The following is a 52,681-nucleotide window of genomic DNA, read 5'->3' on the forward strand; positions in this document are numbered from 1 at the left end:
AATTATATAAGACCTAGCAGGTTTTTCAAACCTTGCAGGTCTCACAAAATAACGAATGGAAAAACTAGAAAAAGGATATTATTACCACATATATAATAGAGGAATCAATAGCTCAACTATTTTCCAAGATGAAAATAATATGTCCTATTTTCTAAAATTAGTTGAAAGATATTTAAACTCTAAAGTAAATATTATCTCTTATTGCTTATTGAATAATCACTTTCATTTTGCAATTGAGGTTCTATCTGAAACAAAGGAAGTCAATCAAGCTTTGTCAAATCTTTTCAATGCATATACAAAAGCCTATAACAAACAAAACTCAAGGACAGGAGCGTTGTTTCAGAGGCCCTTTAAAAGAAAGGTAATCAAAGATGAAGATTACCTTAAACAACTTGTTTTATATATTCATAAAAACCCTGAAAATCATAAAATTGTAGAGGACTTTAAAACTTACAGGTTCTCCTCTTTCAAATCATACTTTTCAAATTCTGATTTAATTTCTTCAGATACTAAAACATACATTGTAAATCTCTTTGAAGATTTAGATAATTTTAAATATGCTCACAACTCAAACCTGCCAGATTTTGAAACACAGATTAATGATATGGAATGGTCGTTTAGACCTGCTAGGTTTGAAAAACCTGCAAGGTCTATGAAAGATAAATTTTTCAATTATATACACCAATTACAAGATACCATCACTTCAAAACTAGAAGCTATAGATGGTAAAGCCAAGTTTCAAGAGGACATATGGAAACGCCCAGAAGGTGGAGGAGGAAGAACACGCGTTATTGAAAACGGCAATGTTTTTGAAAAAGGCGGGGTTAACATATCGGGTGTTCATGGTAAACTACCTGAGAGTATGCAAAAATACTTTGGTGTAGAAGATGCTGATTTCTTTGCCTGTGGACTTAGTTTAGTGCTGCACCCAAAAAATCCAATGGTACCGACCGTACATGCCAATTGGCGCTATTTTGAAATGTATCCTTCGACTTCGCTCAGGCCAGGCGAGCCAAGACCAATCGTAGACCAATGGTTTGGTGGTGGGCAAGATCTAACACCTTATTATTTGATTGATGAGGATGCTAAACACTTTCATAATATTTGTAAAACCGCCTGTGATAAATATAACTCAGAGTTTTATCCCAAATACAAAGCCCGATGTGATGAATATTTTTATAATTCACACAGAAAAGAAGCACGTGGATTAGGAGGCTTATTCTTTGATTATTGCAAAAAGACAGACGACATGAGCATGCAAAACTGGTACGACTTTGTAACCGAAGTTGGTGATAGTTTTCTTGAGGCTTATGTTCCTATTGTTGAAAAACGAAAGGACCTGCCATATACTCAAGAGCAGCGCAATTGGCAAGAAATAAGACGTGGTCGTTATGTAGAGTTCAACCTTGTACACGATAAAGGCACCTTGTTTGGATTGAAAACCAACGGTAGAATAGAAAGTATTTTAATGAGCTTACCGCCACATGTGCAGTGGGTTTATAACCATCATCCTAAAAAAGGAAGCGAAGAAGAACGCTTAATAGAAATATTACAAAACCCTATAGATTGGGTTTAAAGTTTGGGTGAGCAACTTATAACTTTGTACTTTTAACTTATAATTTTAAGACATGTTTCCAATTAGAAGAAATAGACGATTAAGAACCAACGAAGCCATAAGAAGCTTAGTTAGAGAAACAATCATTGCTCCTAACGATTTCTTAGTGCCACTTTTTGTAGTCGAAGGTAAAGGTAAAAAGGAAGAAATTGCTTCTATGCCAAATTACTATCGTTACAGTTTAGACTTATTAAAAGATGAAGTTAAATTAATTTGGAATTTGGGCTTAAAATCTGTTTTACTGTTTATAAAAGTAGATGATGTCTTAAAAGATAATAAAGGTACTGAAGCCCTTAATCCTAATGGCTTAATGCAGCGCGCTATAAAGACGGTTAAGGATGTTTGCCCAGGCATGCTGGTGATGACTGATGTCGCCTTAGACCCATTTTCTTCCTATGGCCATGACGGTATTGTTGAAGGAGGAAAAATAATTAACGATGCCACAGTAGAAGTATTAGCAGAAATGAGTATTTCTCATGCACAAGCTGGAGCTGATTTTGTAGCACCAAGTGATATGATGGATGGTCGTATTATAGGTATTAGAGAAGGTCTAGACCAATCTAACTTTTTAGATGTTGGTATAATGAGCTACTCAGCTAAATATGCCTCTGCATTTTACGGCCCTTTTAGAGATGCTTTGGACTCTGCACCAGTTGACATGATTGATGTCCCTAAGGACAAAAAAACCTATCAAATGGACTTTGCCAATAGAGATGAAGCCATTAGAGAAACAGAAATGGATATTAATGAAGGTGCAGATATTGTTATGGTAAAGCCAGGGCTTTGCTATCTTGATATTGTACGCGATATTAAAAACAGTTTTGAAATTCCTATCGCAGTATATCAAGTCTCAGGTGAATATGCGATGCTAAAGGCTGCAGCAGAAAAAGGTTGGTTAAACCATGATGCGGTTATGCTAGAACAAGTCACATCTATTAAACGTGCCGGTGCCGACATTATAGCCTCTTACTTTGCGAAAGATGTTGTAAAACTCTTAAATAGATAAAACAGAACCATTAATTAATTTATGGATTTAAACTTTTTAACGGATGAAGATCTCAGGCTTTTTCGCTTTAGTGATTTAGATTTTAAATGATTAAGTATAGTAATTATAAATTGAGATTCATCATAAGGCTTTGAGAGCACATCATTTAAATCTGAATTTTTTATACTTGGTTTAATATCTTCAAAATCTAATGCTGTTAGCGCTATAATCGGTACAGTTTTATTAAAAGTTCGTATAATCCTAGAGGCTTCAATACCATCCATTTCGGGCATATTAATATCCATAAGTATAATATCGTAATTATTAGCTTTAGCTAAAGAAATCGCCTCTTTACCATTAATAGACAAATTGGATGTCATACTATTCTTAGAGGCATACGCTCCGTAATTTTTAGGTTTATTTTATTATCATCTACTAAAATATGTGCTTTTTCAGTTGCTTTTTTATCCTTTAAACAAATAGCTAAGGCACAGGTTTCTTCAACATTTTTATTTTCAAATAAATTAAGCTCAAAACTAAAGCTAGAGCCTTTTCCTAGCTCACTTTCTAGGCTAATCTCACTATTATGTAACTTTAGTAGTTTTTTAACTATGGACAGACCTAAACCAGAACCTTTATGGCTGTAATTATCATTTCCAATCTGGGCAAACTCTTTAAAAATTACAGCTTGTTTATCCTTTGGAATACCAATACCATTATCCTTTACTTCAAAAAACAAACGACAGTGTCCATCGCTAGTTTTTTTATTTAATTTAATAGTTAACCAAATCGTACCATTTTCATTAAATTTTGCGGCGTTACCGACTAAATTCATAAGAATTTGAGAAATTCTAACCGAACTACCTATTAAATCATTCGATATTTCAGGGTCTATTTGTAAGATTAGTTCATTGTTATTTTGTTAGCACATATTCAAAAGATTTTTTAATATTTTTAATTATTCGACTTTGCTTAAATGATGCCTTATCTAAAACAAGGTTTTGATAATCCATTTTATTAATCAAAAGAACATCATTAATTAACGCTAATAGATAATCTGCAGAGAATTTAGGAGAGATTAACTCCTGCTTGTGCTTTTCTGATGTTATATCTTCGTAACATCGATGTAATACCAATGTTTACTTTAAATTTTAATTTGTAAAGCTGTAATCAAAAAAAAGTGATTAAGCCATTATTTTCCTCTAAAAACAAAGCATACTAGAGCGCATATAATAGCGTCTTACTCTGCAAAAGATGTTATAAACTATTAAATGCTAAATGACTTTTTAAGATTTTTCAATCTTCACCAAAAGGGTTGCCTGCTAACCTTTTCAATCCCTACATTGTTATGAGCTCTCCTTCAACAGGTTAAATAATATTATCGGCTTCTTTACTATCAAAATCAATCTTAGAAACAGTCCAACGATAAAGTATATCATCAATTTCCATAACTAAACCTGGCAAACCGTTATATCCTGCTGGTCCGTGTTTCACAGAAATATCAACGGCTTCTTCTACCATATAAACTGCTATATTAGGGTTAAAAACTAAATAACATGAAATAGGTAAAGTACTATGTAGCATCCCTAAAACACCCTTTTCAATAGTGGTTTTTTCAGGGTTATTATTAAGCTGTTATACTATCTTTTTTGGTTGACAATATGTAAGTTACTTTACCTTTTTAGGTATTTAGAAAAAAGGACATGAATAAAATGGGTAATGTCGTTAAATATTTCATATCTTAAAATTATGAATTTTATTTGACTGTTTTTTAACTCTACTATTTTGTAACTTCGCAATAACTTAAACTTCAATATATTAATGGGCTTACTCATTTTTTTCGCTATAATTTCTATCTTCTTTTCGTTTTTATGCTCCATTTTAGAGGCTGTTTTACTTAGTATTACGCCAACGTTTATCAATGTAAAAAAGAAAGAAGGAAAGGCTTACGCAACAGAATTAGAAGAATTAAAAAAGGACGTAGACCGTCCATTAATTGCTATTTTAACCCTAAATACCATTGCACATACTGTTGGTGCAATTTTGGTTGGTGTACAAGCCAAAGTAGCCTATGTCGAACTTTATGGCACTACTAAACGCCGTGTTTTAGGTTTCGAATTCACAGAAGATGTAATGGTAGCCGTAGTTTCTACAGTTATGACTATCTTAATCTTAGTAGCGTCAGAAATCATCCCGAAAACAATTGGTGCCACATTTTGGAAGCAACTTGCCAATTTTACGGCCAAAGCCCTTAACGTCTTAATTTTTCCTTTAAAATGGACAGGAATCCTTTGGGTATTACAACTCACCACCAAATTAATAGGTGGCAAAGGGCATGGTAGTGTTTTGAGTCGTGAAGGCTTTGTGGCCATGGCAGATATTGCGCACGAAGAAGGGGTCTTTGAAGAGAACGAAAGTAAGGTTATAAAGAATCTTTTAAACTTTAAGGAAGTACAGGCCAAGGATATTATGACACCTCGTACGGTTATGAAATCTGAAAATGAAGCCATATCCGTGCGCGATTTTTTTGACGCTAATTCTAACATTAGGTTTTCGCGTATTCCTGTTTACACAAAAAACTCGGATAATATTACAGGATTGGTACTAAAAGACGAGGTCTTTAGGGAAATGGGACTAGGTAATGGCGACAAATTGCTAGTGGATATTAAGCGAAGTATTATTGTCGTTAATCGTAGTTTACCAATTCCTACTTTGTTTAATCAGCTTGTTGAAAGCCGTAATCACATGGCCTTAGTTGTTGACGAATACGGCTCGGTTAGCGGTATTGTTACTATGGAAGATGTTATTGAAACGCTATTAGGTATGGAAATTATGGACGAAAGCGATAATGTGTCGGATCTACAAAAACTCGCCAGAAAAAGCTGGGAGTATCGTGCTAAGCGCTTAGGACTTATTGAAAATGACAATCCTGAAAATTAATGGATGCCTGTTGTATTGAAACGCCTTTAGGAATTGCTAAAATTACTGGTAATAGCCAAGGTATTTATTCTGTTTCAGTGTTAGATACTTCAGAAGAAGTCTCCAGCACAATTCCTGAAGCATTACTAAACTGCGTAACACAACTCAAAGCCTATTTTAATAATGAGCTTAAATCGTTCGACTTAAAATTAAATCCGGAGGGTACAACATTTCAGAAAAAAGTATGGAAACAGCTCGAGACAATTCCTTACGGTAAGACCATATCCTATTTAGATTTGGCTAAACAATTAGGAGATGTTAAAGCAATTAGAGCTGCCGCAAGTGCTAACGGTAAAAATCCGCTTTGGATTATCGTGCCGTGTCACCGAGTTATAGGCAGCGACGGGAGTTTAACAGGTTATGCTGGTGGAATACATAGAAAGCAATGGTTGTTAAATCATGAAAGTGAATACAAACAGCAAACCCTCTTTTAATGTACAAAACTGCCACAGAATTCCTAAAACGCTTCTTTAAAGTTTCGACCATATACAAGTATGGCTTTAACTGGTCTCCTATGTATCGTCGGACTACCGCTAAATTAATTGAAGTCAGTGACGATTTGCACTATGTAAAGATTAGACTTAAGTTAAATTGGAAAAACAGAAATTATGCAGGTACTATTTTTGGAGGAAGCATGTTAGCTGCTACAGATCCAATTTATATGATACAACTGATTCAAATTTTAGGAAATGAATACGTCGTTTGGGATAAAGCCGTTGAAGCACGTTACAAGAAACCAGCAAAATCTACTATTTACGGTGAGTTTGTATTTACTCAAAAAGAAATTGAAACCCTAAAGCAACAAGTCGCCAAACATAAAGAAACCGATATCGTTAAAACAATGAGTTTGGTTGATGAAAAGCAAAATATAATTGCTACTTTTAATAAAACACTTTATATCGCTGATAAGCGTTTTTATAAAAACAAACTCAAAAAAAGAAAGAATCAGTAAAGCTTTGGTTTAATGAGAATAGTAAAAAAAATTATTAAGTGGCTTATAGGAATCATAAGTGTTTTAGTTATAACTGCTTATATTTTTGACTATGATTATATCTTAAAAGGTATTAGAGTCGTTTATTTTACAGGACATGTTACTGCATATATAGATGATTATCCTCATTTTGAAAATGATACGATAAAAAAAGGAGATCATATAGCTACATGGCCTTTGCACGAATCATATAAATCAATACAAGCTACCACTAGGTTAAATATTACGAACAAAGAATTTGGGACCGTAGCGTATATGATTATTAAAAATGATAGCATTTTTTATGAGTGGTACGCAGATGGTTATAGTGCAGATTCAAAAACCAATTCTTTTTCAATGGCCAAAAGTATAACCTCATCGCTTCTGGGCAAAGCCATTATGGATGGCTATATTAAAGATTTAAACCAACCTGTTGGTGATTTCTTTTCTGAGTTTAAAAATGCTGAAACTACAGTAGGAGATTTATCTTCAATGGCATCTGGTCTAGATTGGGTAGAACACTACACAAGTCCTTTTTCTATAACTGCAAGAGCTAACTATGATGACGATTTAGCCGAAACAATCTTAAATCAAAAGGTAATAAAAACACCTGGCAAAGAATTTGAATATTTAAGCGGAAGTACTCAGTTATTGGGAATGATAATCGAAAAAACAACGGGTAAAAAACTAGCAGATTACCTATCAGAAAGTTTTTGGAAACCCTTAGGAGCCAAAAATGATGCCTTATGGCAGCTAGACGACGATGAAAATCAACTAGCAAAAGCATTTTGCTGTATTTCTAGTAATGCTAGAGATTTTGCAAGGTTTGGGAAACTTTATAAGGACAATGGTAAGTGGAATGGACAACAGATACTAGACTCTTCTTTCGTAGCGAAGGCAACAACATCGAGATTCGAAGGGCAACCTTACGGCTATGGATTTTGGATCAGTGATTATATGGATAAGCATATTTTTCTTATGCGAGGCATTTTAGGGCAATACGTTATTACCATTGCAGAGGATAATCTTATCATTGTTAGGTTAGGACATCATAGAAGTCCAGATATGCTAGATTCCTTTCCTCTTGATTATTATATTTATATTGATGAAGCATATGAAATGCTGGATAAAAAATAACCCTTTAAAAAATTCCCATTGAGGTGGTAAATAAATATGATCTCTAAACTTAACTTAGAAAACATATTATTCCTAGATATAGAAACGGTTCCAGAGCAGGAAACTTATTCTGATTTAGACACAACCAAACAAGAGCTTTGGAGTGCTAAGTCTCGTTATCAACGAAAAGAAGAGTTTACAGCTGAAGAATTTTATGACAGAGCAGGTATTTGGGCTGAGTTTGGTAAAATCATCTGTATTTCTGTTGGTTATTTTAAAATGGAAGGAGAGATTAGAAACTTTAGAGTAACCTCATTCTATGGAGATGAAATTAAAATTCTAAAGGACTTTAAGAATTTAGTTATAACGCATTTTAGCCAAAACAAGCATTTGCTTTGCGCGCACAATGGTAAGGAGTTTGATTTTCCATACATCGCTAGACGAATGATTATCCATAATATAGAATTACCATACAAACTCAACCTCTTTGGGAAAAAACCTTGGGAGGTACCTCATCTTGATACTTTAGAGTTATGGAAATTCGGAGATTATAAAACCTACACCTCACTAAAGTTATTAACTAATGTTTTAGGAATACCATCACCTAAGGATGATATTGATGGCAGTGAAGTGTACCGTGTGTATTATGAAGATAGTGATATAGATCGTATTATTACCTATTGTGAAAAAGACACCATTGCCGTTGCGCAAATACTTCTTAGACTTAGAGGAGATGAGTTACTTCACGATAATGAAATAAAACATATATAAAAAAACCCAGAAATTTATTTTCTGGGTTTTTAACTCTCTAATCGCTTTTGTAATTATCTCACTATTAACTTTTTAGATATTTTACTTAATCCATTATCTAATTGAATTAAATAAACCCCTTGCATAAATTGGTTTGTATCTACGGTATTAATTGTAGTGTTAGAATTTAATTGTTGTTTTAAGATTTGCCTGCCTTGCATGTCGTATAACGTTAGTTTTGTTTTTTCAGATAACAGACCTTTAATAACTATTTGATGCGCTGAATCATCCGCATAGATTTGAATTTTATCCAATTCAGATTCATTAGTAGTTAATGCATTTTGTTCAAATCTTAAGTAAAATCTTCCTATATCAGATAAATTCGTGTCGGCAGTAAACGTATAATCTGCATCATTTAAAAGGGTAAATGTATTTGTAAGTACGTCTTCTAAATAAACATCTGAATTTATATTAGAATTTGTTAAACTAATGGTGACTTGTTCTCCTTGACTGATATTTACTCCTAAAGGAATTACAGTAGTATTTGATAGATCATTTGTGTTTATAGCTTGGATAGCCATGTCTTTACCATTATTGTCCTCTACAAGTTCGGAATAAATGGCAAAATTATCTGTAGCACCTTCAAAATGACTAGCATCATACCCTAAATCTAGGCCTAAGCTTGCATTATCCATTATAAATATATCGGTACTAAAACTCTGCGTTGCAGAAGCCATTAAAATAGTTCCATTCTGTATTGTATGAGATGCTCTATGAGATATAAAATCGTCTGATGTGCCGTTAGACCTCATAGCAGGATTAAAAGAAATACTACCACCTCCATCTTTTGATGACACAAAGAAGCCTTGCCCTGGCGCTATAAGCGTATTAGGATTTGTAGCCGCATAAGCTAAATTATATACGGTCCAATAACTACCATCTGTGTTATCTGCATCGTAACCATACACCGCAGCACTTTCAGAATCAAATTCTGAAATATTGGCTGTTAAAAAGTCCTCTAAATCTATGTATGATGGGTAAGGATTACCTATAAGATTCCAAATCTCAAACGCAGATCCAGTTTTTTGAATAGGAACATCTAAGCTTCCTGTAGTAGCAGAACCAGTAAAAGTAAACGTACTATTATCTGTAGATGCTGTTCTATACCCTTTACCAGACTCTAATGACACAACCTCAGTGTTGGAATATGTTATATAATCACTCGATGTTTTATCAAAAGGCCCAAACAAATATAAGGTTGATGCTGGATTTGAAACTATGTTAGAATTAGCGTTTTTAAAACTAATAAAACTTTCACCATAAAATGGTGGAGCTATGAGATCGTTTCTATTGGTTACAGGATTAACATGCCTTTTATATTTTAAATCCCCAAACGACACTCCGTTAAATATTAAGCTAGAAAATTCGTTAGAGTCTGAATCCATTATAAATTCACCATTATTAAAGATATTCCCATTTATAGTTACTGAGTTGGCTTTAGCTACATTAAATTCTGTACCAGTATTAATAGTTACATCTTTAACATTAATATCTGTACTAGTCGTAAAACTGCCATCTAAGATTAGAATATCTTCATTATCAGTTAAATCACTTGGAGCATTTGGTGTCCATGTTGAATTACTGTATAACAAACCATTAAATAAATTAATGTTGTAATCTTCTACTTCGCCATACTGAAAAGTTTCACAAGATGTTGGCACTGCATTAAATTTCATAGAAATTCTCATTCTGGCCATTCCATTAACAATGTTGTTTGGTATTGTCACTGTAGTATTTACAGGATTACCACCTGCGATAGGTGCTTGCGTAAATACGTTTTCATTAGCATCATCAAAATCACCATCCATATTAAAATCAATCCATGCCGCATAACCTACTTCATTGGTTGTAGCTACATTATATTGTGGTGTAATTGTTAAATTGTAATCTGTACTCTTAGATACTGTAGTAGATACACCTGTGAAATCTGAATACAACTGGTTATCATTATTGGAATTATTGTCTATAGTATTGAATTCCACATTTTCAATAAGTAAGAAGTAATTAGTATCAGTAGCTGTAGAGTCACAATAGTCTGGAAGAATTGCACTACCAATTCCTACCTCATCTATAGCAATATCACTACTAAAACTATCACCTGTAGTTCCTATAAATCGAAATTTAACAACTTCACCAATGTAATCAGCAAGATCAATGTTTTCATACTTCCAAACATTCTCACTTACTAACGTTGGTGAAAAAATAGTAGTCCAGTTAGTGCCGTCATCCGTTGATATTTCTAACTCTAAAGATCCTGTTGCTACATCACCTCCAAAAGCATGATAATAAAATGTAAAATAGCCACCTGGTAAATTATTTAAATCATAACAAGGGCTTGTTAAAATTGCAGAAGCATTGGCACCAATTTCACCTGTTGTTCCGTTAGAGGAAGCTTCTATATAAAGGTAATCACTACCTCCTGATATATCATCAGTAGGTCCTGTATTACCGGTTGGTGTTCCTCCAGTGTTAATTAGCCAGTCACCATCATCATCAACTGAGCCGTTTTGTATCCAATCACCAATACTACCATTAAAGGATTCGGTATATGAAAACGATGAAATTACTGTACCTGTACAATTAACAATCTCAGTTGTAGAAAATAATTCTGAATTACTATAAGCCGATGTAGAATTAGTACAACGTGTTCTTATTTGCACCTCGTATTCTGTCGTTTCATCTAATCCTGTTATTACGTAGCTTTCAATGGCTATATCTGTTACTTCTGTCCAAGTCGTAGTGCCTATTGCTCTGTATCTTAAGTCATAAGTGGCTGATGGCACATCCTCCCAAGTAACAGTAGCTTCAGAAGATGTAATACCATCTACTACAATACCTGTAGGTACAATTGTAGAGCATGGTATAGTAACACTTATAACTTTAAAATCATCGAAATAAAATCCTTCGGCATTAGCAGAATAATTCTCAAATTCGTTTTCCGAGTCTGATCGCATCCTGAATCTAAAAAAGACATTTGTAGCTCCAAAAAGTGCGGTATTATTAAGGTTATCTATTACGATCTCTTCCATTACCCACTTATCCATTCGGTCACCATCATATATATGACCCGATGCGTTATTACCCTGAAATGCTTCGTCTGCGTTGCTCTTAGCATTATGGTCATTTGTACTCGCCGAAGATTCTGGTTTTGTGTATCTACCGTTTAAATTAATCCAATTAGTACCGTTAGTTGAAGCTTGTAATTCTACAAAATCAAAATTACGTTCAATATCCCACTTGCTGTAAAACTGAACCAGTACTTTTGTAGAGTTAGATAAGTTATACCCACTAGTGGTTGTTAATGTTTTGTTTGTATTATTTCCGTAAGCTCCCGTAGTTAAAGAATTACTTCCAGAATAAGCATCAGCACCCGTATTATTCCAACCACTATTGTTCCACCCTGTTAAACCATCCGTATCTGCATCATGAAAAAATAACACAGAAGGCTGGTAGTATTTTTCTACGTTAATATTGTAGAAGACTCCGTCGTCATTTGATAAAGTAACGTTATACTCTATTTTGTCATTAGGCTGTATACTAGGATCTAAAGTTACTACAGCTGAAATATTACGCTGTTCTAAAACAGACATTCCTGTTTGCGTAGCAGGTGATGTTATGTTTGTAATATTTGCTGAAATCGGCGTCACTGCCAATGTAAAATCACTCGCTGTTTGACCTACACGTTCAATAGCGAAATCTAAATTTGAGGATAAACTAGATATATCGCTTTGCGTTAAATCATGAAATTTAGCATACTTTCCTCCATAATAAGCCGCTGCAAATGATATACGAACTGAGCGTTTAGCAATTGGAATAATATCTCCTGTAGAAGGCCAAAAACCTGTACCACCATGCTCTGGGGTAGTAGCTAATATATTTTGACCAGATCCCGTAGATCCATTGCCGTCTGTAGCTCCACCAACCATCCAATCGTCTGCAATACCGTTTGCTGGTGTAAATATAGTGGCGCCAGATACATATCTGTTATAACGTGTCATTTCTGCATGCATATCATGCATTTCATCTTCATAACCCGATGTAAAAGACGGATTACCACCATAAGGATGTGGGATTGAGTTTGCGAACGTATGATTCCAAACTGCAGTCTTAAAGTTTCTAGCTAAAGTAAAATCTACTATAATTTGTGTTTCTGGTTCAGATGCTGCACTTGGTCCTCTGTAAGAATCACTAGAAGGTGTACCAGAAGAGCCCGTACCTGCAGATCCCCAAAAATAGTCGAAATTTCTATTAAGATCTACACCTCTTGTTGATGTTGTATTATTGGTACTACCAGTGTTTGGTCTACAATTTTTACGCTGCATACCACCACCTGTTGGGCTTAAATGTTGATTCCATCGTAACCCATCAGGGTTTACAACTGGTATAAAATAGAGTTCATTATTATCCACTAACTCTTTTATAGCAGGGTCCAAATTATAATTCTCAATGAGGTACCACATAAAATACATATTACCCATAAGTGCATTTACCTCTCTAGAATGTATCATTGAGGTAAATAATAATTGTGGTTTTGTGCCTTCTGCTGTTGTACTCTCGTTTCCTGTAATTCTTATGTAATAAATTGTTTGAGGATCCCAACGCGATGTGCCTTGGCCAGAATACGTTAAACCATTATTGGTAATTGTTCCAGATGGATTTCCCCATGTGGTCTGCCCAGTAGGCGATGCATCTTGTTTAACAGAAACAATATCTAATCCATTGGTTTGTGAGTAGGCTCTCATCTCATCTAATTCTCTCTCAACTTCGCTAATTGTATAGCAACCTCCCATACTACCCAGCTCCCACTTTAGTGGTTTAACCCAATCTTTTTCATCAATCTCTTTGTACTGTAAATAGTTGTCTAAAATTACAGAAGATGTAGAAGATTTTTGTAGGTCTGCTCTTAAATTTGCTCTACTTGCCTTAGTCTTAGCATCTTCTAACTGCGCATCTGTAATTGCTGATGGTAATGTGTTAACCGCTCTCTGGTGGTAATATGTTTGTAAATCATTAATCTGCGTAGTGTAAGCTATACCGTACTGTTGCAGTACGGTTCTATCTGCGTCTGAAATGTCTAAGGTTAAACTAGAGTGATCGTGTTTTACACCACAACGCAAATCAATACCTTGTTCCGCAAGGATATCTAAAGTTGATTGACTTGGATTATTAATGGTAATACGTGAATGCTCATTTTGCGCAAATGAAATCTGTAAAAAAAGACTTATGAGTAGGGTTAAAGGGGCAATTTTTCTCATTAGATTACTATTTAATGAATTTATAGTTGTGGCGAATATATTACTTTTTATCCGTAAAAAGCATAAATAATCGATGAAATGCATTTTTTATAATTACAATATTAATAATAAACTGTAAATCAGTGTTTTAAAAAATAATGTGTTTTACATTAAAATTAATAACTGTACGCTATACAGTGTTAATTTTTGAAAATAACTATTTTTACGCATGCACAAATCTATTCTGTTAAACGTTAGAGATCTTTCTATAGCCTTTACGAGTCATAAAAAAGATGTTAAAATTATCCGTGGCATTAGTTACCAATTACAAAAAAATAGTATTACAGCTATTGTGGGTGAGTCTGGATCTGGTAAATCGGTGTCGTCTTTAGCACTTATGGGTTTATTACCAAAAGGAATTTCTAAGATTACATCTGGTTCAATTCTTTTTAAGTCTAAAGATTTGGTTCAAATACCACAAAAAGAATTTTTAAAAATTAGAGGTAAAGACATTGCCATGATCTTTCAGGAACCTATGAGTTCCTTAAATCCGTCTATGCGATGTGGTAAACAGGTAGAAGAAATTCTTAAACAACATACTCAACTATCTAAATCTGAACTTAAAACCGAGGTACTTAGATGCTTTGAAAATGTAAAACTACCAGATCCAAAGCATGTTTTTACAGCTTATCCTCACGAAATATCTGGTGGACAGAAGCAACGCGTTATGATTGCAATGGCCATTGCATGTCAGCCACAATTACTCATTGCGGATGAGCCTACCACAGCATTGGATGTTACCGTACAAAAAGATATTTTAGAATTACTGAAACAAATTCAGAGAACCACTAAAATGAGTATTTTATTCATTTCTCATGATTTATCCTTAGTTTCAGAGTTTGCGGATAATGTATTAGTAATGTATAAAGGAGAGATTGTTGAACAAGGCAATACGAAAGCTATATTTACTAACCCTCAACATAATTACACAAAAGCATTAATAGGCGCTAGGCCATCTACCAATGTTAGATTAAAGTCGTTGCCTACCATCTCAAACTTTATGTCTAATACTGTTGAAAATAGAATTATTTCCTCAGAAGAACGACAATTACATCATAAAAAACTGTATGCCCAACCTCCTTTGCTTGAAGTTATAGATTTAAAAAAAGTATATCTATCAAAAACTGGCTTATTTTCTAAGCATAAAAAATTTAAGGCTGTTGATGGAGTTAGCTTTAAAATATATCCAGGAGAAACATTAGGACTTGTAGGAGAATCTGGTTGCGGTAAATCTACGCTAGGCAATACTATCTTACAGCTAGACAAAGCAACCTCAGGCACTCTAATTTATAAAGGGGATGACATTACCAATCTTAACTCAGATGCCTTAAGACAACTTAGAAAGGATATTCAAATTATATTTCAGGATCCTTATGCGTCATTGAATCCAAGACTTACTGTTGGTAATGCTATTATGGAACCCATGAAAGTTCATAATATAGGACACACTGACCAGGAAAGAAATGACAAGGTCATTGATTTACTTAAAAAAGTTGGTTTAGAACAAGATAGTTTCTTTAAATATCCTCACGAATTTTCTGGAGGACAAAGACAACGTATTGGTATTGCTAGGACTATTGCTCTAGAACCCAAACTTATTATTTGCGATGAGTCTGTCTCTGCATTAGATATTTCCGTACAAGCTCAGGTTTTAAACCTTTTGAATAACTTAAAATCACAATTTGGATTTACCTATATATTTATTTCTCATGACCTAGCTGTTGTTAAATATATGGCAGACCAGTTATTAGTAATGAATAAAGGCAAAATTGAAGAAATTGGAGAAGCTGATCGTATTTATGAATCCCCTAAAAAAGAATACACAAAGAAATTAATCCATGCCATACCCAAAGGGTTATAGCATGAATATTTTCTTAGTTAACTTAATAACACCAGAGATTACTCTCATTGTGTTTTTTAAGTTGTTCACCATCACACTATCATTTAAAGTAGGTTCTTCTAGATTTGTTTTGGTTTTCATAAGTTAAATTTAATGGTAGATTTAGGACAAAAAAGTAATTTTAATTTAAGACTAACTCATTTTGTCTTGGGACTACGAATAACAGCTTTTTTTTGTATAAATCAGATTAAAAGCTTTAATATTCGATGAAATGCATTTTATTTTAACATTTTCAATCCATTTCATCTATATTTCTTACAAAAAAACCGCATATAAATGCGGTTAAAATTTTATTAAAGCTCAAAACTTCTAGAGGTTCATTTCTTGTATGTCTCCTTCGACTATGAGGTGACCTTCTGTGGCTTTTATAATAGCTTCCACAGAAACACCTGGGGCACGTTCTAGTAGTTTAAAGCCTTTATTGGTTATTTCGATAACTGCTAAGTTTGTTACTATTTTCTTTACGCAACCAACTCCTGTCAATGGTAATGAACATCTTCTTAGTAGTTTTGAAGCACCTGCTCTATTGGTATGCATCATAGCGACAATTATATTTTCTGCACTAGCAACCAGATCCATTGCTCCACCCATACCTTTAACCATTTTTCCTGGTATTTTCCAGTTCGCAATATCGCCATTTTCAGCAACCTCCATGGCTCCTAATATAGTTAAATCTACATGCTGCCCTCTTATCATAGAGAAACTCGTAGCTGAATCAAAAAAGGAAGCTCCAGGTAAAGTTGTGATTGTTTGTTTACCAGCGTTAATAACATCAGCGTCTTCATCACCTTCAAAAGGAAAAGGTCCCATACCAAGAACACCATTTTCACTTTGAAATTCTACTTCTATATCGTCTCTTACAAAATTAGCCACCAATGTAGGTATACCAATGCCTAAATTAACATAATAACCATCTTTAACTTCTTTGGCAATACGTTTTGCTATTCCGTTTTTGTCTAACATTTTTTCTGTTATTCCTGCTAAGTCAGGAATTTTTTTAAATGAAACTTAATATGGTGGATTCCTGCCTTTGCAGCAATAACAAGTTTAAATATCTCTCTTCCTAACGGTTCTCTGTTCAATACGTTTTTCAAACTGCGCTCCTTTAAATATCCGCTGTACAAATATTCCTGGTATATGAATTTGATTAGGATTTAACTCACCGACAGGAACTAATTCTTCTACCTCTGCTACTGTAATTTTTGAAGCACCACACATGTTTGGATTAAAATTTCGAGCCGTGCCTTTAAAAACTAAATTCCCAGCCGCATCTCCTTTCCAAGCTTTTATAAATCCAAAATCAGCATCAAAGGCATGTTCTAGCACATACATTTTTCCGTTAAATTCTCTCGTTTCTTTTCCCTCGGCAACTTCAGTTCCGTAGCCTGCAGGAGTATAAAATGCAGGGAAACCTGCCTGAGCTGCTCTAGCGCGTTCCGCTAATGTACCTTGCGGAATTAATTCAACATCTAATTCTCCTGAAAGCATCTGACGTTCAAACTCATCGTTTTCGCCCACATAAGAAGATATCATTTTTTTAATCTGCTTTTGTTGTAACAATAAGCCTAAACCAAAGTCGTCTACACCTGCATTATTAGAAATACAAGTTAGACCCTTTACATTTAATCTTACAAGTTCTGCAATAGCATTTTCAGGAATTCCGGACAGACCAAAACCTCCAAACATAAAGGTCATATTATCCTTTACACCCTGTAAAGCTTCAGTAACATCAATTACTTTTTTATTAATCATAAGTAAAATATTAGCTCCTTAAAACTACAAAAGCATAAACAAATTTTATATTAAAAATCTGCTAAATATCACATGGAAATTTAGCTGTATGCTAAAAATCTATATCCACTTCTTCGTTCTCTTCCACTTCAACATCCTCACCTAAATCTCCCTCATCATGGACTGAACAGTCTATGTTAATGGTTAATGCTGAAGGTTTTTCAAAATCACCTGTTGACACGTTTAACGTTTTATCTGCATAGCAGGCTTTCATATACAAACCCCAAATTGGCAATGCCATGGAAGCACCTTGCCCATAGGTAATGGTTTTAAAATGTGCTGCTCTATCTTCTGCACCAACCCAAACTCCAGTTACTAAATTTGGTACCATACCCATAAACCAGCCATCACTTTGATTTTGTGTTGTACCTGTTTTACCAGCAATAGGGTTTGTTAGTTCGTAAGGGTAACCTGTAATAATCTCTCTGTATTCCGCCCTCCATTTATCAAACCCTTTATGTCTTAATCTTCTTCCAGAACCTGCATTGGTTACTCCTTCCATAAGATTAACTGTGACGTAAGCCACTTCTTCACTTAAGACATCTTTACTTTCTGGCGCAACTTGATATAGCACTGTTCCATTTTTATCTTCAATTCGTGTCACCATAACCGGTTTGTTGTAAACACCCTTATTAGCAAATGTAGAATAAGCAGCTACCATTTCGTAAACACTAATATCTGGTGTTCCTAAAGCAATGGCTGGTACTGGAATGATCTCTTGTTCTACACCTAATTTTTTAGCCATCTCTACTACGGGTTGAGGTCCAATCTCATTCATTAAACGCGCAGTAATGGTATTTGTAGAACTAGCCAAGGCATCTTTTAATGTTTGCTTGCCAGAATAATTGCCATCAGAATTTTTAACAGTCCAAGGTTCTGGATTTCCATATTTATTAGCTTCTATAGTAATTGGTGTTCTTGGAAATGAATCGCAGGGCGACAATTGTAATTGATCAATAGCTGTAGCATAAACAAAGGGTTTAAACGTAGAACCTACTTGTCGCTTGCCTTGCTTTACCATATCGTATTGAAAGTGCTTATAATTCATACCGCCAACCCATGCTTTAACATGCCCTGTTATGGGGTCCATAGACATCATACCAGGTTTTAAAAAAGACTTGTAGTAACGCATAGAATCAATCGGCTTCATAACGGTATCCACTTCACCAGCTTTACCATCAATCCATTTAAAAACCGTCATCTCAACTGGTTTTTGAAATGATGCTTCAATTTCTTTATCTGATTTTCCTTGATTTTTTAAAATTCTCCAACGCTCACCTCTTCGCATAGCATCTTTCATTAACTTGTTAATTTCAGACTGATCGAGTTCTAAGAATGGTGCCGTTTTATTTCTATCTGGAGTGTTTTGATGATCAAATTCTGCTTGCAATCTAGGCATGTGTTGCGCCACAGCTTGCTCAGCATATTTTTGCATGCGTGAATCTATGGTTACAAATACTTTTAATCCATCACTTGTAATGTCGTACTTACTACCATCTGGTTTTCGGTTGCCTTCTTCCTTAACCCATTCTTTCATAAAACTTCTTAGGTATTCTCTAAAATAGGTCGCTGTACCTTGGTTATGTGTTTCTGGAGTGTAATTTAAATCAAGATCTGTAGCTTGTAAAGAATCCTTAACAGCTTCATTAATGTACTCATACTTATGCATTTGTGAGAGCACAACATTTCTTCTGTTTTTTACACCAACAGGATTTCTTCTTGGGTTATAAAATGAAGAATTCACAAACATACCAACAAGCATAGCTGACTCTTTAGTGTTTAAATCTTTTGGCTCCTTTCCAAAATAAATTCTCGCAGCAGATCGGATACCATCGCCATTATTTCCAAAGTCATAGATATTGAAGTACTGTGTAATAATCTCTTCTTTGGTATATTGACGTTCTAAACGAATTGCAATTATCCATTCTCTCACTTTTTGAATTGCACGTTGAAATTTATTTCTAGATACCTTAACAGTGAACAGTTGCTTTGCTAATTGCTGAGAAATGGTACTTGCTCCACCGCCTCTACCTGTGAGTGCTCTTAAGGTACCTCTTGCATCAATACCTGAGTGATCATAAAATCTGATATCTTCAGTTGCAATTAAAGCATCAACTAGATTTTTAGATAAGTCCTCATAAGCAACAGGAGTTCTATTGTCATTGTAATAGAATTTTCCTAAAGTTTTTCCATCTGAAGAGATAATTTCTGTGGCTAAATTAGTTTCAGGATTTTCTAACTTAGTATGATCTGGCATTTCACCTAAAAAGCCCCAAGACGCAAATAAAAACAATAATACTACAGAAAGAATACCTCCTGCAAATACCATCCAAAACCATCTGATATATTTTGAAAAGTCTAAACTGTCTGACGTTTTTTTTGCCGTTTTCTTTTTTGCCATTGTTTTTTACTTTTGAGCTTGTTCTACCCTAAAACCAATTTCGGTAATACCTTCTAAATTTTCAACTCCATATACATCTCCATTTTTTCGCATGGCATGTTGTATATCTACTTTATAGTCTCCTTCTTCACTAAATTTAAATGCCGATTTATAACCTCTATACCACAATTTATTCTCTTTAATATCGGTAAATCCAGAGCCTAAGAGTTCTCCATTTGGCTCAGCCATTTTATATTCTAAGGTATCTTTTATTGCTTTACCATTTGGGTAATTTAGCTCTACAATTAAAAATAAATTACTGTATTTATAGGCGTTTGTATTTCTTAAGTTTATATAAAGATTATAATTGTCTGTAGTATCTGGAGCCATAAAATTAAAACTTGCTACAGAATCTTTGTGCCATTTATTAGGAACGGGTTTGTACTGATCATAAACGGCTTTAGAATCGCAACTCGTCATCAACATGAAACTAAAAAATGCGAATGGTAACCAACTAATTCTTTTTTGCATTTTGCTTTTGATTGCGGTTTCTGTTCCTGTTATTTTTACGGTTCCTATTATTTTTACGTTTCTTTTTGGGTTTTGGATTATCAAAACGCGTTAAACTATCTTGCCCTACAACATTTTCAAACTCGGTTTTGGCATCTTGTATATGCTCAGCAGCATATTCTTCTAAGCTAACTACTTTTTCTTTTTTCTTGTTTTTACTTATAATTTCGTTGGCTTGGTCTGTAGTTATAACATGCCAATTCATCCATTCCCCTTCATAAGCATACCATAGTAAGCCTTTAAAAATATCGGTTTTTTGGCAAACTGCGGTCCCTTTTTCTGTGTAGAGCTTAGTGTCATTTTTAGGGAATGCTTTTAAGGCATCTAAATAGGCATCTAACTCATAGTTTAAGCAACATTTTAACTTGCCGCACTGACCAGCAAGTTTTAATGGATTTAAGGATAATTGTTGGTACCTGGCAGCGGAAGTGCTTACAGATCTAAAATCTGTTAACCATGTAGAACAGCATAATTCTCTACCGCAAGATCCAATACCTCCTAATCTGGCGGCTTCTTGTCTAAAGCCTACTTGGCGCATTTCTATGCGAGTTCTAAACTCTCTAGCAAATACTTTAATGAGTTCTCTAAAGTCCACACGCTCCTCTGCTGTATAATAAAATGTTGCTTTGGTGCCATCACCTTGATATTCAATATCAGAGATTTTCATTTTAAGGTTAAGATCAATTGCAAATTGACGTGCTTTAACCTTCATTGGCTCTTCCTTGTCTCTAGATTTTGACCAAATATCAATATCTTTTTGTGATGCTTTTCGGTATATTTTTAAGACTTTTTCTGAGTCTTCAATATCTACTTTTTTGCGCTTCATCTGTACCTTAACTAATTCTCCTGTTAAGGTAACCATGCCAATATCGTGGCCAGATTTTGCTTGTGTAGCAACAATATCGCCAATGCTTAATGTAAGGTTTTCTGTGTTTTTGTAATATTGTTTTCTTCCATTTTTATATCTCACCTCAACTCCTATAAAAGGATCTTGTCCATTGGGAAGTGACATGTTTGCCAACCAATCAAAAACAGTGAGTTTATTGCAGCTATCTGTACCGCAAGTCCCATTATTTTTACATCCTTTTGGTTGGCCGTCTTTACCAGTTGAGCAACTGTTACAAGCCATAATGTTTTATATATTAATTTAGGTTGTTACTGACCTAAATGTAAGGATTCATACTAATTATTGAGTAAAGATAAGATTATTTCTTTAGTTAAATAAAGTACTGATTTACAAACAAATAGTAAAATCAACCTATCAAAACTAACAGATGGCATGTGTTTTTTAAGATTATTTGACAAATACAATCATAAGAACACTGTTAAAGTCATAAAGCGATAAGTAAAGCTCTTAAAAAAGAGCTACTTTTTTATTTTGTAGTATCTAAACTTTCAAAAATATTTCTCAAGTCTTTCTTATATGGCAGATGGTCTGCACGTCCTTTTTTAAATATATCGTTACTATTACCCTGTCCCTTTCTTAAGGCTTTTTGTTCTTCATAAGGTAATTTTATAATGTCTTGACAATTTGAAGAACAGCAATTATCCATCTTTTCTTTACATTGTTCACATTGAATAAACAGTAAATGACAAGCCTCGTTGGCGCAATTGGTATGCATATCTGCAGGTTTACCACACTGGTGACAATTTGCAATAACATCATCACTTATACGCTCTGATCGTCTTTGATCGAACACAAAATTCTTACCAATAAACTTATTTTCTAGTCCTTCTGCATCAACTTGCCGAGTGTAATTTATAATTCCACCTTCGAGTTGAAATACATTTTTAAACCCTTTGTGTTTGTAATATGCGCTTGCTTTTTCACACCGTATGCCACCAGTGCAATACATTACAAGTTTTTTATCCTCTTTATGTGCTCTTAAATCTTCTTCTATTAAATCTAAAGATTCTCTAAAGGTGTCTACATCTGGAGTTATGGCATTTTTAAAGTGACCTATTTCACTTTCGTAATGATTACGCATATCTACTAAAACCGTAGCAGGATCTTCAATAAGTGCGTTAAATTGTTCTGCATTAACATGAACCCCTTTATTTGTAACATCGAAACTGTTATCATTAAGCCCATCTGCCACAATTTTTTTACGCACTTTTACTTTAAGTTTTAAGAAGGCATAATTATCGTGCTCAATGGCAACATTCAATCTAACATTTTCTAAAAACGTTATGGTGTCTAAGTGGTTTTTAAACTTATTAAAATTTTCTGCTGGCACGGAGAGTTGGGCATTTATACCTTCTTTAGCAATGTAAATTCTACCCAAAACACTGAGATCATCCCAGGCCAAATACATGTGGTTTCTAAAAATTTCGGTATTACCAATATTGGCGTACTTATAGAAAGAGATCGTTAAACGTTCTTTACCTGCCTGTTTAATAAGATCTACTCTTTCCTTAGCACTTAAGTTATTGTACAGTTGCATGCTATACTAATTTTAAGGTTAAAGACTATTCTGCAAAGTTATTATTTTTAGCAAATTAGCATCAAAAAAGCACCTTGAAAATATCAAAGTGCTTTTTCAACAACTACTAACTTAAAACTTACTAAAAAAAGAAATCTAATCAACACCTTGGCGATTAATAATTAACCACCAAAATGCTTCATAATTTAAAATCGCTTAAGCTAAAATTGTTAGATTTTAACTTTCTAGATTTTCATAGCAATTTTTTCCTTTTTCATTTAGTAGATACAAAATATGTAAAAGGGTTGCGTTAAAACTTTAAAAAAAAGAAAAAATACTGGTTACATAATGCCTTTGTACTAAAGTATGGCCAATAGAACAACTACTTTTATCTTCTTAAGACCCTCATTATCAATTAATTTACAACTCAATTAATACTTATGTACAACCTTAGTTTATATCAATAGACTTGTGCTTTAAAAAATATCATTGTGTCAATTTTTAATTAGACGTCATAATTCTTACAAGTTTCTTTTAGCTATTTAAACTTAAGACAAAAAAAGACAAAATGCTGGTCGTATTATCTTTAAAAAAGTAAAATAAATGGTATTTTTGAGGATACTATAAATACTAAAATTTAGAATAAATGAGTGGTGAAAAAGAAGCAAAATTAAAAGCACTTAAACTTACATTAGATAAGTTAGATAAGGCCTACGGAAAAGGAACGGTAATGAAAATGAGCGACCAAGCTATTGTAGATGTTGATGCTATTTCTTCTGGTTCGTTAGGCCTAGATATTGCCTTGGGTGTAGGCGGTTATCCTAGAGGTAGGGTTATTGAGATTTATGGTCCGGAATCTTCTGGTAAAACAACACTTACACTTCATGCTATTGCAGAAGCACAAAAAGCTGGTGGTATTGCCGCATTTATTGATGCTGAACATGCTTTTGATCGTTTTTATGCCGAGAAACTGGGCGTTGATTTAGAGAACTTAATTATTTCTCAACCCGATAATGGAGAACAAGCCTTAGAGATTGCTGACAATTTAGTACGATCTGGAGCTATTGACATTATTGTTATAGATTCTGTTGCTGCATTAACACCAAAAAGTGAAATTGAAGGCGAGATGGGTGATTCTAAAATGGGACTTCATGCACGTTTAATGTCTCAAGCACTTAGAAAATTAACAGCATCTATAAGTAAAACCAACTGCACCATGGTATTTATTAATCAGTTGCGTGAAAAAATTGGTGTTATGTTTGGTAATCCAGAAACAACAACAGGTGGTAACGCCCTAAAATTTTATGCTTCTGTTAGATTAGATATAAGACGTTCTACACAAATTAAAGATAGCAACAGCAATGTTATGGGTAATAAAACCCGAGTTAAAGTTGTAAAAAACAAAGTAGCACCGCCTTTTAGAACCGCAGAGTTTGACATTATGTACGGTGAGGGTGTGTCTAAAGTAGGAGAAGTTTTAGATTTAGCTGTAGAACATGATATTGTTAAGAAGTGTGGCTCTTGGTTTAGTTACCAAGACACCAAATTAGGACAAGGTAGAGATGCCGTAAAATCCTTAATAAAAGATAATCCGGATTTAATGGATGAGTTAGAAGAAAAGGTTAGAGCCATTATAAATGAAAATTAAAATTTGAACGCATTATAAAAAATCCTGATAATTCAGGATTTTTTTATTTTTTGACGCAACCCTTTTATAGTTTTTGCATCTATGTGATAATTGAAGAGATAATGTAATGAAACGAATTTTATTTTTTGCACTAATAATCACTGGTTTTTCTACATCTTGTAGTATTGAAGATGACAGTTCGGTAAATTTTTTTAATGAATTTATGGCCATAGAAAGTGTTGATGTGCCAGATGAATTTATCTTGGGAGAAGTTCATCAAATTGCTTTAACCTACAGCATACCTAATGATTGTTATACATTTAATAGTATTTTATTTGATGTTAATGGTGTAGAAAGAACAGTTGCTGTTGTAAACACTGTATACACAAATATAGATTGTAATGAAGTTACCGAGCCTGTAACTGTAAGTTTTGATTTTGAAGTGGCTTCTTCCGACACGCATGTTTTTAAATTTTATCAAGGAACCGATAGCCAAGGGCAAGACCAATATTTATTTGTAGAAGTACCAGTAGTAGAATAATTAATTATAAACCAATTCTAATGTGAGTTTAGATCAACTCATAAAAAACTGTATTAAACAAGATGCTAAAGCACAAAGCCAACTTTATAAACAATACGCAAGTAAATTGTTTTCGCTTTGTCTTAAGTATTCAAAAAATTATGCAGAAGCAGAAGACAATTTGCATGATGCATTTATAACTGTATTTAGTAAAATAAATCAGTACAATAATAAAGGTTCTTTTGAAGGTTGGCTGAAACGAATTGCTATAAACACAGCACTTCAGCGCTACAGAAATAACGTTGGTGTCTATGATATTGTTAATGAAGAAAACATTAAAGATGTCTCTGTAGATTTAGAAGATGATGAATTGAGTATAGATTTTTTATTAAAAATTATACAAGAATTACCAGACCGATATAGACTGGTATTTAACCTATATGTGCTAGACGGCTATTCGCATGTTGAAATAAGTGAGTTAATTAATATTTCAACAGGCACATCTAAATCAAATTTAGCGAGAGCCAGAATGATATTAAAAGATAAAATAGAGGTTTATAAAGCGAGTTTAAAATCGCAGTCTTTATAATGATGAAAGAAGAGAAAAATATAGATAGACTATTTCAAGAAAAATTCAAAGATTTTGAAGCTGCACCAAATGATGCTTTATGGAATCGTATTGATGCTAGTCTTTCTGAAAAAAAGAAAAAACGTAGAATTGTTCCTATATGGTGGAAAGTTGGTGGTGTTGCAGCCACTTTAGCTTTGCTTGTATCGGTAGGAATGGCAATGCTAAATTCTGAGTCTAACACCACCGATGAACCTGTAATTGTAGACACCAATAGCAACACAGAAACCACTAACGAAAACAGAGAGACTGTACCTTACAACAAAGATAGTACCCTTATAGAACAGTCTAAAAATATTAAGCTAGTTAATACAGATAATAACAAAGAAGATAGCACCGCAAAACCAAAGACTTCTAAAGAACAAATTGCTAATTCTAAAATAACGGTAAAGCCTAAGCAAAATGCGTCGTATTTAAAAACATATGTTCGTACGGATGGTAAGGCAAATGAAGTTTTAAATGCAACAACTAATAAGTCTTCACAAAAAAGCAATATAAAGGTAACAGATGTAGCTTCAAATAATAAAACGAATGCAGTAGAAAATAAAACCAACAGTAATACTCTTATAAAAAACAATACTTCTAAAGTTGCAGCCAACGCTAACGACACCAACAGATCTAAGGATTTAGACGAGGAATCTCTAGGTAAGATGAAGACTACTACTAAATCTTCTGAATTGGTTGTTGGTACTAATAAACAGTCTATTGAGGACGCTATAGTAGCTCAAGAAACTCATAATGAAAAAGAAGATGAACAAAACAGGTGGAGCATTTCACCAAATGTTGCGCCTGTTTATTTTGCCTCATTAGGTGAAGGCTCTTCTATTCATAATCAATTTAATAGCAACGCTAAAGGAAGCGATATTAATATGAGTTATGGTATTACTGGGAGTTATACTATTTCAAAAAAATTAAAAATTAGAGCGGGTATAAACAGAGTAGATCTTAATTCTATCACATCTAATGTATTAGCGTTTAATGATACGGCTTTAAGGGCTAGTACAACCAATACTGATGCACTAGGCAATATTAATTTTACATCTGGTAAGGCCGTTTCCTTAATCAGTCCTAATGTAATAAATAGGGTAAACACACCAGAAGTTTTTAATGCTAAAGTAACAGGTAATTTAGAGCAACGTTTTGGTTTTATAGAGGTACCTCTAGAATTACAATACCGTTTACTAGACAGAAAGTTTGGTGTCAACGTTATTGGTGGTTTTAGCACGCTATTTTTAAACCAAAATGAAATTTATGCAGATATAGATGGCAATACCTCATTAATAGGTGAGGCTAATAATATTAATGCTACAAGTTTTAGTGCCAATTTTGGATTTGGATTTGATTATAACTTGTCAAAACAATGGAATTTTAATCTTGAACCTCAGTTCAAGTACCAATTAAATACCTTCAATGACACCTTTGGTAATTTTAGACCTTTCTTCATTGGAGTTTATACAGGATTAAGTTTTAAGTTTTAGGTTAATTAAGTTATTGCACATTAAAGCAATGATGAATGCAATGATGACAAAAGCTACTCGTGGTTGGGTAGCTTTTTTTTATTTATAGTATTTAATTCATTTAATATAACATTTCTTGTTTTATCATTAAGTTGGTTAGTGTCGTCAATAGTTAAACCTTCTGTTTTAAAAAATTTGTGAATTTTGGCTTTCATCCGCCCAGGGCTGCCGCTAAAAAAAGTGTATGAAAATCGTGTTTTATTATCATAAAATGTCATTGGCACTACAGGAATTTGATGGTTAATCGCTAAACGAAAGGCACCGTTCTTAAACGTATCTAAAACAACCGATTCGTCTGGCACGCCACCTTCAGGGAAAATACAAATGCTTAAACCCTGTTTTAATCGTTTTTGAGCTCTTAAAAATACGGCCTGCCTGCTCTTAGCACTACTTCTATCAACCAAAATACAGGTACGTTTATAAAAGAAGCCAAACAATGGAATTTTGGCCAACTCTTTCTTACCAACAAAGACAAAAGGATTCTTAACCGACACCAACATTAGCATAATATCTGTCATTGAGGTATGGTTAGCAACAAACATATAGCTCTTTTTTGGGTCTGGTACTTCCTCTTTTTTTACCTTATAAGCAAAACCCATCCCAACTAAAATGATGGTAGCCCAAAGCCGCGCCAAACGGAAGAAAAAAGGATACCAGTGTTCTCGTAAAATTGAAATAAATAATATGGGAAATAAAACAATAATTGGCACAGTAACTAAGATATAGAACCAAATACGATATAAAATCCAAAAAGGGTATTTTAAAAACTTCATGAACTCAAAACTAGGAAAATAGTTCTAGTAAAAAAATTATCTTTGCTACCCAATTTAGAATAAAGTTTAATTTAATAAGATACCTGCTTTCGCAGGTAATGCTATGGCAAGAATACTAACAGGCATACAAAGTACAGGAACGCCGCACTTAGGCAATATATTAGGCGCAATTTTACCAGCAATAGAAAAGGCAAAGAACCCTTCTAACGATTCTTATCTATTTATTGCAGACTTACATTCTTTAACGCAAATTAAAGATGCCGAAACATTACGTGGCAACACATATTCTACAGCAGCAACGTGGCTAGCTTTTGGCCTAGATATAGATAAAACCGTGTTTTATAGACAGAGCGATGTACCGCAGGTAACAGAGCTATCTTGGTATCTCAATTGTTTCTTCCCATTTAAACGCTTAGAATTAGCCCATAGTTTTAAGGACAAGTCAGACCGATTAGACGATGTCAACGGAGGGCTGTTTACCTACCCTATGCTGATGGCTGCAGATATTTTATTATATGATGCAGAAGTTATACCTGTGGGTAAGGACCAGGAACAGCATATAGAAATGACGCGCGATGTGGCGTCGCGTTTTCATGCTAAAATGGGAGGTGAGACTTTTATATTGCCAAAAGCAGATATACAAAAAGACACCATGTTAATTCCGGGTACAGATGGAGCTAAAATGAGTAAGAGTAAAGGGAATACCATCAATATCTTTTTACCCGAAAAAAAATTGCGCAAGCAAATTATGTCTATTCAAACGGATAGCACTCCGTTAGAAGAGCCAAAAGATTGGAACACCTGTAACTGCTTTGCTTTATATAGTTTGTTAGCCTCAGATTTACAAGTTGCTGAAATGAAAGCAAATTACAACCGTGGAAATTATGGTTACGGTCACGCCAAACAAGCGTTATATGAATTGATATTAGAGCGTTTTGCCGAACCTAGAGAACATTATGATTATTATATGAATAATCTTGACGAAATTGATGCTGCTTTGGCTAAAGGTGCTGCTAAGGCTAAAGTTGTTGCTGATGCTGTATTGAAGCGTGTTAGGGATAAGGTTGGCTACTAGATTATGAAAAATGAGCTCGTCAGCCCAATATTAACGTTACTTTCTATGCTACTTGTTATTGGTTCTAGAATTGTTTCAACAAATAGATCTATGGCTATTATTACCTATTTAGCTATTATAGTTGCTTTCTTTTCCATATTCTACATATATAAAATATGTAAACACTCTAAATAACCTCAAACAACTTCCCAGGCAAAGGTCTAACCACACCTTTAAGTTCCATATTCAATAAAATACCTGCTAGTTTATAGGTCGGAATGTGACAATCTAAAGCAATAACATCTAGAAGTTCTTTATTGTTTGCTTTTAAATAATTATAAACCGTCTTTTCGTCTGTTTCAAGTTCTACAAACAACTGTTTTTGTACTGCTGGTTTGGTGTCATTTTCTAATTGCCAATTAAGCAGATATGGTACATCTAATGGATTAGATAATAAATGGGCTCTCTGAAATTTTATAAGATTATTACACCCTACACTCTGGCTATCCGTGGTTCGTCCTGGTACGGCAAAAACTTCTCTGTTGTAAGAATTAGCAATATCAGCGGTTACTAAACTCCCACCTTTTTCAGCAGATTCAATTACGATTGTGGCTTCACTAAGACCTGCTATAATTCGATTTCGTTTTAGGAAGTTATTTCTATTAAACGTATCTGTACTCCAAAAATCTGTGTAGAATCCGCCGTGTTTTTCAACATCTACTACATACTTCTTATGCACTTTAGGATAAATTTGATTGAGCCCATGTGCTAAGCAACCAATGGTTTGTAAGTTGTGTTTTATAGCTGTTTTTTGGGCAGTAATATCCGTACCATAAGCAAAACCAGATACTATTATTGGGTTATAAGGAGATAAAACTTCAACTAATTTTTCACAAAAGGCTATCCCGTTTGTAGTAATCTTTCGGGTGCCGACGATACTAATGATGGGTTGCTGTTCAATGTTAATATTTCCTGTTTGGAATAAAACCAGTGGGCCATCAATACAATGCTTTAAATTTTCAGGATAAGTGTCGTCTGTAAAATAGTGGGTAATGATATTGTTCTCTTTTATAAATCTTAGTTCGCGTTCGGCTTCCTCCAAATGAATTTTATCAAAAAGGCCACCAATGGTAATAGTACCAATACCATTTATCTTTAAAAGATGAGCTTTTTTTTCTTTTAAAACTGCTTCAGCAGAACCACAATGATTAATTAACTTTTTGGCAGTCGTGGATCCTATTTTTGGAACGTGCTGCAAGGCTAAAGCATAAATTAATTGTTGTTCTGTCATTTTAAAACATTGATTACAAACCTACAAGAAACTAAATTTTTCTGATGTTAATAACTAAATGACACTAAACTTTCATCACTTTTAAAAATTTTTAACTTTGCTCTTCTATGCAATTAGAATCTTACATAAGCGACCTTTTATACCGTTACGATTGTGTAACTGTACCAGGGTTTGGGGCGTTTTTAACAAGCCGTGAATCTGCAAAAGTGCATGATTCTACGCACACCTTTTATCCTCCAAAAAAGGTCTTATCTTTTAACGAGCAATTGCAAAATAATGATGGCTTATTAGCGCATTATATTGCTGAAATAGAAAAGATACCTTATGCTACATCTACAGCGAAAATAGCAAAACAGGTAAAAGCCGTTAAGTCATATCTTATTGAGGGTGAAACCATTCAATTTGAAAATATTGGTGAATTTACTTTAAATGCAGAAGGTAGAATGTTATTTACTCCTTCTACGCATATTAATTACCTTACAGATGCATTTGGGCTGTCTCACTATACATCAGTTGCTGTGACTCGTGAAGTTTATAAAGAAAATGTTATAGCCATTGAAGACACTACTCCTGTTGCATTAACACCACAGAAACGTGCAAAAAACAATTGGTTAAAATATGCCGCAACTGCTGTAATTCTTTTAGGGTTAGGTGGTGCTAAATATTACAGTAATACCATTGAAAATCATAACCAGTTAGCACAAAAAGAGGCTAATGCGCAATTAGATGCTAAAGTACAAGAAGCTACATTTGTGATTAGCAATCCTTTACCAGCTGTGACTTTAGCTGTTGAAAAACAAACTGGTAATTACCATATCGTGGCTGGTGCTTTTAGAATTAAAGCTAATTCTGATAAAAAAGTGTCTCAACTAAGGGCCAAAGGTTATAAAGCCAGAACAATTGGCAAAAATCGTTATGGTTTGCATGAAGTTATTTATCAAAGTTTTGATACCAGAACAGAAGCTCAACAAGCGCTTAATAAAATTCGTAAAGAACATAACCGTGACGCTTGGCTTTTGATTAAGAAATTAGATTAATCTTTTTGCACTTCGACTACACTCAGTGCGACATTTTCATAAATTAGTTTTTAAGTGTATCTACAATCTAAAATCCCTTTATCTTTGCAGAAATTTTAAAATTTATGCAACCTAAAACCGCATTTCAATCAAAAACTGTAGTCACTGACTTAGTTTTACCAAGTGAAACTAACCCTATAAATAATCTTTTTGGTGGTGAGCTATTGGCTCGTATGGATAGAGCTGCCAGTATAGCGGCAAGGCGTCACTCTAGGCGCATTGTTGTTACAGCATCAGTAAATCATGTTGCATTTAATAGATCTGTACCTTTAGGAAGCGTTGTAACTATAGAGGCAAAGGTATCTCGTGCATTTACAACATCTATGGAGGTGTACATGGATGTTTGGGTTGAAGACAGAGAATCTGGTGAATGTTTAAAAGCAAATGAGGCTATCTATACCTTTGTTGCTGTAGATGAAACAGGGAGGCCTGTAAAAGTACCAGAGCTTGTGCCAGAGACCAAATTAGAAAAAGACCGTTTTGAAGCTGCTTTGCGTCGTAAACAATTAAGTTTGGTTTTAGCAGGAAAAATGAAGCCTGCAGAAGCCACCGAACTAAAGGCGCTTTTTGAGTAAGGGATTCTGAAACAAGTTCAGAATGACAACCGACAATGGTAAAATTAAATTATCCACTACTTGCCATGCTAAATTTATTTCAGCATCTTAACCATCCTTTTCATAACATACAATTAAACGTTTTCAAATTTCTTAAGTCTTATCATTACACCAAACCTATTTAATGTTATAAGATATTTAGTTTACACTTTAGTTTTTGTTTTTGCACTAAGCTTTAGCTCTTGTCCTAAATGCGCTGTAGTAAAACAGCCGACAACGTTTACAGTAGTGAAGAAATTACCTATTAACTATAAAACCCTCCGTGATAAACGTAAGCGTTACTACTTTTTTAATGGCAAACATTACAGCAAAACCAGAAGTGGCTATGTATTAGTTAGGGGTTAATCTTTTACCAACCAATACTGTGGATTAAGTTTTTGCTTATCCTTAAACAGCCTAAAATCTAATAAACTTTCTCCTGTAGCTCTGCTACTAAAGACCTGGCCTATGACTTGGCCTGTTTCAATTTTATCACCAGACTTAACGTAGATTTTAGACAAATTATAATACACGGTAAAGTAATTTCCATGACTAATCATAACACCTGAATTTGCATTTTTAACTACAAATAATCTATGTACAGTACCTTTAAATACCGACTTAACTTCTGCATCTTTTTCTGTGGCTATTTTAATTCCAGAGTTATTTACCTCAACAGTATTATCAATTAAAGATCTTGTTTTACCAAACTTACTCTTTATAACACCTCTAGAAACAGGCCAACCTAACTTTCCTTTATTAGCTTCAAAACTAGACGCTAACTTTTTAGCTTCTGGTGTTAAAACAAATTTCCCTGTTGATGTCTTCTTACCTGCTTTTTTATTAGATGCTGCAATAGCCTCTCTAATTAAACGATTAATTTCGCGATCTAAGCGATCCGCTTCTTGTCGTTTCTTTTTAATCTGTGCGGCATATTTGCTCATATCTGCTTTAATGGAAGCCATTAATTCCTTGCGTTGTTTCTGTTCTTTTTGGAGTTGACGCTTTGCTATTCTATTATCTTCAATTAATTTTTGTTTATTCGCTTTTTGTTTGGATAACGCAATGTTTAATTCTTGCAACTCCTTGGTCTTAAGCTTAATTGATTCACCTTGTTCTTTTTGGTAATTAGCATACTGCTTAATGTACTGCAATCTTTTATAAGCCTGTTTAAAATTATCTGAAGACAATAAAAACATAACTTTACTCTGCTCGGATTTGCTCTTATAGGATTTTACAACCATAGCCGCATAGTCTTCTTTTAACTCTTGTAATTGCGTTCTAAGACTAGTTATTTCTTTTTGATTGGTGTTAATTTCTCTAGTGAGTAAATTTGCCTGTTCGTTAGTGATTCTAATAAGATTTTCTCTAACGTTTAATTTGTAATTAAGATCCTCAATTAAAGTTATAGCGGACTTTTCTTCCTTTTTCTTAACAGATAATAAGGCATTAATTTGACGTATTTCTTTAAGCTTTTGCTGACGTTGCGCCTCTAATTTTTTTTGTTTGTTGCTTTGGGCATTTAGGTTTATTGACGAGAATAGTAATGAAAAAATAAATAAAACGTAAAACTGTTTTTTCAATGTGTTAATATATGTGAGATTTCTCATCGTTTGGTCTTCTCGCTGTCTAAGAATAAATTATTATTTTATAACTATTTCTTTATACCCATTTGGAATTTTAAACGGAAAGCGAAGTTCCTCATTTAAACTTACGGATTTAAATTCCATAGTTACACTAACTTCATCAGCGCCTTCTACTGCAATTATCCTAAGGTCTTTAGGTAATACTTCGTTATCAACGTTTTGATAAGATGTGTAATCTATCTGAAGAATTCGCTTTTTTAATTGTTGAAATAACTGCAAACTATCCATCTTAAAATGTGTGGGATTAATTAAGTAAAACAATTCTAAAAGCGCACTTTGTTCTTTAGGCTGTAACGCATAAGAATTTTCATTGACGGATACAGAATGTGGTTGATCTTTTAAGTTAAAAATTGCCTGACCTAACAGTATATTTTGAACTTTATTAAAGTCTAAATCTACACCCACAAAATCGCTCAAAAGTTTATAATTGCCATCAAAGTATTCGTTACTTTGTTTGTTATAAAACATAACCTTATCTGGTGTTATCATTAAACGAACTAGTCCCAAAGGTGCATTTAACCATATTACATTATCTTTTTGCATTCTAAGGCTAAATGTTGCTCCTTGCGCTTTGTCTCCTTGGATTAAATCAATTCTTACCCTCGCTTGTAGTGTATTAAAATTAGCCTCACTTTTTTGATGTTGTTTAATCACCTGTTTTGCAGAAAGCTTATCACTTGCTTCGCCCAAAGCAATAACATCTTTGGTTGATTTACAACTTATAATTAACAATAAGATTGGAATAATATAGACAATCTTAAAAGTGCTTTTATTTTTAATTCTTATTATCATTTAAATTATGTTGAGATTCTTAGCTTACATACTTCTACAAACTCAAATGCCACACTCAGAATGACAAGTTGTATTTATTATTGATTTTTTAAAGCTTGTGCCTTTTTAGCAAACGCTTGGGATTTACTAATATTATTTTGTCCCTTATATGCTAAACTTAATTCTGAGTAGAAGTCAGCCTCCATACTTGGATTATCTATTAAAAAATCTAGTCCCATTTCTAAACTATCTATGGCTTTTTTATAATTTCCTTCTTTGTTATGGGCTACAGCATTTACCAAGTACAAAATGGGTTGTGCAGGATATAACTCTAGGGCGTCTTCACTATCTTTTACAACCGCTTTATAATCTTCTAAATCTAGTTGTAATAATAGAACGTCTTTAATCAGTTTAAAATCATTAGGATTCTGTTTAAGGGCATCTCTAAAGTTTATTAAGGCTTTAGCTTTATCGCCTGCTTTTAAATAATACTGTCCTAAATCGTTATGGGTTTGCGCATCTTTATTATCATCTACTAAAGCCATTATATCCACTAAATCTTTTTCGTATTGTGAATTTTTAGACACAAAATTTACAAAGTCTTTTAAGACTTTAGCCTTAGCATCTGCGTTTATTTGTGGGCTAGTCAATGCTATCTTTACTGAGTTAATGGCGTCTTTAACCTTAGCGTCTTGTAAATAAAATTTGTATAGCGCTAAATGTACAAACTTAGAATCTGGTTTAACTTTTAATAAATTCTGAGCTGCTTCATAGGCTTTATTTTTATTGCCAGATTGGCTATATCTGTAAATTAGCTTTAAATGGTTTTCTTCGTTATTAGGGTTATTAGTAATGCGTTGTTTTAAGTTTTCTATACGATCATCAGCATTGCCTGTAACCCTATAAATATCGTTTCTCATGGCGTCTCTAGCCTCACTTACACCAATGTCTGCATCGAGCTCATCTAAAAGCTCAAGCGCTTGCTTATAGCGTTTTTCTCTAACATATAATGTCGCTAAATCTTCTTTATAATCTGGATGATATTTAACGAGTTGTTTTATAGTTTTAATAGCATTATTAATATCGTCTTGCTGATAATATACGTCGTACAACTCATCTAAAAACCATTCGTTGTCTGGTTGCATGCTAATGGCTTTTTTGAGATTTTCCTCAGCAGCACCATAGTTTTTTAGTATATTGTAATTTTTGCCAAGTTCAAAATAAATAACGGGTGTTTTACTATCTAAATTGAGGCATTTATAAAGTGCATCTACCGCTCTTTCGTAATTTTCAATACCTTTTTGCTTTAAGGCTTCGAAAAAATGCTCTTGAAATTCGTCTTTTACATTTCCGAGATCGTCATCTGGCCGTTTATTAAAATCAACTTGTGCCATAACAAAGCTGGGTACTATGAGAAGTACTAATAAAATATTTCCTATTTTGTTACTCAATTTCATTTAAGATTCTTCGCTGTGCTCGGAATGCTAATTAACTTTCAAAAGTTATTCCAAACTTAAGCCTTATTTACTTTAAACAATTTTCATATGTCATTTCGACTACGCCCAATGTGACAGTATCAGAAATATTGGAATTTTGTATTTCTTTTTTATTCCAAAACAGAATAATCGCCTATACTAATCTTAGTAAAGTTACCATTGTATTTCACGAAATTACCAATCATGGCTTCGTCTAATTTAGCATTTTTGATACTTGTTTCATTTTGAATTAAGGTATTTTTAATGCTTGAGTTCTCAATAACACAATCTTTGCCAATAGAAACGTTTGGCCCAACAGAAGTATTACGTAAAATAGTTCCAGCGCCTATGAAACATGGCTCGATAATATTTGAATTTTCGACAACTACGGAATCATGCACCAATTGCTCTTTATTATCTGCTTTTAAAAAGCCTAACATTTTTGCATTGGTTTCTAAGGTTATGTTTTTGTTTCCGCAATCCATCCACTCATCTACAGTTCCTGTTTTAAAGATTTTACCATCTGCCATCATGCGCTTAATACCATCATTGATTTGGTATTCTCCGCCATTCATTATGTTTTCATCTAATACTTCTTGTAACTTAGCTTTTAGCTGAGCAACGTCTTTAAAATAGTAAATTCCTATGACGGCTTGGTCACTTACAAAGCGTTCTGGTTTTTCAACGAGCTCTACAATACTATCGTTTGCATCTAATTTTACCACACCATAAGCCTCTGGATTGGCTACGCGCTTGGTCCAAATAACACTGTCTGCCGATGGATCTAAATCAAACGCTGCTCTTATTAAAGTATCTGCATAAGCAATTACTGCCGGGCCCGATAAAGATGGTTTAGCACTCATAATAGCATGACCTGTGCCTAAGGGTTGGTCTTGCCTGTATATTGAGGCTTTTGCCCCTAAATCTTCAGCTAATTGTGTTAAACTCTGTACGACATCATCTCCAAACCAAGCTGGGTCACCTAAAACAAAAGCAACTTCTTCAATAGGTTGTTTTAAAACTTTAGCAATATCTTTTACTAAACGATGCACTATGGGTTGCCCTGCGACAGGAATTAATGGTTTTGGAACTGTTAAACTATGTGGTCTTAGACGCGAGCCTCGGCCTGCCATTGGTACTATTATTTTCATCCAAAAATTTATTTTTCGTTTCCACGAAAGTGGAAATCTTTTTAATATTAAGTTTTTATTGTTTTTCTATTCTAAAACACCTCTAAAGTCACCTCAAGGGGAAAATTCTAAAATTGCAAATCGTAATTCTGCAATCAAGAGGTTCCCGTACTTCCAAACCCACCTTCACCTCGCTCCGTAGATGTTAGTGCTTCTACCTCATCCCAATCCGCTCGCTCATGTTTAGCTATGACTAATTGCGCAATACGTTCGCCATTATTTATCGTAAAATCTTTATTTGATAGATTTACTAAGATCACACCTATTTCGCCTCTATAATCTGCATCTACTGTACCAGGTGCATTTAATACGGTTATCCCTTTTTTTGCGGCTAATCCACTGCGTGGTCTCACTTGCGCTTCGTAACCAATAGGTAATTCTATAAATAGTCCTGTGCCAACTATAGCACGTTCTAACGGTTTAAGAATTATAGTTTCAGTTGTATTAGCACGTAAATCCATACCTGCTGATGCTATGGTTTCGTAATGTGGTAAATGGTGACTAGATTTATTTATTATTTTTATTTTCATGCTTGATTCCTTTTTATAATCTGTTGTAGTTCCTTTCGTTCTAAAAAAGCTACTAAGGTGATAAACAGTAACAAAAATACTGTTCCTAAGCCTATATTTCTATCGAAATAATAATAAGTTATAAAACTCAAGGCTGTACTTATTATAAGATAAACACTTATTCTATTAATATCATATGGTACTGGATAGTATTTTCTCCCTAAAATATAAGAAATGAGCATCATTAAACCATAAGCAATTAACGTGGCGTAGGCACAAGCCATAAATCCGATTTTAGGAATAAATGTAATATTAAATGCAATAGTTATTGCAGCTCCTACTAAAGAAATATACATACCAAATCTTGTACGATCCGTGAGTTTATACCAAATAGAAAGATTATGATAAATCCCTAAGCACAGATTAGCTAACAATACTACAGGAACGATATCTAAAGCTAACAAGTAGCTTTCTTTTTTTATGAATAAAGGACGTAAAAGATCAATATAAACAACTACAAACATTAACCCTATAGCACCTACAATGGTAAAATACTTTAATATGGTAGCGTAGGTTTGTACTGCGTTTTCTTTGTCGGAATGGTTGAAGAAAAAAGGCTCAGCTCCCATTCTAAAAGCTTGTATAAACAAGGTCATAAAAACGGCTAATTTATAACAGGCACTATAAGCACCATTAATAAATTCACCTTCTATTTGTGGTAACATCCATTTGTCTAAATTTTCATTTATAACAAAAGCAAAACCCGCTATCATTATTGGCCAACCATAGTTTAAAAGTTGTTTTAAAATTTTGGTATCAAAGCTCCATTTGGTCTTAAAAAAGTAAGGCGTAACCAATATGAGAACCGCTATACTAGCAATGAGATTAGCGATGAATATATATTGGACATTGTTATTAACGTTAAACAGCCCTCTTAATTCAATTGATCCATAGGTTCTTGATAAGAATAAGATGTTTAGACCTACAATAATTAAGACATTAATTAATTTTATGAACGCAAACTTTAATGGTTTTCCTGTTACCCTTAAATAAGCAAATGGAATAACAATTAATGTATCTACAAGTGTAATACCTACTAATAGCGAATAAAAATCTGTATTTATTCTTAAAGTTTCTGAGATTGGAATTCTAAATACAAAAAGTAATAAACCAAAGATTAAGGTACTAGTAATAATGGTTATAATGGCGGTTGACAAAACACTATTTTTGGCTTTGTGTTTGCTGAAAAATCTAAAGAACGATGTTTCTATTCCGTAAGTAAGTATAACATTAAAAAATGCAGCCACTACGTAAAACTCTGTGTTTTCAGAATACCCTTCGTTTGGAAGTACGTCTGTATGTAATCGTACAAGAAGAAAGTTTATCAGTCTGGGTAGCACAATAGCTAAACCATAAATAATTGTGTCTTTAAAAAAGGATTTTAGTACGCTCAAACTGAGTATTGATATTAATTATCAAAAATATATAATATAAATTGGTCTCATGTAAATGAAACAAAAAAAGCCTCACTAAATAGTAAGGCTTCAACATAATACTTTTTTCATCTAATTATCATCCTCTTCATCTAATGATGCCATGTCAGAAGTCTTTTTTGATGTATAAATGGAAGGTGGACCATCTTCATAATAGGTTCCTGCTACTTCGTTTAACGATGTGATTTTATGATACTTTATTTGTCCGTTTTCACTATAGCTAATCACACATTCGGTATCTAATAAATCGAATGGGTAATTCTCTGTTTTTTCTGGTGTTTTAAAGGTGTATAACCGTGAAGGATTCTTTAGTACAGAGGTATACTTGCCGTCTTCTTTAATAAGTTTACCTCTTAAATTTCTAAAAAAGACCTCTTTTAGCGAAATATTATTTTTAGACGCTGAAATTGGAATGAATACATTAATGCCGGTTCCACCAACTTTGATGCCTGCATACCATTCTTGAAATGATATTGAATTAATTTTAAACGGAGTTTTCTCCTCAAAAGTTGTTGATGTTACTTTAATACTGGCACATTGAAAAAACGTAAGTATTGATAATACAAAAACTAAAGTATACACTGCTTTTTGAAAGTGTTTCATTATTAGTAGGTTAAAATTTGGTATGGCAAGATAGAAAATAAATTTATTTTGTCGGTAATTATTGTATTTTATCGACGAAATACAATAATCATATTAACCTCTTAAAATAAAAAACCCAACGCCATGCGTTGGGTTTTTATTAATCTAAGCTACTAAACCATTCTTTTAGTAGCGTAATTATTAATTATTTAAAGCTTCAGCACCACCAACAATCTCAAGGATTTCATTAGTAATTGCTGCTTGTCTTGCTTTGTTATAAGTTAATTTAAGCTGATCTCTTAACTCTGTAGCGTTATCTGTTGCTTTATGCATGGCAGTCATTCGTGCACCGTGTTCTGAAGCAAACGAATCTCTAATACCTTTGAATAATTGAGTCTTTAAGGACTTTGGTATTAATGTTTCTACAATTTCTTGCTTAGAAGGCTCAAAGATATAATCTAAATTAGGCTGCTTATCATCGCTCTCTACTGGTACAATAGGTAAAAACTGCTCGGTCATAACTATTTGCGTCGCTGCATTTTTAAAGCTATTGTAAACAAGTTCTACTTTGTCAAATTCACCCTCAATAAATTTATCCATTATCATTTGTGCTATTTCAGCAACATTATCAAAGGTTAAGTCATCAAATACTTCACTCTTGTTTGCAATTACATTGCCAGATTTTGAAAAAGCATCATTTACTTTTTTACCTATGGTTATAATAGAAACATCCTTGCTCTTATAAGTGTCTCCCAAAAGTATATTAACTTGCTTTATAATGTTAGAATTAAAAGCACCTGCTAATCCTCTATTAGAAGAAATAGCAACAATTAATACCTTATTAACATCTCTTTGATCAGCAAATTTACTTCCGTTATCTTCATCTAAAGTTGCACTTAAACTTTGTAACAATTCTGTTAACTTGTTTGAGTATGGACGCATAGCGGTAATAGCATCTTGTGCTTTCTTCAATTTAGCAGCAGATACCATTTTCATAGCACTTGTAATCTGCATCGTAGAAGATACGGAAGATATTCTATTACGTATTTCTTTTAAGTTTGCCATTTTCTCTTTTTTATCATTCTGAATTTAGTTCAGAATCTTCATATATCTAATTTGAGATCCTGAAACAACACTTCGACTGCGCTCAGTGTGACAGTTCAGGATGACAACGGTTTTTATTAAGCCCTAAACTTAGCAGATAGGTCTTTTGCTACATTGGTTAAGGTGTCAATAACTTCATCCGTTAATTTCCCTGCTTTTAATGTGTCTAAAGTATCTCTGTGCTTAGCGTTTAAGAATTCGATATAATCAACTTCAAATTCTTTAACTTTATCAACAGGAACGTCTCTTAATAAATTCTTAGAACCTGCATAAATTATTGCTACCTGATCTTCTACTGTAAAAGGATCATTTTGCGCTTGCTTTAAAATCTCAACGTTACGTTTACCCTTATTAATTACATTTAAAGTAGATGCATCTAAATCTGAACCAAACTTAGCAAAAGCCTCTAATTCACGGAACTGAGCTTGATCTAATTTTAGTGTACCAGATACTTTCTTCATTGATTTAATCTGAGCATTACCACCTACACGAGATACTGAAATACCAACGTTAATAGCTGGACGTACACCAGAGTTAAATAAATCACCATCTAAGAAAATCTGACCATCCGTAATAGAAATTACGTTTGTTGGAATATATGCAGATACGTCACCAGCTTGTGTTTCTATAATTGGTAAAGCAGTTAAAGAACCACCACCTTTTACGATTGGCTTTAATGACTCTGGTAAATCGTTCATTTCGCTTGCAATTTTATCATCATTAATGATTTTTGCCGAACGCTCTAATAATCTTGAGTGTAAGTAGAATACATCACCAGGATATGCCTCACGTCCAGGAGGACGACGTAATAATAACGACACCTCACGGTAAGCTACGGCTTGTTTAGACAAATCATCATAAATGATTAATGCTGGTCTACCAGTATCTCTAAAATATTCGCCAATAGAAGCTCCAGTCATTGGTGCATAAACTTGCATCGCAGCAGGATCTGATGCGTTAGCTGCAACAATTGTTGTATAAGCTAATGCTCCTCTTTCTTCTAATACTTTAGCTATGTTTGCAACAGTAGACGCCTTTTGTCCTACAGCAACATATATACAATATACAGGCTCACCTGCATCGTAAAATTCTTTTTGATTTAAGATTGTATCAATACATACAGTAGTTTTACCAGTTTGACGGTCACCAATTACCAACTCACGTTGTCCTCTACCAACCGGAATCATAGCATCAATTGCCTTAATACCTGTTTGTAATGGTTCTGTTACTGGTTCTCTGTAGATAACACCTGGTGCTTTGCGCTCTACTGGCATTTCATAAGTTTCACCAGCGATTGGTCCTTTACCATCAATAGGGTTACCTAAAGTGTCAACAACACGACCTACAATACCTTCACCTACTTTTACAGATGCGATACGCTTAGTACGTTTTACTGTAGAACCTTCTTTTACTCCTACCGAAGTACCTAAAAGTACAATACCTACATTATCTTCTTCAAGGTTAAGTATAATTCCTTCTGCACCACCATCGAATTCTACCAATTCACCATATTGTGCGTTAGCTAATCCGTAAGCACGTACAATACCATCACCTACAGTTAATACTGTTCCTACTTCGTCTAATGAAGCACCTGCTTCAAAACCTGAAAGTTGTTGTTTTAAGATTGCTGATATCTCAGCTGGTTTTACTTCTGCCATCTTATTTTTTATATTTTGCTATTTATTGAAAAGACCTTTGGACTACGCTCAAGGTGACAGTTCATTTAAACAACAGTTCTAATTTAATGTAAATTCTCTTTTTAATTTATCGAGTTTATTTGCGATACTAGCATTATACTGAATATCACCAACTCTTAATATGAAACCACCTAAAATGTTTTCATCTATAATATTTTCTACTTCTACTTCCTTACCAGTAAGTTCTTTTACTTTAGCTAAAACTTTAGTTTTTAATTCTGCTGTTAATGGTACAACCGTAGTAACTGTTGCTACTTGTGTACCTCTCATCTGATCGTATAACTGCGTATAACTAGTAGCTACATCACCTAAAAGTGATAGTCTCTTATTAGAGATTAAAGTATCTACAAGATTTGTAGTAACAACATTAGCATTTTTAAATACTGATGTTAATACGGCTTTTTTATCTGAAGATCTTACTACAGGACTTTGAAGCATTTGATTTAAATCTTCACTCTGTCTGATAGTGCTAGTGATTAATTTCATATCACTATTTACTGCTTCGGCAGATTTATGATCTCTGGCTAAGCTTAAAACTGCTTTTGCATATCTAATTGCTGCTCTTGATCCTGACATTTATTTTAGTTTAAAGTTGCTTCACCTAACATACCTTCAACCAACTTTAATTGCTTGTCTTTGTTAGATAATTCTTCACGTACCACTTTCTCGGCGATATCTAATGATAATCCTGCTACATGGCTTTTTAATTCTACCATTGCTGCTTTCTTTTCACTTTCTATGGCTGCTTGGGCTTTTTCAATGATCTGACTTGCCTTTTCTTGTGCTTCAGACTCAGCCTTTGCAATAGTCTGCTCTCTTATCTCTCGAGCATCTTTTAACATGGCTTCGCGTTCTGCACGAGCCTCTTGCAAAATACGCTCATTATCTGCCTGAAGATTTTCCATTTCCTTACGTGCATTTTCAGCAGAAGCAAGTGCATCTTTAATGCCTTCTTCTCTTTCGCTAACGGCACCAAGAATTGGTTTCCACGCAAATTTTCTCAATATGATAAGTAGACATAAAAAAGAAATTAATGTCCAAAATATAAGTCCAAATCCTGGGTTTACTAAATCCATTATGTAAAGTGTTTTAAATTTTTAAAAAAAGAGAATCAGCCAACCGCTAATTCTCTTTTTGGTAATTAACCTTGTAATAAAGCAACAACAACTCCAAAAAGCGCTACCGCTTCTACGAAAGCTGCTAAAATAAGAGCAGAGGTTTGAATTTTTCCTTGGATTTCTGGTTGACGAGCCATAGCATCCATAGCTGATCCACCAATACGTCCAATTCCCATTCCAGCTCCAATAGCTGCTAATCCAGCTCCAATTGCTGCAATTCCTGTAATAGTCATAGTTATAAAATTTAAATTAATTATTAATGATGTGCTTCTTCAGTTGCCATACCAAAATAAAGGGCTGACAATATTGTAAATATATAAGCTTGTATTGCTGTTACTACAACTTCTATTATTGTTATAAATAATGAGAATGCCACAGATATTGGTGCAATAGCTATTGACTTAAATATAAATACTAGTGATATAAGCGATAATATAATAATATGTCCTGCAGTTATATTTGCGAATAAACGGATCATTAAGGATACTGGTTTTACGAACATCCCTACAATTTCTATTGGCATTAAGAATATTTTCATAGGCACTGGCACACCAGGCATCCAAAAAATATGTTTCCAATAATTTTTATTACCACTAAATGTTGTTATTATAAAAGTAATTACGGCTAAAGTAAATGTAAAGGCAATGTTACCGCTTAAGTTAGCTCCGTTTAAGATTGGAATTAGCCCAAAAATATTATTTATCCATATAAAGAAAAATACCGTTAATAAATAGGGCATGTATCTCTTATACTTATGCTCACCAATCATTGGTTTTGCGATTTCATCCCTAACAAAAACGATTAATGGTTCTACAAAACTTGCAATACCAGACGGCACATTTTCATCAGATTTTTTATAACGACGTGCTGCTGTTAGAAAAATTAAAAGCAATACCACAATAGATACCCACATCATAAAAACGTTTCTAGTAATAGAAAAGTCTAAGGGCATGTGCGCATTAGTTGGGTGACCTTCTTCGTCTAGGGTAACTGCTGTTTCTCCTTCATTAAGTTGATATACCTTTTCATGAACGTTTACAAAACGCTGTCCGCCTTTTTCTACAACTTGGTGACCATGATAATCGTGGTGAAACTCTGAAGACATAAATGTTGTTAATCCATTATCTGTCCAAAGAATTATAGGTAGTGGAATAGTGATGTGCTCTTCGTCCTCTTTACCTTCATTAAGCGTAAGTATATGCATACCATAGGCATCTTTTACGTGATGCATAATCATCTCCTTAGGATCGAATTTTTTATCGTCTCCCCCTTCTTTGGGATCGGAGGCAAACCCAATATTAAAAACCGTTAACATTAAGGCTGATAATATCATGTTTTTAAAGGTGTTAATTCTCATTGTAATGGGCTTAAAAATACCTTACTTTAAATTCGCTGCAAATGTACGTACATTAAATGAATTGACAAGCATTTATTTTGCTATAATTTTTGCAAAACATTTGTCAGACGAACCACTGATTTAGACGTACTTTAAAATTTGTTTTTACAATTTTTTAAGAAATCGAGTTATTGCAAAAACTTCAATGAATAAATACAAGAAATATAGAATGAAAAAATTAAACACATCGGGTTGTTTTTTTTCGAACTCTGAAAGTAGTAATGGCAATAAAAATAAAATGGCTAAAATCATTTTTACAAAGGTCATTACCATAAATAAATTGAAGATTTCTTTTTTCCCTATTGAAAAAAGATAATTGATTATGGTATAAAAAATAAGTGTTACAACAAAATGAAAAAGATAGATGTGCCAAACCGGAAAAAAGAAATCTACATCCTTAGCCAAGTAATGCAATAGATAACTATGCAGGCCAAATATTAAGGCAGTAACACACGTAAGTAAAACTACAAATGTGATTTGTCTTTTTTTGAATAACTCCATCTAACTTTCTTTTGAAGCTGCAATAATACGCCTAATTACAAAAATAATAGATAAAATTACTGAACCCAATGAAAAGCAAAGTGTAAAAAGGTTATGATCATTAGGATAATAGTCATCTAATTTTACACCACTAAAGGTACCTACACAAATGATAACCACCATCTGTATAGCAATACCAGAGAAAAGAACGTAAGAATTAAGCTTGCCTTTCTGATCGTTGTGTGGCTTCTGACTGTTTTGATTTAACGGGCTCATTAGGTAATGCTTTTACAGTGCCTTTCATACTACAAGTGGCATTAAATGTAGCTCCAGGCTCAACAGCTAGTTTATTGATATGCACCTCTCCTTCTATATGCGCTGTGGACTTTAAAGATAAGGTTCCTGTTAATATCAGTTTCCCTGAAAATTTCCCTTCAAAATCAGCATTCTCTCCTTGAAGCGTTCCTTTAATAAAGCCTGATTTACCAATAACAACTTTTCCGGAAGTTTTTATATTACCTTCTACAGTGCCGTCAATTCTAAAAGGCCCTTGGCTAGCTATATCACCAACAATTTTAGTCCCTTTAGCTATAATGTTTTGTTGCGTACTTGATTCCATAGTTCTCTGTTGTTTAGGTTTTTTAGTCTCTGAGGAAAACATATAAATTAGATTTAGGTTACTCTAGCTTAAGATAAGCATTTAAATTTTTATGACGTTGCACAATAGCATAGTTTGGTGATGAGATCGCAAAATAATCTTTTGTAATTTTTGGTTTTACTGGCCTGCCACGTTTATCTTTTTCATCGGATTGTAAAAGCTCCGCAAAACCACCTGCACCTTGTATGCTTTTTAGTCCATGGACTACAACAAACGTGGTGTTTTCGTCATACACATCTATGGATGTTGTTAAGTCAAAATAATTAATTTTTTTCTCAATTTCTTCATCTAAGATCTTAATGAATTCATCAATATTTTCGCCAGAACCTTTCTGAAATTGATAAATAACGTTAAAATTTTTGGGCTTTTCATCTGCAACAAATTCTTTTTTGGCTAAAGCCGGTATTGCATTTTGAAGCAACTCTTGCGCCTTTTTTCCTTCTTCTGAGTTTGCGTAAGTCAGTGCTATATAATTAACACCTTCTTTGTAAGCCTCGAAACCGTAAAGTCTTCCTTTTGCAGAAGCTTTTAAAATTTCAAACTTTGGCACAAAATCATCTCCCTCTAAACGTTTTATTTGCTTTTCTGCTTCGGCAATTACCTCAGCGTATTTCTGCTCTCCAAACTTCCTAAATAAGTTTGTGTAGATAACTTCTGGACTATTTTGGTCTTTAGTTAATTCTGATTGTGGGTTGAGAAGAATTTCTGCATATCTAGAATCTGGGTAATTACTGATAATATCAGATTTCATAGTCTCAGCATTTTGCTCTAGCCCTAGTTCTGTATAAATTTTATACAAATTGTATTTTGATGGTAACACTAATCTTTCCTCTGGATTACTACCTAAAAGGTCTTCAAATTTAGATTTAGAGCGTTGTAATTCTTTAAACTTCTCTTTATAAATAATCCCTAATTGATAATATGCAAAGTTTCTTTCTTTTGCAATACTATCTATTTCTTTTTGTTCTGTGGGTAGCGCAGCAATGTAAGTTTCTGGATTGTAGCGCTGATCATCTTCTTGTGACGCTACAGCTTCGTCATCCTCTATATTATCCCTTTTTATTGCAGATCTTTGGTCCAAAAGCCTCCAGTTATCTTGTAACTGACGCTCTCCCCAAAGTTTAACAAATTCGTTTTTACCGTAAGCTACAGTTGTTGGATTGTAGAAATAAAAATTGTTTCCTCCTGCATTGAAGGCTCCAGGTAAGGCACCTCTGTTAGATTGTGCTTTTAATCTAGGGTCTGATTTGTTTAAATTATTAGAACCGAGCGCATTTTGCCTTGAAGCTTGCTCCTTTTGCAAGGCTTTTTGCTTTTCTTCTTCTATAACTTTTTGCTTTAAATCTTCAATGTAGTTTGTGTAAAATGCTAGCTGTTCTTCTTTTGAAAGATTAACAATACGCAATATACTATCTGCTTTTTGCGCTACATCTTCGTAAAAAATGACGTCGTCTAAATTCTCTCTTTTTCGCTTTATTATTCTAAATGGCTTAGAGTTTTTAACCATTACCGTCATTGTACTGTCGTAATATGCACCAGCAGTTTTATAAATACTTTTATCAAAGTACATATTACCAAGTGTTTCGTAATTAAGTGCACGTAAATAATTATCGGAGGTCGTTTTTCTTAAGGACTTATTATAATATACCTCAGCAATACTGTCAGCTTTCTTACGAAGCTCATACTCTGCAATACGATGGTATATTTTATCTAAAAATGGTCTGTTTTCTCTATTTTCTTCAAGATCTGTAAGATAGTCTTCAAAGGCTAAGACATCACCTTCATTGGTATTAAAATTATAGGACTTTTCTAAGTGTGCGTTAATATAAAATGATCTCGGAATTTGTCTGTGCATGTCTATAATAGCATCAAACTCCATATTAGCGCTGTCTTTTTCTTTAAACTCGTTATACAATTGTCCTCTTATAAAATGATAACGTGCTTTTTCGCTCTTTACCTTTGTATGCTCTGCTGCTATAGCAAGTTGCACTAAAGCACTATCTTTCGATTTTATATTTACATAAGCCTGAGCTAGTGCAGCTGTAGCATCTGCTAAGTCTTGCCCTTCTAGCTCCTCTTCTTCTAAAAGACGTTTTAGTCGTTTTATAGCTCCTAGGTTATTGTCTAATCGCATGCTAGACTTTTCTCGCCAAATCTTTACTTGGTTTATTTTATCGCTGGTTGGATACTTATTTAAAATATTATTAAACGCCGCTAATGCAGGCACAAAACGCTGGTCGTAGTATCTTGCTTTTCCTAATAAGAGATAGGCTTCATCAATTTGTGGATTTTTTTCTTTTCCGTCAATATTCATCCCGTGCTTCTGAATGGCCTTAATGGCCTTTTCTTCTGCACGTTCAAAATCTACATTTTTAGATTTACCTGGTAAAAACACATCATCATTTACCTCCATACGCTCCACAGGTAGTAGTTCCCAAAAATTCTCAGTAAACTCATCATTAACACCAAGTACACTACGTTGTAGGGCAATATCTCCATTAAAAAGAATATTATACTCTGTACCGAGAGCATGAAAATTTCTATTAATAAAGGTGTCTTTTTTACGTGAACAACTAAGCACAGTAAATGCTAGCAAACTCGAAACTAATATTGTTTTTATGTTAAGCTTCAACGTTGGTTTTGTTTAAATTGATGCCATATTAGCATTATAGATAACTAAACTATTGGATGTTTAGTGTCTTGAGTTGTAAAAATAAACATCTTTTTGAATTTTTAAGTCTATTTACATGTTTTTAGCGGAGAGACAGGACTTGAGGCCATAAAAAAGCTCGTCCTCATTACAATGAATAAGCACGAGCTAAATATTGATTGATTAGATGTGTTATGCTTCTTCCTGAGTTACTAAATTGCTTGCAAAATGAGCCTCTAGCTCCTTTAGTGTGGTTGGGTTGGTTTCCAAATCCTTTACCACATTTCCTTTTTCTAAAACTACAATACGCTCGCAAACATCGGTAACATGCATTAAATCGTGACTAGAGACTAAGACTGTTACTCCTTGTTTTTCGGCTAAATCCTTCAGAATCTGTTTTAATCGTATTTGTGTTGTAGGGTCCAAATTAGCAAAAGGCTCGTCTAAAATAATGACTTCTGGATTTCCAATAAGGGCTGCGACGATACCGGCTTTCTTTTGATTACCCTTACTTAAATCTCGTAAAAATTTTTTCTTTCCTATAATTTCGCCATTAAAAAAATCTTCAAACTGAGCGGTTAATGCATCGACATCTGCTTTATTTTGACCACGTAAATCGCCTATAAAATAAAAATACTCTTCTGGTGTGAGATAGCCAATTAAAAAGCTTTCGTCTATAAATGCCGAGGTAAAGGGTTTCCAATCTTCGCTTTGATTGACTATAACTTCGTTACTGGTTATGTTTCCTGTTGAGGGTTTTATTAAGTCTAATAAAAGGCTGAAATAGGTCGTTTTCCCTGCGCCATTATTCCCCACCAAACCAAAACTTTGTCCTTTAGGAATACGTAGTTCTTCAATATTAAGAACGGTCGTTCCGTTGTATGATTTTGAAAGGTCTTTAGTATATATCATAATATTGGTCTGTTTTTAACTGTCTTGACTAAAAGCGTCAATCATTTTGTATTTTGAATCGAGATATCTTTGAGTGATAAATCGCATTAATTTTTTATGGAGTACGATGCCTAATATTCCGAATATTACAAGTGTTGCAACCGCTGCTTCAAAGCCAAGCAACCAGTTGATCAACCCAAATAATCCCATTGGCACGAGCATTAATGGTATACCTATTAACCATTGTACAGCTCCTGTTCCTTGATAATTAAAGGCTGCCTTTTTATCTAAATCTATCTTTTTTCTGTTGAAGGAACCTCCCCAAAGTATGACATGTGAGTTAACGCCAATGTTATAAATGGCTGCGGCTAAATGGGCAATTAGAATTTTCCAGCCGAAATACACATACGGAATACCTAATACAAATAGTATTACTACACTCAACACCATAAGTATAAACTTAGAGCGGAGATACTGCTCATACTTAATATTTTGGCTCATTAGCATTTTGTAATAACCACTATCCCAAGCTGGAATAAATTGCCCAAAATTAATAAGGAAAAATCCTGTTGAAAAAATACCTATAAATGCAAACATAAACTCCATCTCACGATACACCGGTTGCGGGTAGAAAAACAAACCATAAAGTACACCAATAACCAAAAGCATTGCCATTGATTTTGTCCGTTTATTTCTCCAAATTAGTTTTAGGTCTAACTGCATAAAAGGTGCAATATCTCCAAATCGATTGGTCCAAGATAAGTCTGCAGCTTTTACTTCCGTAACCTTAGATTTTAAAGAACTATCCAAGAACAGTTTCTCTTTCAATATTTTAAAGTTATACGCGTAAAACGCCACTAATATTACAAATGGGATTAGAATAAAAATTGGATTATTAGCTATATACAGCATGCCATCACCAACAAGGGATTTTATTGGCAGTATATTAAAATAATCCAGTCCAAAAAGTGTCCCGACGACAGCTATTAGAGGTAGAAAAGATAATTCTGTTTCAGCAGAAAACGCTTCTACAATAAAATTTAAGAAGTTTATAATAAGTACAATGATTAGCATTGTAAACATCCATGTTAAAATCATAGACGTATCATACCCATCTCTTATAAGCATTATGCTAAACGGAATAATGGCGAATAATGGCAGAAAATTAAAAAAGTTAAGCGCAGACTTACCTAATACAAAATTAACAACAGTAGAGCGTTTTATAGGTAAGGTCAAAAGTGGTTTAACACTCATCACTGGCAGTTTCTGAAGAAAAAAACGCATCATTAAATCTGCTATTATCCAATAAAATAAGAATCCATTAGCAATTACAAACGCATCCTGTTCGGGAAAAGTTTCCTTTAAAATAAAAAGTAAGCCAAACCCTAAGGCTAAAAACATAACAACAAAATACAGTGCAAAAAATACAAGTAATATGTTTAAAGCTATACTCTTTTGCCAATAAGACGAACGGAAATACTGTTTCCATTCTAAGTTAAGAAAATGCTTTATCATAAGCTTTTTGGTTAGTTAATACTTAGTGTTAGTGTTGCTTTGGCGTAATTTGTTACACAATTTATGCAAATTTATAATCTGGATGTTGTTTAGCGGCTTCATTTCTAAGTTTTGGAGAAACAATATAAATTGAAACATATAAGATTAACGCAAAACCAACCATTAATATAGAAAAAATAAGCTCTTGAGTATTGCTCCAGTTTTTATTTGAATCAAAAATAATTCCGCCATAAATACCAATATTAAAGATATGGCTAAGCTCACCTAGCTGTAACGCTGTATTGTCAAACAGCCATTTTTTACCCGTTTCCTTTTTTGTCTTTCTGATTGATTTTACACTTTTAATAAAGTAACTTAGAGGAACCCAAAACAATACCATTGCTGTTGGTATTAGTATGTAAAGCCTTTCATCCACAAACTGAAATAATTGATAGAATATATAAATTAAAAATAAGGTCAATATAATTTTAGGTAGCTTAAAAAAGTCCTTAAAATATTGCCACACTAGTTTTCTATAATGGGTATTTAAAGCTTTGGTTTTTTCTTCAATAACATCGGAAAAACCCGTTACTCCGAACTTTTTAAATTCAGTATTTAGAGCATCTTCAAAAGTAGCGTTTGGATTTTGAATCAAATGGTTTTCTATTCCATTAGCTAAATGGTCTACTAATTCTGTTTGCACATCAAACCAATCAACATAGTGCTTTTGGGTAAAGGTATAGAGTTGCTGTATTTGGTCTTTATTAAGCATCATATTGAATCCAATATTTTGAATCTTAAATTGTAATATTTTATCTGTTTAATTGATACTAGCGCCATCGCTAGAAGCAACGATAGTGTAAGGCTTACTAAAATGATTATTAAATAGTCGTATTTTTTGATAGATTCTAAATTGAAAATATTCCAACAAAAATGAAATAATTGAAAAGACACGGCAAAAATAAAACCTAAGCGCTCTAAAGAAGAAAAGCGATTTAGTTTATAAAAGCGTAATGCAATAAAATATACAAGACCAGAAATTATGGAAAGTGCTAATGGTAAAGAACCTAACCAAGATTTAGCAAGTGCTATTTCTGTGGTAAAGTTTAAATATTTAAAAAGTGCAACTAAAGCTAAAAAAGTTACAATGCATGGCCATTTTACTAATTCTTTCAGAATCAGTCTAAGTAACTTTTTGTCAGAAGATTTAATGAACTGTTTATTATTATCGAGTAATCTAGATTTATGTTTTACCATATAGTCTTTAAAGATGTAGTAAAAGTCTCGGGAATCCCCTTCCTCAATTTTTGCTTCAATCCCAGAAGCTACGTGATCTACCATTTCTGATCTTGTATCCACATGAATTATCTCAGAATTTTCAAGGTAACTATCTATAAATTGTATTTGTTCTAAACTTAACTTCATCTTAAGCTAATTTAGGATTTACTAATGCTTGCATGGTTTTTATGTAGTCAGCAAGTTCATTGAGTTTACTCACGGTTTCTTTAGTCCCAGATTCAGTGAGTTTATAATATTTACGTAAGCGATTATCTACTTTGGCTACCTCAACATCTAAAAGACCCTCCGCTTCCAGCTTATGAAGCGCTGGGTATAA

Annotated in this window: 48 protein-coding genes; 15 read left to right on the forward strand and 33 right to left on the reverse strand. The window is 33.7% G+C overall.

Features of this window, described 5'->3' with window-relative positions; translation table 11 throughout:
* Nucleotides 1-652: 652 nt before the first annotated feature.
* Together hemF and hemB are read left to right on the forward strand one after the other, a co-directional pair.
* Complete coding sequence (gene hemF, locus Q0800_RS01670; RefSeq protein ID WP_299127127.1) at nucleotides 653-1,576, forward strand: oxygen-dependent coproporphyrinogen oxidase; 924 nt, start codon at nucleotides 653-655, stop codon at nucleotides 1,574-1,576.
* Nucleotides 1,577-1,628: 52 nt separating this feature from the next.
* On the forward strand, nucleotides 1,629-2,621 hold the full coding sequence (hemB, locus tag Q0800_RS01675; protein ID WP_299127052.1) for a porphobilinogen synthase: 993 nt from the start codon (nucleotides 1,629-1,631) through the stop codon (nucleotides 2,619-2,621).
* A gap of 14 nt (nucleotides 2,622-2,635) precedes the next feature.
* Here the strand turns inward: hemB and Q0800_RS01680 are convergent, their stop codons facing one another.
* The 3 genes from Q0800_RS01680 to Q0800_RS01690 all read right to left on the reverse strand — a co-directional run bounded on the left by Q0800_RS01680 (nucleotide 2,636) and on the right by Q0800_RS01690 (nucleotide 4,184).
* Nucleotides 2,636-2,980 (reverse strand): response regulator, encoded by a 345-nt coding sequence (locus Q0800_RS01680; protein ID WP_299127053.1) that lies wholly within the window; start codon nucleotides 2,978-2,980, stop codon nucleotides 2,636-2,638.
* Entirely contained in the window at nucleotides 2,977-3,504 is a 528-nt protein-coding gene (locus Q0800_RS01685) for an ATP-binding protein (protein ID WP_366518824.1), read from the reverse strand. Before Q0800_RS01685 ends, Q0800_RS01680 begins: the two co-directional genes overlap by 4 nt.
* A gap of 464 nt (nucleotides 3,505-3,968) precedes the next feature.
* On the reverse strand, nucleotides 3,969-4,184 hold the full coding sequence (locus Q0800_RS01690) for a hypothetical protein (RefSeq protein WP_299127054.1): 216 nt from the start codon (nucleotides 4,182-4,184) through the stop codon (nucleotides 3,969-3,971).
* A 237-nt stretch (nucleotides 4,185-4,421) separates the two neighbouring features.
* On the opposite strand from Q0800_RS01690, the gene Q0800_RS01695 reads away from it, so the two are divergent.
* From Q0800_RS01695 to Q0800_RS01715, 5 genes are read left to right on the forward strand one after another with little or no spacing between them, the layout of a single operon-like run.
* The gene (locus Q0800_RS01695; RefSeq protein ID WP_299127055.1) at nucleotides 4,422-5,540 is read left to right on the forward strand and encodes a CNNM domain-containing protein; all 1,119 of its coding nucleotides are present in this window, start codon (nucleotides 4,422-4,424) and stop codon (nucleotides 5,538-5,540) included.
* A complete protein-coding gene (locus Q0800_RS01700) occupies nucleotides 5,540-6,013 on the forward strand; it encodes a methylated-DNA--[protein]-cysteine S-methyltransferase (RefSeq protein WP_299127057.1) in 474 nt (157 codons plus the stop codon). Before Q0800_RS01695 ends, Q0800_RS01700 begins: the two co-directional genes overlap by 1 nt.
* On the forward strand, nucleotides 6,013-6,531 hold the full coding sequence (locus tag Q0800_RS01705) for a DUF4442 domain-containing protein (RefSeq protein WP_299127059.1): 519 nt from the start codon (nucleotides 6,013-6,015) through the stop codon (nucleotides 6,529-6,531). Before Q0800_RS01700 ends, Q0800_RS01705 begins: the two co-directional genes overlap by 1 nt.
* 12 nt (nucleotides 6,532-6,543) lie before the next feature.
* Nucleotides 6,544-7,686 (forward strand): serine hydrolase, encoded by a 1,143-nt coding sequence (locus Q0800_RS01710; protein ID WP_299127061.1) that lies wholly within the window; start codon nucleotides 6,544-6,546, stop codon nucleotides 7,684-7,686.
* A 36-nt stretch (nucleotides 7,687-7,722) separates the two neighbouring features.
* Nucleotides 7,723-8,436, forward strand: a complete 714-nt coding sequence (locus Q0800_RS01715) for a 3'-5' exonuclease (RefSeq protein ID WP_299127062.1) — start codon at nucleotides 7,723-7,725, stop codon at nucleotides 8,434-8,436.
* Between the two features lie 53 nt (nucleotides 8,437-8,489).
* Here the strand turns inward: Q0800_RS01715 and Q0800_RS01720 are convergent, their stop codons facing one another.
* Nucleotides 8,490-13,730 (reverse strand): M14 family zinc carboxypeptidase, encoded by a 5,241-nt coding sequence (locus tag Q0800_RS01720; RefSeq protein WP_299127065.1) that lies wholly within the window; start codon nucleotides 13,728-13,730, stop codon nucleotides 8,490-8,492.
* A 208-nt stretch (nucleotides 13,731-13,938) separates the two neighbouring features.
* On the opposite strand from Q0800_RS01720, the gene Q0800_RS01725 reads away from it, so the two are divergent.
* Entirely contained in the window at nucleotides 13,939-15,630 is a 1,692-nt protein-coding gene (locus tag Q0800_RS01725; RefSeq protein WP_299127067.1) for an ABC transporter ATP-binding protein, read from the forward strand.
* 348 nt (nucleotides 15,631-15,978) lie between these two features.
* On the opposite strand, the gene Q0800_RS01730 is transcribed toward Q0800_RS01725, so the two are convergent.
* From Q0800_RS01730 to Q0800_RS01755, 6 genes are all read right to left on the reverse strand, one after another.
* Complete coding sequence (locus tag Q0800_RS01730) at nucleotides 15,979-16,632, reverse strand: 3-oxoacid CoA-transferase subunit B (RefSeq protein WP_299127068.1); 654 nt, start codon at nucleotides 16,630-16,632, stop codon at nucleotides 15,979-15,981.
* A gap of 84 nt (nucleotides 16,633-16,716) precedes the next feature.
* Nucleotides 16,717-17,421: a CoA transferase subunit A gene (locus Q0800_RS01735; RefSeq protein WP_299127070.1), complete on the reverse strand. Its 705-nt coding sequence runs from the start codon at nucleotides 17,419-17,421 to the stop codon at nucleotides 16,717-16,719.
* Nucleotides 17,422-17,512: 91 nt separating this feature from the next.
* Nucleotides 17,513-19,861, reverse strand: a complete 2,349-nt coding sequence (locus Q0800_RS01740) for a transglycosylase domain-containing protein (RefSeq protein ID WP_299127071.1) — start codon at nucleotides 19,859-19,861, stop codon at nucleotides 17,513-17,515.
* Nucleotides 19,862-19,867: 6 nt separating this feature from the next.
* Complete coding sequence (locus Q0800_RS01745; RefSeq protein WP_299127072.1) at nucleotides 19,868-20,371, reverse strand: gliding motility lipoprotein GldH; 504 nt, start codon at nucleotides 20,369-20,371, stop codon at nucleotides 19,868-19,870.
* Nucleotides 20,355-21,539 carry a regulatory iron-sulfur-containing complex subunit RicT gene (gene ricT, locus Q0800_RS01750; RefSeq protein ID WP_299127073.1) on the reverse strand — a complete coding sequence of 395 codons (1,185 nt, stop codon included), beginning with the start codon at nucleotides 21,537-21,539 and terminating at the stop codon, nucleotides 20,355-20,357. The genes Q0800_RS01745 and ricT overlap by 17 nt, the downstream gene beginning before the upstream one ends.
* Before the next feature lie 244 nt (nucleotides 21,540-21,783).
* Nucleotides 21,784-22,854 carry a rhodanese-related sulfurtransferase gene (locus Q0800_RS01755; protein ID WP_299127074.1) on the reverse strand — a complete coding sequence of 357 codons (1,071 nt, stop codon included), beginning with the start codon at nucleotides 22,852-22,854 and terminating at the stop codon, nucleotides 21,784-21,786.
* 625 nt (nucleotides 22,855-23,479) lie between these two features.
* On the opposite strand from Q0800_RS01755, the gene recA reads away from it, so the two are divergent.
* The 4 genes from recA (at nucleotide 23,480) to Q0800_RS01775 (ending at nucleotide 27,086) form a co-directional block, all read left to right on the forward strand.
* Complete coding sequence (gene recA / locus Q0800_RS01760) at nucleotides 23,480-24,481, forward strand: recombinase RecA (protein WP_299127075.1); 1,002 nt, start codon at nucleotides 23,480-23,482, stop codon at nucleotides 24,479-24,481.
* Between the two features lie 106 nt (nucleotides 24,482-24,587).
* Nucleotides 24,588-25,001 (forward strand): hypothetical protein, encoded by a 414-nt coding sequence (locus Q0800_RS01765; protein WP_299127076.1) that lies wholly within the window; start codon nucleotides 24,588-24,590, stop codon nucleotides 24,999-25,001.
* A 22-nt stretch (nucleotides 25,002-25,023) separates the two neighbouring features.
* Complete coding sequence (locus Q0800_RS01770; RefSeq protein WP_299127077.1) at nucleotides 25,024-25,569, forward strand: RNA polymerase sigma factor; 546 nt, start codon at nucleotides 25,024-25,026, stop codon at nucleotides 25,567-25,569.
* On the forward strand, nucleotides 25,569-27,086 hold the full coding sequence (locus Q0800_RS01775) for a hypothetical protein (protein WP_299127079.1): 1,518 nt from the start codon (nucleotides 25,569-25,571) through the stop codon (nucleotides 27,084-27,086). The genes Q0800_RS01770 and Q0800_RS01775 overlap by 1 nt, the downstream gene beginning before the upstream one ends.
* A gap of 53 nt (nucleotides 27,087-27,139) precedes the next feature.
* Here Q0800_RS01775 and Q0800_RS01780 read toward each other — a convergent pair whose 3' ends face one another.
* Nucleotides 27,140-27,898: a lysophospholipid acyltransferase family protein gene (locus tag Q0800_RS01780; protein ID WP_299127081.1), complete on the reverse strand. Its 759-nt coding sequence runs from the start codon at nucleotides 27,896-27,898 to the stop codon at nucleotides 27,140-27,142.
* A 103-nt stretch (nucleotides 27,899-28,001) separates the two neighbouring features.
* Here Q0800_RS01780 and trpS point away from each other — a divergent pair, with 103 nt between their 5' ends.
* Nucleotides 28,002-28,973 carry a tryptophan--tRNA ligase gene (trpS, locus tag Q0800_RS01785; protein WP_299127082.1) on the forward strand — a complete coding sequence of 324 codons (972 nt, stop codon included), beginning with the start codon at nucleotides 28,002-28,004 and terminating at the stop codon, nucleotides 28,971-28,973.
* A gap of 166 nt (nucleotides 28,974-29,139) precedes the next feature.
* Here the strand turns inward: trpS and dprA are convergent, their stop codons facing one another.
* Nucleotides 29,140-30,243: a DNA-processing protein DprA gene (gene dprA / locus Q0800_RS01790; RefSeq protein WP_299127083.1), complete on the reverse strand. Its 1,104-nt coding sequence runs from the start codon at nucleotides 30,241-30,243 to the stop codon at nucleotides 29,140-29,142.
* 107 nt (nucleotides 30,244-30,350) lie between these two features.
* On the opposite strand from dprA, the gene Q0800_RS01795 reads away from it, so the two are divergent.
* The gene (locus Q0800_RS01795; RefSeq protein ID WP_299127085.1) at nucleotides 30,351-31,280 is read left to right on the forward strand and encodes an SPOR domain-containing protein; all 930 of its coding nucleotides are present in this window, start codon (nucleotides 30,351-30,353) and stop codon (nucleotides 31,278-31,280) included.
* Nucleotides 31,281-31,384: 104 nt separating this feature from the next.
* Nucleotides 31,385-31,894, forward strand: a complete 510-nt coding sequence (locus Q0800_RS01800) for an acyl-CoA thioesterase (protein WP_299127086.1) — start codon at nucleotides 31,385-31,387, stop codon at nucleotides 31,892-31,894.
* Between the two features lie 380 nt (nucleotides 31,895-32,274).
* Here the strand turns inward: Q0800_RS01800 and Q0800_RS01805 are convergent, their stop codons facing one another.
* The 21 genes from Q0800_RS01805 to Q0800_RS01905 form a co-directional block, all read right to left on the reverse strand.
* The gene (locus tag Q0800_RS01805; RefSeq protein ID WP_299127088.1) at nucleotides 32,275-33,522 is read right to left on the reverse strand and encodes a peptidoglycan DD-metalloendopeptidase family protein; all 1,248 of its coding nucleotides are present in this window, start codon (nucleotides 33,520-33,522) and stop codon (nucleotides 32,275-32,277) included.
* Between the two features lie 33 nt (nucleotides 33,523-33,555).
* Nucleotides 33,556-34,350, reverse strand: a complete 795-nt coding sequence (locus Q0800_RS01810; RefSeq protein WP_299127090.1) for a DUF4292 domain-containing protein — start codon at nucleotides 34,348-34,350, stop codon at nucleotides 33,556-33,558.
* Nucleotides 34,351-34,427: 77 nt separating this feature from the next.
* Entirely contained in the window at nucleotides 34,428-35,786 is a 1,359-nt protein-coding gene (locus Q0800_RS01815; protein WP_299127092.1) for a tetratricopeptide repeat protein, read from the reverse strand.
* A 149-nt stretch (nucleotides 35,787-35,935) separates the two neighbouring features.
* Entirely contained in the window at nucleotides 35,936-36,955 is a 1,020-nt protein-coding gene (locus Q0800_RS01820; protein ID WP_299127093.1) for a sugar phosphate nucleotidyltransferase, read from the reverse strand.
* 134 nt (nucleotides 36,956-37,089) lie between these two features.
* Entirely contained in the window at nucleotides 37,090-37,524 is a 435-nt protein-coding gene (dut, locus tag Q0800_RS01825; RefSeq protein ID WP_299127095.1) for a dUTP diphosphatase, read from the reverse strand.
* On the reverse strand, nucleotides 37,521-38,957 hold the full coding sequence (locus tag Q0800_RS01830; RefSeq protein WP_299127098.1) for an oligosaccharide flippase family protein: 1,437 nt from the start codon (nucleotides 38,955-38,957) through the stop codon (nucleotides 37,521-37,523). The genes dut and Q0800_RS01830 overlap by 4 nt, the downstream gene beginning before the upstream one ends.
* Before the next feature lie 111 nt (nucleotides 38,958-39,068).
* On the reverse strand, nucleotides 39,069-39,599 hold the full coding sequence (locus Q0800_RS01835; RefSeq protein WP_299127100.1) for a hypothetical protein: 531 nt from the start codon (nucleotides 39,597-39,599) through the stop codon (nucleotides 39,069-39,071).
* Between the two features lie 180 nt (nucleotides 39,600-39,779).
* On the reverse strand, nucleotides 39,780-40,643 hold the full coding sequence (gene atpG / locus Q0800_RS01840) for an ATP synthase F1 subunit gamma (RefSeq protein WP_299127102.1): 864 nt from the start codon (nucleotides 40,641-40,643) through the stop codon (nucleotides 39,780-39,782).
* A gap of 116 nt (nucleotides 40,644-40,759) precedes the next feature.
* Nucleotides 40,760-42,340 (reverse strand): F0F1 ATP synthase subunit alpha, encoded by a 1,581-nt coding sequence (gene atpA, locus Q0800_RS01845; protein WP_299127104.1) that lies wholly within the window; start codon nucleotides 42,338-42,340, stop codon nucleotides 40,760-40,762.
* Nucleotides 42,341-42,418: 78 nt separating this feature from the next.
* The gene (gene atpH, locus Q0800_RS01850; RefSeq protein WP_299127106.1) at nucleotides 42,419-42,955 is read right to left on the reverse strand and encodes an ATP synthase F1 subunit delta; all 537 of its coding nucleotides are present in this window, start codon (nucleotides 42,953-42,955) and stop codon (nucleotides 42,419-42,421) included.
* Nucleotides 42,956-42,960: 5 nt separating this feature from the next.
* Nucleotides 42,961-43,455 (reverse strand): F0F1 ATP synthase subunit B, encoded by a 495-nt coding sequence (locus Q0800_RS01855; protein WP_299127108.1) that lies wholly within the window; start codon nucleotides 43,453-43,455, stop codon nucleotides 42,961-42,963.
* Nucleotides 43,456-43,520: 65 nt separating this feature from the next.
* Nucleotides 43,521-43,730 (reverse strand): ATP synthase F0 subunit C, encoded by a 210-nt coding sequence (gene atpE, locus Q0800_RS01860; protein WP_140989457.1) that lies wholly within the window; start codon nucleotides 43,728-43,730, stop codon nucleotides 43,521-43,523.
* Nucleotides 43,731-43,753: 23 nt separating this feature from the next.
* The gene (gene atpB / locus Q0800_RS01865; RefSeq protein ID WP_299127113.1) at nucleotides 43,754-44,854 is read right to left on the reverse strand and encodes a F0F1 ATP synthase subunit A; all 1,101 of its coding nucleotides are present in this window, start codon (nucleotides 44,852-44,854) and stop codon (nucleotides 43,754-43,756) included.
* A gap of 540 nt (nucleotides 44,855-45,394) precedes the next feature.
* Nucleotides 45,395-45,649 (reverse strand): AtpZ/AtpI family protein, encoded by a 255-nt coding sequence (locus tag Q0800_RS01870; protein ID WP_299127115.1) that lies wholly within the window; start codon nucleotides 45,647-45,649, stop codon nucleotides 45,395-45,397.
* Complete coding sequence (locus Q0800_RS01875; RefSeq protein WP_299127117.1) at nucleotides 45,591-46,034, reverse strand: polymer-forming cytoskeletal protein; 444 nt, start codon at nucleotides 46,032-46,034, stop codon at nucleotides 45,591-45,593. Before Q0800_RS01875 ends, Q0800_RS01870 begins: the two co-directional genes overlap by 59 nt.
* A gap of 16 nt (nucleotides 46,035-46,050) precedes the next feature.
* Nucleotides 46,051-48,663 (reverse strand): hypothetical protein, encoded by a 2,613-nt coding sequence (locus tag Q0800_RS01880; protein ID WP_299127119.1) that lies wholly within the window; start codon nucleotides 48,661-48,663, stop codon nucleotides 46,051-46,053.
* Nucleotides 48,664-48,873: 210 nt separating this feature from the next.
* A complete protein-coding gene (locus tag Q0800_RS01885; RefSeq protein WP_299127121.1) occupies nucleotides 48,874-49,593 on the reverse strand; it encodes an ABC transporter ATP-binding protein in 720 nt (239 codons plus the stop codon).
* Nucleotides 49,594-49,608: 15 nt separating this feature from the next.
* Nucleotides 49,609-51,087 carry a DUF5687 family protein gene (locus tag Q0800_RS01890; RefSeq protein WP_299127123.1) on the reverse strand — a complete coding sequence of 493 codons (1,479 nt, stop codon included), beginning with the start codon at nucleotides 51,085-51,087 and terminating at the stop codon, nucleotides 49,609-49,611.
* Nucleotides 51,088-51,148: 61 nt separating this feature from the next.
* Nucleotides 51,149-51,841: a hypothetical protein gene (locus Q0800_RS01895; protein WP_299127124.1), complete on the reverse strand. Its 693-nt coding sequence runs from the start codon at nucleotides 51,839-51,841 to the stop codon at nucleotides 51,149-51,151.
* Nucleotides 51,838-52,491 (reverse strand): hypothetical protein, encoded by a 654-nt coding sequence (locus tag Q0800_RS01900; protein ID WP_299127125.1) that lies wholly within the window; start codon nucleotides 52,489-52,491, stop codon nucleotides 51,838-51,840. Before Q0800_RS01900 ends, Q0800_RS01895 begins: the two co-directional genes overlap by 4 nt.
* A gap of 1 nt (nucleotide 52,492) precedes the next feature.
* Nucleotides 52,493-52,681: helix-turn-helix transcriptional regulator (locus Q0800_RS01905; protein WP_299127126.1), on the reverse strand; the 189-nt coding region annotated here is incomplete at its 5' end.

The organism is uncultured Winogradskyella sp. (assembly GCF_937958655.1).
Lineage (GTDB): Bacteria > Bacteroidota > Bacteroidia > Flavobacteriales > Flavobacteriaceae > Winogradskyella.

Bases quoted from the DNA above. Each gene is read 5' to 3' on its own strand.
- hemF (WP_299127127.1), top strand. From the start codon at position 653: ATGAAAGATAAATTTTTCAATTATATACACCAATTACAAGATACCATC.
- hemB (WP_299127052.1), top strand. From the start codon at position 1,629: ATGTTTCCAATTAGAAGAAATAGACGATTAAGAACCAACGAAGCCATA.
- Q0800_RS01680 (WP_299127053.1), bottom strand. From the start codon at position 2,980: ATGACATCCAATTTGTCTATTAATGGTAAAGAGGCGATTTCTTTAGCT.
- Q0800_RS01690 (WP_299127054.1), bottom strand. From the start codon at position 4,184: ATGCTACATAGTACTTTACCTATTTCATGTTATTTAGTTTTTAACCCT.
- Q0800_RS01695 (WP_299127055.1), top strand. From the start codon at position 4,422: ATGGGCTTACTCATTTTTTTCGCTATAATTTCTATCTTCTTTTCGTTT.
- Q0800_RS01700 (WP_299127057.1), top strand. From the start codon at position 5,540: ATGGATGCCTGTTGTATTGAAACGCCTTTAGGAATTGCTAAAATTACT.
- Q0800_RS01705 (WP_299127059.1), top strand. From the start codon at position 6,013: ATGTACAAAACTGCCACAGAATTCCTAAAACGCTTCTTTAAAGTTTCG.
- Q0800_RS01710 (WP_299127061.1), top strand. From the start codon at position 6,544: ATGAGAATAGTAAAAAAAATTATTAAGTGGCTTATAGGAATCATAAGT.
- Q0800_RS01715 (WP_299127062.1), top strand. From the start codon at position 7,723: ATGATCTCTAAACTTAACTTAGAAAACATATTATTCCTAGATATAGAA.
- Q0800_RS01720 (WP_299127065.1), bottom strand. From the start codon at position 13,730: ATGAGAAAAATTGCCCCTTTAACCCTACTCATAAGTCTTTTTTTACAG.
- Q0800_RS01725 (WP_299127067.1), top strand. From the start codon at position 13,939: ATGCACAAATCTATTCTGTTAAACGTTAGAGATCTTTCTATAGCCTTT.
- Q0800_RS01730 (WP_299127068.1), bottom strand. From the start codon at position 16,632: ATGTTAGACAAAAACGGAATAGCAAAACGTATTGCCAAAGAAGTTAAA.
- Q0800_RS01735 (WP_299127070.1), bottom strand. From the start codon at position 17,421: ATGATTAATAAAAAAGTAATTGATGTTACTGAAGCTTTACAGGGTGTA.
- Q0800_RS01740 (WP_299127071.1), bottom strand. From the start codon at position 19,861: ATGGCAAAAAAGAAAACGGCAAAAAAAACGTCAGACAGTTTAGACTTT.
- Q0800_RS01745 (WP_299127072.1), bottom strand. From the start codon at position 20,371: ATGCAAAAAAGAATTAGTTGGTTACCATTCGCATTTTTTAGTTTCATG.
- ricT (WP_299127073.1), bottom strand. From the start codon at position 21,539: ATGGCTTGTAACAGTTGCTCAACTGGTAAAGACGGCCAACCAAAAGGA.
- Q0800_RS01755 (WP_299127074.1), bottom strand. From the start codon at position 22,854: ATGCAACTGTACAATAACTTAAGTGCTAAGGAAAGAGTAGATCTTATT.
- recA (WP_299127075.1), top strand. From the start codon at position 23,480: ATGAGTGGTGAAAAAGAAGCAAAATTAAAAGCACTTAAACTTACATTA.
- Q0800_RS01765 (WP_299127076.1), top strand. From the start codon at position 24,588: ATGAAACGAATTTTATTTTTTGCACTAATAATCACTGGTTTTTCTACA.
- Q0800_RS01775 (WP_299127079.1), top strand. From the start codon at position 25,569: ATGATGAAAGAAGAGAAAAATATAGATAGACTATTTCAAGAAAAATTC.
- Q0800_RS01780 (WP_299127081.1), bottom strand. From the start codon at position 27,898: ATGAAGTTTTTAAAATACCCTTTTTGGATTTTATATCGTATTTGGTTC.
- trpS (WP_299127082.1), top strand. From the start codon at position 28,002: ATGGCAAGAATACTAACAGGCATACAAAGTACAGGAACGCCGCACTTA.
- dprA (WP_299127083.1), bottom strand. From the start codon at position 30,243: ATGACAGAACAACAATTAATTTATGCTTTAGCCTTGCAGCACGTTCCA.
- Q0800_RS01795 (WP_299127085.1), top strand. From the start codon at position 30,351: ATGCAATTAGAATCTTACATAAGCGACCTTTTATACCGTTACGATTGT.
- Q0800_RS01800 (WP_299127086.1), top strand. From the start codon at position 31,385: ATGCAACCTAAAACCGCATTTCAATCAAAAACTGTAGTCACTGACTTA.
- Q0800_RS01805 (WP_299127088.1), bottom strand. From the start codon at position 33,522: ATGAGAAATCTCACATATATTAACACATTGAAAAAACAGTTTTACGTT.
- Q0800_RS01810 (WP_299127090.1), bottom strand. From the start codon at position 34,350: ATGATAATAAGAATTAAAAATAAAAGCACTTTTAAGATTGTCTATATT.
- Q0800_RS01815 (WP_299127092.1), bottom strand. From the start codon at position 35,786: ATGAAATTGAGTAACAAAATAGGAAATATTTTATTAGTACTTCTCATA.
- Q0800_RS01820 (WP_299127093.1), bottom strand. From the start codon at position 36,955: ATGAAAATAATAGTACCAATGGCAGGCCGAGGCTCGCGTCTAAGACCA.
- dut (WP_299127095.1), bottom strand. From the start codon at position 37,524: ATGAAAATAAAAATAATAAATAAATCTAGTCACCATTTACCACATTAC.
- Q0800_RS01835 (WP_299127100.1), bottom strand. From the start codon at position 39,599: ATGAAACACTTTCAAAAAGCAGTGTATACTTTAGTTTTTGTATTATCA.
- atpG (WP_299127102.1), bottom strand. From the start codon at position 40,643: ATGGCAAACTTAAAAGAAATACGTAATAGAATATCTTCCGTATCTTCT.
- atpA (WP_299127104.1), bottom strand. From the start codon at position 42,340: ATGGCAGAAGTAAAACCAGCTGAGATATCAGCAATCTTAAAACAACAA.
- atpH (WP_299127106.1), bottom strand. From the start codon at position 42,955: ATGTCAGGATCAAGAGCAGCAATTAGATATGCAAAAGCAGTTTTAAGC.
- Q0800_RS01855 (WP_299127108.1), bottom strand. From the start codon at position 43,455: ATGGATTTAGTAAACCCAGGATTTGGACTTATATTTTGGACATTAATT.
- atpE (WP_140989457.1), bottom strand. From the start codon at position 43,730: ATGACTATTACAGGAATTGCAGCAATTGGAGCTGGATTAGCAGCTATT.
- atpB (WP_299127113.1), bottom strand. From the start codon at position 44,854: ATGAGAATTAACACCTTTAAAAACATGATATTATCAGCCTTAATGTTA.
- Q0800_RS01870 (WP_299127115.1), bottom strand. From the start codon at position 45,649: ATGAGCCCGTTAAATCAAAACAGTCAGAAGCCACACAACGATCAGAAA.
- Q0800_RS01875 (WP_299127117.1), bottom strand. From the start codon at position 46,034: ATGTTTTCCTCAGAGACTAAAAAACCTAAACAACAGAGAACTATGGAA.
- Q0800_RS01885 (WP_299127121.1), bottom strand. From the start codon at position 49,593: ATGATATATACTAAAGACCTTTCAAAATCATACAACGGAACGACCGTT.
- Q0800_RS01890 (WP_299127123.1), bottom strand. From the start codon at position 51,087: ATGATAAAGCATTTTCTTAACTTAGAATGGAAACAGTATTTCCGTTCG.
- Q0800_RS01895 (WP_299127124.1), bottom strand. From the start codon at position 51,841: ATGATGCTTAATAAAGACCAAATACAGCAACTCTATACCTTTACCCAA.
- Q0800_RS01900 (WP_299127125.1), bottom strand. From the start codon at position 52,491: ATGAAGTTAAGTTTAGAACAAATACAATTTATAGATAGTTACCTTGAA.